At 71.3% G+C, this 56,942-nt stretch carries 47 protein-coding genes and 1 pseudogene (1 of these 48 cut by a window edge); 22 read left to right on the forward strand and 26 right to left on the reverse strand.

The window, feature by feature from the left end; genetic code table 11:
• Positions 1 to 160 precede the first annotated feature (160 nt).
• On the forward strand, positions 161 to 1,270 hold the full coding sequence (locus tag ACIBEA_RS11785) for a diguanylate cyclase domain-containing protein (RefSeq protein ID WP_399259675.1): 1,110 nt from the start codon (positions 161 to 163) through the stop codon (positions 1,268 to 1,270).
• Between the two features lie 57 nt (positions 1,271 to 1,327).
• Positions 1,328 to 2,869: a histidine ammonia-lyase gene (hutH, locus tag ACIBEA_RS11790; RefSeq protein ID WP_399260131.1), complete on the forward strand. Its 1,542-nt coding sequence runs from the start codon at positions 1,328 to 1,330 to the stop codon at positions 2,867 to 2,869.
• A gap of 74 nt (positions 2,870 to 2,943) precedes the next feature.
• Here hutH and ACIBEA_RS11795 read toward each other — a convergent pair whose 3' ends face one another.
• A complete protein-coding gene (locus ACIBEA_RS11795; protein ID WP_399259676.1) occupies positions 2,944 to 3,282 on the reverse strand; it encodes a hypothetical protein in 339 nt (112 codons plus the stop codon).
• A gap of 155 nt (positions 3,283 to 3,437) precedes the next feature.
• On the opposite strand from ACIBEA_RS11795, the gene ACIBEA_RS11800 reads away from it, so the two are divergent.
• The 5 genes from ACIBEA_RS11800 to ACIBEA_RS11820 all read left to right on the forward strand — a co-directional run bounded on the left by ACIBEA_RS11800 (position 3,438) and on the right by ACIBEA_RS11820 (position 8,744).
• Entirely contained in the window at positions 3,438 to 3,731 is a 294-nt protein-coding gene (locus ACIBEA_RS11800; protein WP_399259677.1) for a hypothetical protein, read from the forward strand.
• Between the two features lie 130 nt (positions 3,732 to 3,861).
• Positions 3,862 to 5,130, forward strand: coding sequence for an Ig-like domain-containing protein (locus ACIBEA_RS11805; protein ID WP_399259678.1), 1,269 nt, complete (start codon positions 3,862 to 3,864; stop codon positions 5,128 to 5,130).
• Positions 5,131 to 5,326: 196 nt separating this feature from the next.
• Entirely contained in the window at positions 5,327 to 6,832 is a 1,506-nt protein-coding gene (locus tag ACIBEA_RS11810) for an ABC transporter permease (RefSeq protein ID WP_399259679.1), read from the forward strand.
• A gap of 98 nt (positions 6,833 to 6,930) precedes the next feature.
• Positions 6,931 to 7,608 (forward strand): ABC transporter ATP-binding protein, encoded by a 678-nt coding sequence (locus tag ACIBEA_RS11815; RefSeq protein WP_399259680.1) that lies wholly within the window; start codon positions 6,931 to 6,933, stop codon positions 7,606 to 7,608.
• Between the two features lie 122 nt (positions 7,609 to 7,730).
• A complete protein-coding gene (locus ACIBEA_RS11820; RefSeq protein ID WP_399259681.1) occupies positions 7,731 to 8,744 on the forward strand; it encodes a GNAT family N-acetyltransferase in 1,014 nt (337 codons plus the stop codon).
• Here ACIBEA_RS11820 and ACIBEA_RS11825 read toward each other — a convergent pair.
• The gene (locus ACIBEA_RS11825) at positions 8,734 to 9,675 is read right to left on the reverse strand and encodes a helix-turn-helix domain-containing protein (RefSeq protein WP_399259682.1); all 942 of its coding nucleotides are present in this window, start codon (positions 9,673 to 9,675) and stop codon (positions 8,734 to 8,736) included. The genes ACIBEA_RS11820 and ACIBEA_RS11825 overlap by 11 nt on opposite strands.
• Before the next feature lie 219 nt (positions 9,676 to 9,894).
• On the opposite strand from ACIBEA_RS11825, the gene ACIBEA_RS11830 reads away from it, so the two are divergent.
• Both ACIBEA_RS11830 and ACIBEA_RS11835 read left to right on the forward strand, forming a co-directional pair.
• A complete protein-coding gene (locus ACIBEA_RS11830) occupies positions 9,895 to 10,965 on the forward strand; it encodes an NAD(P)-dependent alcohol dehydrogenase (protein ID WP_399259683.1) in 1,071 nt (356 codons plus the stop codon).
• A gap of 90 nt (positions 10,966 to 11,055) precedes the next feature.
• Positions 11,056 to 11,400 carry an AQJ64_40280 family protein gene (locus ACIBEA_RS11835; protein WP_385785374.1) on the forward strand — a complete coding sequence of 115 codons (345 nt, stop codon included), beginning with the start codon at positions 11,056 to 11,058 and terminating at the stop codon, positions 11,398 to 11,400.
• Positions 11,401 to 11,684: 284 nt separating this feature from the next.
• On the opposite strand, the gene ACIBEA_RS11840 is transcribed toward ACIBEA_RS11835, so the two are convergent.
• From ACIBEA_RS11840 to ACIBEA_RS11865, 6 genes are all read right to left on the reverse strand, one after another.
• Positions 11,685 to 12,029, reverse strand: coding sequence for a hypothetical protein (locus ACIBEA_RS11840; protein ID WP_399259684.1), 345 nt, complete (start codon positions 12,027 to 12,029; stop codon positions 11,685 to 11,687).
• An 84-nt stretch (positions 12,030 to 12,113) separates the two neighbouring features.
• Positions 12,114 to 12,788 (reverse strand): peptide-methionine (S)-S-oxide reductase MsrA, encoded by a 675-nt coding sequence (gene msrA, locus ACIBEA_RS11845; protein WP_399259685.1) that lies wholly within the window; start codon positions 12,786 to 12,788, stop codon positions 12,114 to 12,116.
• 105 nt (positions 12,789 to 12,893) lie between these two features.
• On the reverse strand, positions 12,894 to 14,003 hold the full coding sequence (locus ACIBEA_RS11850) for a hypothetical protein (protein WP_399259686.1): 1,110 nt from the start codon (positions 14,001 to 14,003) through the stop codon (positions 12,894 to 12,896).
• Positions 14,000 to 15,604 (reverse strand): M48 family metalloprotease, encoded by a 1,605-nt coding sequence (locus ACIBEA_RS11855; RefSeq protein WP_399259687.1) that lies wholly within the window; start codon positions 15,602 to 15,604, stop codon positions 14,000 to 14,002. The genes ACIBEA_RS11850 and ACIBEA_RS11855 overlap by 4 nt, the downstream gene beginning before the upstream one ends.
• Before the next feature lie 192 nt (positions 15,605 to 15,796).
• Positions 15,797 to 16,891: a hypothetical protein gene (locus ACIBEA_RS11860; RefSeq protein ID WP_399259688.1), complete on the reverse strand. Its 1,095-nt coding sequence runs from the start codon at positions 16,889 to 16,891 to the stop codon at positions 15,797 to 15,799.
• Positions 16,892 to 16,957: 66 nt separating this feature from the next.
• Complete coding sequence (locus tag ACIBEA_RS11865; RefSeq protein ID WP_399259689.1) at positions 16,958 to 18,064, reverse strand: hypothetical protein; 1,107 nt, start codon at positions 18,062 to 18,064, stop codon at positions 16,958 to 16,960.
• A gap of 94 nt (positions 18,065 to 18,158) precedes the next feature.
• Here ACIBEA_RS11865 and ACIBEA_RS11870 point away from each other — a divergent pair, with 94 nt between their 5' ends.
• The gene (locus tag ACIBEA_RS11870) at positions 18,159 to 19,316 is read left to right on the forward strand and encodes a cystathionine gamma-synthase (RefSeq protein ID WP_399259690.1); all 1,158 of its coding nucleotides are present in this window, start codon (positions 18,159 to 18,161) and stop codon (positions 19,314 to 19,316) included.
• A gap of 115 nt (positions 19,317 to 19,431) precedes the next feature.
• On the opposite strand, the gene ACIBEA_RS11875 is transcribed toward ACIBEA_RS11870, so the two are convergent.
• The 3 genes from ACIBEA_RS11875 to ACIBEA_RS11885 are packed head-to-tail and all read right to left on the reverse strand — an operon-like array spanning position 19,432 to position 20,748.
• Positions 19,432 to 19,683 carry a hypothetical protein gene (locus tag ACIBEA_RS11875; protein WP_399259691.1) on the reverse strand — a complete coding sequence of 84 codons (252 nt, stop codon included), beginning with the start codon at positions 19,681 to 19,683 and terminating at the stop codon, positions 19,432 to 19,434.
• Positions 19,683 to 20,192, reverse strand: coding sequence for a sigma factor-like helix-turn-helix DNA-binding protein (locus tag ACIBEA_RS11880; RefSeq protein WP_399259692.1), 510 nt, complete (start codon positions 20,190 to 20,192; stop codon positions 19,683 to 19,685). Before ACIBEA_RS11880 ends, ACIBEA_RS11875 begins: the two co-directional genes overlap by 1 nt.
• 34 nt (positions 20,193 to 20,226) lie before the next feature.
• A complete protein-coding gene (locus ACIBEA_RS11885) occupies positions 20,227 to 20,748 on the reverse strand; it encodes a MarR family winged helix-turn-helix transcriptional regulator (RefSeq protein ID WP_399259693.1) in 522 nt (173 codons plus the stop codon).
• 236 nt (positions 20,749 to 20,984) lie between these two features.
• Here ACIBEA_RS11885 and ilvA point away from each other — a divergent pair, with 236 nt between their 5' ends.
• From ilvA to ACIBEA_RS11900, 3 genes are all read left to right on the forward strand, one after another.
• The gene (gene ilvA / locus ACIBEA_RS11890) at positions 20,985 to 22,217 is read left to right on the forward strand and encodes a threonine ammonia-lyase (RefSeq protein ID WP_399259694.1); all 1,233 of its coding nucleotides are present in this window, start codon (positions 20,985 to 20,987) and stop codon (positions 22,215 to 22,217) included.
• A 173-nt stretch (positions 22,218 to 22,390) separates the two neighbouring features.
• Entirely contained in the window at positions 22,391 to 23,431 is a 1,041-nt protein-coding gene (locus ACIBEA_RS11895; RefSeq protein ID WP_399259695.1) for an ATP-binding cassette domain-containing protein, read from the forward strand.
• Positions 23,432 to 23,433: 2 nt separating this feature from the next.
• Positions 23,434 to 24,285: an ABC transporter permease gene (locus ACIBEA_RS11900; protein WP_399260133.1), complete on the forward strand. Its 852-nt coding sequence runs from the start codon at positions 23,434 to 23,436 to the stop codon at positions 24,283 to 24,285.
• 88 nt (positions 24,286 to 24,373) lie between these two features.
• On the opposite strand, the gene greA is transcribed toward ACIBEA_RS11900, so the two are convergent.
• Together greA and ACIBEA_RS11910 are read right to left on the reverse strand one after the other, a co-directional pair.
• Entirely contained in the window at positions 24,374 to 24,871 is a 498-nt protein-coding gene (gene greA, locus ACIBEA_RS11905; RefSeq protein WP_399259696.1) for a transcription elongation factor GreA, read from the reverse strand.
• A 235-nt stretch (positions 24,872 to 25,106) separates the two neighbouring features.
• Complete coding sequence (locus ACIBEA_RS11910) at positions 25,107 to 25,523, reverse strand: DUF4307 domain-containing protein (protein WP_399259697.1); 417 nt, start codon at positions 25,521 to 25,523, stop codon at positions 25,107 to 25,109.
• A gap of 248 nt (positions 25,524 to 25,771) precedes the next feature.
• Between ACIBEA_RS11910 and mca the strand changes: the two genes are divergently transcribed.
• On the forward strand, positions 25,772 to 26,653 hold the full coding sequence (gene mca / locus ACIBEA_RS11915; RefSeq protein WP_385785334.1) for a mycothiol conjugate amidase Mca: 882 nt from the start codon (positions 25,772 to 25,774) through the stop codon (positions 26,651 to 26,653).
• A 2-nt stretch (positions 26,654 to 26,655) separates the two neighbouring features.
• Positions 26,656 to 26,895, forward strand: a complete 240-nt coding sequence (locus tag ACIBEA_RS11920) for a hypothetical protein (RefSeq protein ID WP_399259698.1) — start codon at positions 26,656 to 26,658, stop codon at positions 26,893 to 26,895.
• Positions 26,896 to 26,979: 84 nt separating this feature from the next.
• Here the strand turns inward: ACIBEA_RS11920 and ACIBEA_RS11925 are convergent, their stop codons facing one another.
• Positions 26,980 to 30,168: a tetratricopeptide repeat protein gene (locus ACIBEA_RS11925; RefSeq protein WP_399259699.1), complete on the reverse strand. Its 3,189-nt coding sequence runs from the start codon at positions 30,166 to 30,168 to the stop codon at positions 26,980 to 26,982.
• Positions 30,169 to 30,322: 154 nt separating this feature from the next.
• On the opposite strand from ACIBEA_RS11925, the gene ACIBEA_RS11930 reads away from it, so the two are divergent.
• The gene (locus ACIBEA_RS11930) at positions 30,323 to 31,138 is read left to right on the forward strand and encodes a DUF4344 domain-containing metallopeptidase (RefSeq protein WP_399259700.1); all 816 of its coding nucleotides are present in this window, start codon (positions 30,323 to 30,325) and stop codon (positions 31,136 to 31,138) included.
• Here ACIBEA_RS11930 and ACIBEA_RS11935 read toward each other — a convergent pair.
• The 4 genes from ACIBEA_RS11935 to ACIBEA_RS11950 are packed head-to-tail and all read right to left on the reverse strand — an operon-like array spanning position 31,126 to position 38,882.
• Positions 31,126 to 32,226, reverse strand: a complete 1,101-nt coding sequence (locus ACIBEA_RS11935; RefSeq protein ID WP_399259701.1) for a hypothetical protein — start codon at positions 32,224 to 32,226, stop codon at positions 31,126 to 31,128. The two genes, ACIBEA_RS11930 and ACIBEA_RS11935, sit on opposite strands and share 13 nt — an antisense overlap.
• A complete protein-coding gene (gene drmB, locus ACIBEA_RS11940; RefSeq protein ID WP_399259702.1) occupies positions 32,223 to 34,136 on the reverse strand; it encodes a DrmB family protein in 1,914 nt (637 codons plus the stop codon). Before drmB ends, ACIBEA_RS11935 begins: the two co-directional genes overlap by 4 nt.
• On the reverse strand, positions 34,109 to 37,267 hold the full coding sequence (locus tag ACIBEA_RS11945) for a helicase-related protein (RefSeq protein WP_399259703.1): 3,159 nt from the start codon (positions 37,265 to 37,267) through the stop codon (positions 34,109 to 34,111). Before ACIBEA_RS11945 ends, drmB begins: the two co-directional genes overlap by 28 nt.
• 1 nt (position 37,268) lies before the next feature.
• The gene (locus tag ACIBEA_RS11950) at positions 37,269 to 38,882 is read right to left on the reverse strand and encodes an NERD domain-containing protein (RefSeq protein ID WP_399259704.1); all 1,614 of its coding nucleotides are present in this window, start codon (positions 38,880 to 38,882) and stop codon (positions 37,269 to 37,271) included.
• Between the two features lie 158 nt (positions 38,883 to 39,040).
• Here ACIBEA_RS11950 and ACIBEA_RS11955 point away from each other — a divergent pair, with 158 nt between their 5' ends.
• From ACIBEA_RS11955 to ACIBEA_RS11965, 3 genes are all read left to right on the forward strand, one after another.
• Complete coding sequence (locus tag ACIBEA_RS11955; RefSeq protein WP_399260135.1) at positions 39,041 to 42,412, forward strand: RNA polymerase sigma factor RpoD/SigA; 3,372 nt, start codon at positions 39,041 to 39,043, stop codon at positions 42,410 to 42,412.
• Positions 42,413 to 42,522: 110 nt separating this feature from the next.
• The gene (locus ACIBEA_RS11960; protein ID WP_399259705.1) at positions 42,523 to 43,401 is read left to right on the forward strand and encodes a hypothetical protein; all 879 of its coding nucleotides are present in this window, start codon (positions 42,523 to 42,525) and stop codon (positions 43,399 to 43,401) included.
• The gene (locus ACIBEA_RS11965) at positions 43,398 to 44,285 is read left to right on the forward strand and encodes a DUF6339 family protein (protein WP_399259706.1); all 888 of its coding nucleotides are present in this window, start codon (positions 43,398 to 43,400) and stop codon (positions 44,283 to 44,285) included. The genes ACIBEA_RS11960 and ACIBEA_RS11965 overlap by 4 nt, the downstream gene beginning before the upstream one ends.
• Here the strand turns inward: ACIBEA_RS11965 and ACIBEA_RS11970 are convergent.
• Both ACIBEA_RS11970 and ACIBEA_RS11975 read right to left on the reverse strand, forming a co-directional pair.
• The gene (locus ACIBEA_RS11970; RefSeq protein ID WP_399259707.1) at positions 44,254 to 45,561 is read right to left on the reverse strand and encodes a DNA cytosine methyltransferase; all 1,308 of its coding nucleotides are present in this window, start codon (positions 45,559 to 45,561) and stop codon (positions 44,254 to 44,256) included. The genes ACIBEA_RS11965 and ACIBEA_RS11970 overlap by 32 nt on opposite strands.
• Positions 45,562 to 45,737: 176 nt before the next feature.
• Positions 45,738 to 46,169 (reverse strand): annotated as a pseudogene (locus ACIBEA_RS11975) (very short patch repair endonuclease); the annotation flags it as partial.
• 265 nt (positions 46,170 to 46,434) lie between these two features.
• Between ACIBEA_RS11975 and ACIBEA_RS11980 the strand changes: the two are divergent.
• The gene (locus tag ACIBEA_RS11980) at positions 46,435 to 48,486 is read left to right on the forward strand and encodes a thioredoxin domain-containing protein (protein ID WP_399259708.1); all 2,052 of its coding nucleotides are present in this window, start codon (positions 46,435 to 46,437) and stop codon (positions 48,484 to 48,486) included.
• 88 nt (positions 48,487 to 48,574) lie between these two features.
• Here the strand turns inward: ACIBEA_RS11980 and ACIBEA_RS11985 are convergent, their stop codons facing one another.
• On the reverse strand, positions 48,575 to 49,279 hold the full coding sequence (locus tag ACIBEA_RS11985) for a hemolysin III family protein (RefSeq protein WP_399259709.1): 705 nt from the start codon (positions 49,277 to 49,279) through the stop codon (positions 48,575 to 48,577).
• A 220-nt stretch (positions 49,280 to 49,499) separates the two neighbouring features.
• Here ACIBEA_RS11985 and ACIBEA_RS11990 point away from each other — a divergent pair, with 220 nt between their 5' ends.
• Positions 49,500 to 51,353: a phosphoenolpyruvate carboxykinase (GTP) gene (locus tag ACIBEA_RS11990; RefSeq protein WP_399259710.1), complete on the forward strand. Its 1,854-nt coding sequence runs from the start codon at positions 49,500 to 49,502 to the stop codon at positions 51,351 to 51,353.
• A gap of 96 nt (positions 51,354 to 51,449) precedes the next feature.
• Here the strand turns inward: ACIBEA_RS11990 and ACIBEA_RS11995 are convergent, their stop codons facing one another.
• The 4 genes from ACIBEA_RS11995 to ACIBEA_RS12010 are packed head-to-tail and all read right to left on the reverse strand — an operon-like array spanning position 51,450 to position 56,014.
• The gene (locus ACIBEA_RS11995) at positions 51,450 to 52,094 is read right to left on the reverse strand and encodes a hypothetical protein (RefSeq protein ID WP_399259711.1); all 645 of its coding nucleotides are present in this window, start codon (positions 52,092 to 52,094) and stop codon (positions 51,450 to 51,452) included.
• Positions 52,081 to 53,715, reverse strand: a complete 1,635-nt coding sequence (locus ACIBEA_RS12000) for a substrate-binding domain-containing protein (protein ID WP_399259712.1) — start codon at positions 53,713 to 53,715, stop codon at positions 52,081 to 52,083. Before ACIBEA_RS12000 ends, ACIBEA_RS11995 begins: the two co-directional genes overlap by 14 nt.
• Positions 53,712 to 54,914 (reverse strand): toxic anion resistance protein, encoded by a 1,203-nt coding sequence (locus ACIBEA_RS12005; RefSeq protein ID WP_399259713.1) that lies wholly within the window; start codon positions 54,912 to 54,914, stop codon positions 53,712 to 53,714. The genes ACIBEA_RS12000 and ACIBEA_RS12005 overlap by 4 nt, the downstream gene beginning before the upstream one ends.
• Positions 54,911 to 56,014 (reverse strand): hypothetical protein, encoded by a 1,104-nt coding sequence (locus ACIBEA_RS12010; RefSeq protein WP_399259714.1) that lies wholly within the window; start codon positions 56,012 to 56,014, stop codon positions 54,911 to 54,913. Before ACIBEA_RS12010 ends, ACIBEA_RS12005 begins: the two co-directional genes overlap by 4 nt.
• 154 nt (positions 56,015 to 56,168) lie before the next feature.
• Between ACIBEA_RS12010 and ACIBEA_RS12015 the strand changes: the two genes are divergently transcribed.
• Positions 56,169 to 56,606 carry a hypothetical protein gene (locus ACIBEA_RS12015; protein WP_399259716.1) on the forward strand — a complete coding sequence of 146 codons (438 nt, stop codon included), beginning with the start codon at positions 56,169 to 56,171 and terminating at the stop codon, positions 56,604 to 56,606.
• A gap of 83 nt (positions 56,607 to 56,689) precedes the next feature.
• On the opposite strand, the gene ACIBEA_RS12020 is transcribed toward ACIBEA_RS12015, so the two are convergent.
• Positions 56,690 to 56,942, reverse strand: the 3' portion of a protein-coding gene (locus tag ACIBEA_RS12020; RefSeq protein WP_399259718.1) for a hypothetical protein. Its footprint extends 140 nt past the window's final position; the window shows 253 of its 393 coding nt (coding positions 141-393); its start codon lies off the right edge, out of view — the gene reads right to left on this strand; the stop codon is at positions 56,690 to 56,692.

Consider the following 56,942-nt stretch of genomic DNA (forward strand, 5'->3'; position numbering starts at 1 on the left):
GTGCGTGTGGTCGGGGGGGGGGACGGGCTCGTACCCCATGTAGGCCGACCACCCCCCCCCCCGGCGGGGCTGGATTGGTTCCGCCCTGGGGGGTTCCGATCGGCGGGCTGGATTGGCGGGGTGGAGGACGAAACTGGGCAAAGTTGCCTAATCTGGGGTGATGGGAGTTGACGCGCGACTGCGGGCCGTGGTGGGACTCGCGCAGGCCATGGCGGCCGCGCACGCACCGCGCGACAGCGTGCGCGCGGCGGCCCGCGGAGCGCGGGTGGCGATGGACGGCTCCTTCGCCGCGATCTCCGCGTGGGAGCGCGAGCGCGGTCGACTGCGCGTCCTGGTCAATGAGGGCGAGCGCCGCGACGGCGAGGAGGAGTTCCCCGCCGACGAGTCCTACCCCGTGCACGACTTCCCCGAGATCACCGAGTTCCTGCACGAGCGCTGGGTCGGCGGCGGCGGCCCGCACGCCTGGGTCGAGAGCGCCGTCGGCGACCGCCCGGGCCGCCGCGGCGAGGCGCTGCGCCGCCGCGGCCGCGGCACCTGCGTCGTCGCGCCCATCGTGCTCAGCGGCCGCGCCTGGGGCGAGCTGTACGTCGCCCGCGACGAGGGGCTCCCGGACTTCGACGAGGACGACGCCGAGTTCGCGACCGTGCTCGCCGCCGTGGTGGCCGCCGGACTCGCCCAGAACGAACGCCTCGAAGAGGCCCGCGCGCTCGCCTTCACCGACCCCCTGACCGGCCTCGCCAACCGCCGGGCCGTCGACATGCGCCTCGACGAGGCGCTGGAGGAGCATCGCGGCAAGGGCGCGGTGGTCAGCCTGGTGGTCTGCGACCTCAACGGCCTCAAGCGGGTCAACGACACCCTGGGCCATGCCATGGGCGACCGGCTGCTGGAGCGCTTCGGGTCGGTGCTCAGCCTGTGCGGGGCGATGCTGCCCGGGGCGCTGGTGGCGCGCCTCGGCGGGGACGAGTTCTGCCTGGTGAGCGTGGGCCCGACGGCCGACGAGGTGGTCCGGGTCACCGAGGAGCTGTGCCTGCGGGCCGCCGAGCTGGAGCTGGGGGAAGGGGTGGCCTGCGGGGTCGCCTCGACCGGGGACGACATCGGTCCGGTGAAGTCCTCGCGGCGCCTGTTCCGGCTGGCGGACGCGGCGCAGTACAAGGCCAAGGCGGCCCGGCTGCCCAAACCGGTGGTCGCCGGTCGGGACACGGCCGTGATGCGGCTCGCCGACACCCCGCCGGCCGGTTCGGGCGAGCGCCGCCGCTTCCGCGGCAGGTGACCGCGCCGCGACCTAGTGACATGTTGGGATTCAGTCCGTAGGGTGCTGAATATGGATATGCACACTGTCGTGATGGGGACGTCCGGGACCACCGCCGAGGACGTCATCGCCGTCGCCCGCCAGGGCGCTCGCGTCGAGCTGTCCGCCGAGGCGGTCGACGCCCTCGCGCGTGCCCGCGCCATCGTGGACGCCCTCGCCGCCAAGCCCGAGCCCGTCTACGGGGTGTCCACGGGCTTCGGCGCGCTCGCCTCCCGGCACATCAGCCCCGAGCTGCGCGCCCAGCTCCAGCGCAACATCGTCCGCTCGCACGCCGCGGGCATGGGCCCGCGCGTCGAGCGCGAGGTGGTCCGCGCCCTGATGTTCCTGCGCCTGAAGACCGTCGCCTCCGGGCACACCGGGGTCCGCCCCGAGGTCGCCCAGACCATGGCCGACGTCCTGAACGCCGGGATCACCCCGGTCGTCCACGAGTACGGCTCCCTCGGCTGTTCCGGCGACCTCGCCCCGCTCTCGCACTGCGCGCTCACCCTGATGGGCGAAGGCGACGCGGAAGGTCCCGACGGCGTCGTGCGCCCCGCCGGCGAGCTGCTCGCCGAGGCCGGGATCACCCCCGTCGAGCTGCGCGAGAAGGAGGGCCTGGCCCTCCTCAACGGCACCGACGGCATGCTCGGCATGCTGGTCATGGCCATCGCCGACCTGAACAAGCTCTACACGTCGGCCGACATCACCGCCGCCCTCACGCTGGAGGCGCTGCTCGGTAGCGAGCGGGTCCTCCAGCCCGAGCTGCACGCCATCCGCCCGCACCCCGGGCAGGGCGCCTCCGCCGCGAACATGGCCGCCGTACTGAAGGGCTCCGGGCTCACCGGGCACTTCCAGGAGGAGTCGGCGCCGCGGGTGCAGGACGCGTACTCCGTGCGCTGCGCCCCGCAGGTCGCGGGCGCGGGCCGGGACACCCTCGCGCACGCCACCCTGGTCGCCTCGCGCGAGCTGGCCGCCGCCGTCGACAACCCCGTCGTCCTGCCGGACGGGCGCGTGGAGTCCAACGGCAACTTCCACGGCGCGCCCGTCGCCTACGTGCTGGACTTCCTCGCCATCGTCGCCGCCGACCTCGGCTCGATCGCCGAGCGCCGCACCGACCGGCTGCTCGACAAGAACCGCTCGCACGGGCTGCCGCCCTTCCTCGCGGACGACGCCGGCGTCGACTCCGGCCTGATGATCGCCCAGTACACGCAGGCCGCCCTGGTCAGCGAGATGAAGCGGCTCGCCGTACCGGCCTCCGCCGACTCGATCCCGTCCTCCGCGATGCAGGAGGACCACGTCTCCATGGGCTGGTCCGCCGCCCGCAAGCTGCGCACCTCGATCGAGAACCTGAACCGGATCGTCGCCATCGAGCTGTACGCCGCCACCCGCGCCATCGAGCTGCGCCACGGGCTGACCCCGGCACCGGCCAGCCGGGCCGCGATCGCCGCCGCGCGGGCGGCCGGCGTCGAGGGTCCCGGGCCGGATCGTTTCCTCGCGCCCGACCTGGCGGCCGCGGACGCGTTCATCCGTTCGGGTGCTCTCCTGGAAGCCGTGGAACCGGTCACCGGCCCCCTCGCCTGAGTGACCTGACCTGACCGTCGTACGCCGAAGGGCCGCCCCTCGGGGCGGCCCTTCGGCGTGTGTGGGGTGCGGGCTCAGTCCCCGGCGCGGGCGCGGCGCACGGAGAAGGCGACGAAGCCGGCCCCGGCGCCGAGGCAGAGCGTGCCGCCGACCAGGTACGGGCCGGTGTCCACGCTGCCGGTGTCCGCGAGCAGGAGCTGGGGCCGGGCCTCGGGCGCGGACCGGGAAGCGGAAGCCGCGGCCTCGTCCTCGTCCGGCAGGCCCTCGCCGGCCTGCGCGTTCGCGTTCGCGGGGGCGCCCTGGGCGGGGTCGGAGGAGGTGGCGGAGGTGGCGCCCGCGTTGGGGACGAACCAGAGGGCGCCGAGCAGGGTGGTCGCCCCGAGGGCGGTGAGCAGCGGTCGACGTGCGGACACAGTTCGATCCCCCTTGTGGCAGCAGCGAATTGGCCGTGTGGGCAGATGCTAGTTAAAGGGGCGGGTCGTGGGAAACCCGGGGGTTCTTGAGCCTTACCCTCCGTCGTATGAATGCTTCTGAAGAATCACGGTACGTACGGCTTCGGGTTGATTTGGTGCTGGAGGTTCCGGAACCGGACGCTCTCACCGAAGCCGCCCTCGCGCACATCAAAGCCGACGAGTTCATGCCCGACGAGGAACGCGGGCACGCGGAGTCGGCGGTGCGCGAGGACGCGGCGGAGGCCCTGGCGTACCTCATCGACCCCACCGACCTGGTCGCCGAGATCCCCGGGGTCGAGCTGGCGCAGGCCTCCTGGAGCACCGAGCCGGTCGAATACGACCCCGAGTCGATGGAGTGGGACATCGACGAGGAAGATGGGGTATTCGACGAAGAGGACGACAACGCCTGACCGTGCGGTGGCCCACATTCGAACGGATGTGGAACCGGATCGGCACGTAAACGCGTTGTATGGATGAGGCAGGGATTCTGGCAGGGGGGCTTGCCTCCCTGCCCTGCTGATGCTCGGTGATCCGGCAACGATGGAGTGGCGTGTGAGGACGGACAGCAAGCGGCGCAGGCGGGGCCTCGCGGCCGCAGCGGCGGTGCTCGGTGGGGTACTGGTGCTCTCGGCGTGCAGCGGCGGGGACGACAAGGCCGCCGGCAACGGCGACAAGACCAGCAAGTCCCAGGCGGACGTGGACGCGGCGGCCGCGAAGGACACGTCCAAGGCGCGAATAGTCATCGCGCCCAAGGACGGCGCCACCAACGTCGGTCTGAACAACGCCACCGTGACGGTGACCGAGGGAACGCTCACCAAGGTGGAGTTGAAGACCTCCGAGGGCACCGCGGTCGAGGGCAAGATAGCCGCCGACGGCAAGAGCTGGAAGCCCGAGGGCGCGCTCAAGCGCTCCCAGAAGTACTCGCTGGCCGCGTCCGCGAAGGACACCGCCGGCAAGGAGGCCCACGAGAACGCCTCCTTCACCACCGTCTCGCCCGAGAACAGCTTCATCGGCTCGTTCACGCCGGAGGAAGGCGCGAAGGTCGGCGTGGGCATGCCGGTCTCGATCGACTTCAACAAGCCGATCAAGGACAAGAAGGCGGTCCAGGCCGCCATCAACGTCACCTCCAGCACCGGCCAGGAAGTCGTCGGCCACTGGTTCGGAGACCAGCGCCTGGACTTCCGTCCGGACCAGTACTGGACCGCCAACTCCACCATCACGATGAAGATGAAGCTGGACGGGGTCCAGGGCGCCCCCGGCGTCGTCGGCGTCCAGGACCGCACCGCGACCTTCCAGATCGGCCGCAGCCAGGTCTCGACCGTCGACGTGAAGACGAAGAAGATGACCGTCACGCGCGACGGCCAGGTCGTCAAGACCATCCCGATCTCCGCCGGCTCCCCGGCGAACCCGACGTACAACGGTCAGATGGTGATCTCCGAGAAGTTCAAGGAGACCCGGATGGACGGCGCCACCGTCGGCTTCAAGGACGGCGACGGCAAGGGCGAGTACGACATCAAGGACGTCCCGCACGCGATGCGGCTGTCCACCTCCGGCACCTTCATCCACGGCAACTACTGGGGCGACGACTCCATCTTCGGCAGCGCCAACACCAGCCACGGCTGTGTCGGCCTGAACGATGCCAAGGGTGCCAACGACCCGGACCAGCCCGGTGCGTGGTTCTTCGACAACTCGCTCGTCGGCGACGTCGTGAACGTGGTCAACTCCCCGGACAAGACGATCAAGCCGGACAACGGCCTGAACGGCTGGAACCTCAGCTGGGCGGACTGGAAGGCCGGGTCGGCCGTCTGAGCCCGCTGAATCTGCCGAGCAGCCAACCGGTCCGCTGAACAGCCGGCCGGGCTGCTGAACCGGACACCGCCGACGGCGGGGGAGCCCCGAGGGCGCCCCCGCCGTTCGCGTTCCCCTGCGTGTTCCCCCGCGCGTTCTCATCCGACTCTTATCCGCCACTTATCCAGCCATCACGGCCCGTGCCTAGCTTCGCCCCATGTTCTTCACCTACCTCCGGCGCGAGTTGCGCCGCCGCAGGAAGGCGGCGCTCGTCGTCGCCTCCGGGCTCGCGCTGGGCATCGCTCTCGTCATCGTCGTGACCTCCGTGTCCGCGGGCATGGGGCAGGCGCAGGCCAAGGTCCTCCAGTCCCTCTACGGCCTCGGCACGGACATGACCGTCACCAAGGCACAGACCCCGCCGGGCGAGGGGGGCGCGCCGCAGCGCCAGCGCTTCAAGTTCGACGCCAAGGACGGCGCCGACGGGGCCGCCGGCGCCGAGCAGAGCCACGACATCGTGATGCCCCAGGGATTCCAGACCCTGGACGCGACCACCGTCGCCAAGGTCTCCGGCCAGCGCGGGGTCGCCGACGCCGTCGGCGGCCTCAGCCTTCAGGTGATGAAGGTCAACGGGCAGTTCCGGCGCGGTGAGTTCAAGCGCACCGAGGGCGCCGGCCAGGGCGGCGCGCAGGGCGGTCGCAGCGGTGGCGGCCAGGGCGCCGGTGGCGCGGGCGGCTCCGTCGAGGGCGGCGGCGCCGACTTCGACGTCAACTCCTTCACCGTCTACGGCACCGACGTCGCCAAGCCGGAGCTGGGTCCGCTGACCACCTCCAAGCTCACCTCCGGGCGCACCTTCCAGGCCGCCGAGGCCAATGCGGCCGTGGCCGTGGTCGACAGCGCCTACGCCACGAAGAACAAGCTGGCCGTCGGGTCCGACGTCGCCGTCAAGGGCGCCACCTTCAAGGTCATCGGCATCGCGACCGCCGACAGCGGTGACGCGGCCGCCAACCTCTACGTCCCGCTCAAGCAGGCCCAGACCCTCGCCGAATCGCCGGACAAGATCACCACGGTCTACGTCCAGGCCAAGGACTCCAAGGTGATCGACTCGGTCAAGACGGCCATCCAGGCGAACGTCCCCGACACCACCGTCACCACCTCCGCGGACCTCGCGGACACCGTCTCGGGCTCGCTCTCCACGGCCTCCTCGCTCGCCTCGACCGTCGGCACCTGGCTCTCCTACACGGTCCTCGCCGCGGCCTTCCTCGTCGCCGGCCTGCTCACCTCCTCGGCCGTCAGCCGCCGGGTGCGCGAATTCGGCACCCTGAAGGCGCTCGGCTGGAAGAGCCGCCGGGTCACCGGCCAGGTAGCCGGCGAAGCCGTGGTCAACGGCCTCATCGGGGGCGCCCTCGGCATCGGGCTCGGGCTCGGCGCCGCCTACCTGATCACGGCCATCAGCCCCACCCTCACCGCGCAGCTCGGCGGCGGCGGTGGCGGCGCGCGCGGCGGCCGGGCGGGCGGCTTCGGTGGTGGCGGCGGTGGCGGATTCGGCGGCGCCCGCCGCACCGCGGCCAAGGCCCTGGACGTCGCGCTCACCGCGCCCGTATCCCTGTCCACCATCGGCCTCGCCGTTGCCCTCGCGGTGGCGGGCGGCCTGATCGCGGGCGGCTTCGGCGGCTGGCGCGCGTCCCGGCTGCGCCCGGCGGACGCCCTGCGCCGCGTCGAGTAGGCCGGTCGGGCGGGCCCTGCCCCTGCACGGCCCGCCCGACCTCCCGGTCGAGGACCGGCCCCGCGCACTGCCGAACGTACGAGAGGAACCCACGCACGATGTACCAACTCACCGGTGTCACCAAGAACTACCGGCGCGGCAAGGACACCGTCGCCGCGCTCGCCGGGGTCGACCTGACCATCGAGGACGGCGGCAGGCTCGTCATCCAGGGCCCCACCGGCGGCGGGAAGTCCACGCTGCTCCAGATGCTCGGCGGCCTCGACCGGCCCACCGCCGGCTCCGTCGTGCTCGACGGCCAGGATCTGGCGAGCCTGTCGGAGGCCCGGCTGACCGAGGTCCGGGCGCAGAACATCGGCTTCGTCTTCCAGTCCTTCAACCTCATCCCCACCCTCACCGCGCAGGAGAACGTCGAGACGGCGCTCGTCCCGCTCGGCCTCAAGGCGAAGGCCCGGCGCGAACAGGCCGCCGAGGCGCTGGATTCGGTCGGTCTGGCCGAGCGCATGGGCCACCTGCCGGGCGAGCTCTCCGGCGGCCAGCAGCAGCGCGTCGCCATCGCCCGGGCCCTGGTGAAGAAGCCGAAGGTGCTGCTCGCCGACGAGCCGACCGGCAACCTCGACGAGTCCACCCGCGACGAGGTGATGGACCTGCTGGAGGGGCTCTGGAAGGAACACGGGCTGACCTTCGTCATGGTCACCCACGACAGCGCGCTCGCGAAGCGGGCGCCGCGGCTGGCGACAATCCGGCGGGGTCGGGTCACGGTGACCGAGAACGTCTGAGAGCGTCTGCGGAGGTCGGGGAACGACCGGCCGGTCCGGCCCGGTCCGGCCCGGTCCGGCCCCGTGCGGTCCGGCCGGAAAAGCCTTGGCGGCGGGCCGCGGGCCGGAGCTACGGTCATTGGATGACCGCACCCGTGCCCGCACCCGCGCCCGCCTCCCCGCCCGCTTCCGTCCGGCTCCTCTCCGTCCCGCCGACCACCGCCGAAATCGCCGCGTGGACCCGCCTGTTGGGCGCCGTCCACGCGGCCGACCTGCCCGGCGTGCCCGCGCCGAGCCTGGTGGAGGTGGGCGGCCGGCTCGGCGTCCCCTCGATCCGCGGGCGCTCCGTACAGTGGGCGGCAGCGGGTGAGGGCGGCGAGATCGACGGCGCCGCCGCCCTGCTGCTCTTCACCGACGAGGGCAATACGCACGGCGCCTACCTCGACGTGCTCGCGGTCCGACCCGGCGCCCGGCGCCGCGGTCTCGGGCGCGCCCTGTGGGAGCGGGTCCGCGGCGAACTCCTCGCGCAGGGACGCACGTCGGTGTCCTCGACGATCGAAGTCGGCACTCCCGCGCAGCGGTTCGCGGAGAGCCTCGGTTTCGAGAACGTCCTGCCGATGGCCTGGCACGTGCAGGAGGTCCCCGCCGGACCGGTCCAGGCGCCGCAGGACGTCCCCGGCTACCGGCTCGTGAGCTGGAGCGGCGAGACCCCCGACGCGTGGTCCGAGGCCGCGGCCGTCGCGCACGGTGCGATGGAGGACGCGCCGATGGGCGAGCTGGACGAGCGGGCCCCGGTCTGGACGGGGGAGCGCGTGCGCCAGGCGCAGCGGCTGATCGTGGACCGGGGCGGGGTGATCCTCTCGGTGGCCGCGCTGACCGAGAGCGGCGAGATGGCGGCGTACACGGAACTGGTCCTCCCCGATCCGGCGGTCACCCGGGCCGTCCAGTACGACACGGTCGTCGTCCCCACCCACCGGGGCCGGGGGCTCGGACGGCTGGTCAAGCGGCAGATGGTGGCCCAGGCCGTGGAGCGGTACCCGCGGGTGCGGGAGATCGTGACGACGGTCGCGGACGAGAACGCGCCGATGCTCGGGATCAACGAGTCCCTGGGCTACCGCCGCGAGCGCGGCGTGGGCCTGTTCCAGCTCAAGCTGTAGCGGTCCGGCCCGTCGGCGCGGAGGTGGACGACGGCTCGGAGGAGGACTGGGACGAGGGCGCGGCCCAGGAGCCGAGCAGGCGCAGCGCGTCCGCCGAGGCCGATCCCGGCTCCGCGTGGTAGGTGACCAGCGACTGCTCCGGATTGTCCGGGAAGGTCAAGGTCTCGAAGGAGAGGGTGAGCGGGCCCACGACCGGGTGCCGCAGTTCCTTCGTGCCGTGCGACTTGTCGTGCACGGTGTGCTCCGCCCACAACTGCCGGAACTCCGCGTTCTTCACGGAGAGTTCGCCGACCAGCGCGGACAGCTGCGGGTCGTCGGGGTACTGGCCCGCATACAGCCGCAGGTTGCTGACCACCTCGCAGGCCCGGCAGTCCCACGCGTCGTACAGCTCCGCGGTCGCCGGGTCGAGGAAGACCATCCGCACCAGGTTCCGCTCCTGGGGCGGCAGTGCGCCGAAGTCCCCGAAGACGGCCGCCGCCATCCTGTTCCAGCCCACGACGTCCTGGCGCCGGCCGATGATGTAGGCCGGTACGCCGTCCAGCGCGTCCAGCAGGTGCAGCAGCTCCGGCCGGACCTTCTCGGGGCGGTGGCTCTGGCTCTGGCGGCGCTTGCGCGCCTTGGGCCGGGCCAGGTGCGTCAGGTGCGTGTACTGGGTGTCGTCCAGCCGCAGGGCGCGGGCGAGGGCGTCGAGGACCTCGGCCGACACGTTCTGCCCCTGGCCCTGCTCCAGCCGCGTGTAGTAGGCCACGGAGACCCCGGCCAGCTGGGCCAGCTCCTCGCGGCGCAGCCCCGGGACGCGGCGGTGGCGCCCGTAATCGGGCAGGCCGACATCCTCCGGGCGCAGCCTCGCGCGGCGGGAGCGCAGGAACTCGCCGAGTTCGGTGCGCAGGTCGCTCCGCCGGTCGGGTCGCTGGTCGTCGGCCTGGTCCATCCGTCCAGTATCCCCGGGTCGGGGGCCGGGCGGAGGTCGGGAGCCTGACCCCGCCAGGGGTAGGTTCGCCAGTCCTAGCTCCGACAGGGGTCTGGGTGCGCGGCCGGATGCGAGGCATCGTTTCTGCAGTACCGCTTATCCGCTGTTCCCGCTTTCCCGCACCACCCCGCTTTCCCGCACCACCCCACACCCCAGCGCACCGTCCAAGGAGCCCTTCCCGTGTCGCACCCCACCGCTGCCGTGTCCGCCCCCACCCGGGTCGCCGCCTACGCGGCCCCCTCGCCCAAGGCCCCGCTGGAGCGCACCACCGTGCCGCGCCGCCCGGTCGGCGAACACGACGTCCTCATCGAGATCAAGTACTCCGGGATCTGTCACTCGGACATCCACCAGGCCCGCGACGGCTGGGGCGAGGGCATCTTCCCGATGGTCCCGGGCCACGAGATCGCGGGCATCGTGACCGCGACCGGCGCCGGCGTGACGAAGTTCGCCGTCGGCGACCGGGTGGGCGTCGGCTGCTTCGTCGACTCCTGCGGCGAGTGCGCGAACTGCGTACAGGGCCAGGACCAGTTCTGCGAGCGCGGCGCGACGGGCACGTACAACGCGGTCGGCTCCGACGGCGAGCCGACGTACGGCGGTTACTCCACCCACATCGTGGTCGCCGAGAGCCACACCCTGCGCATCCCGGACGGCATCGCCCTCGACGTGGCGGCGCCGCTGCTGTGCGCGGGCATCACCCTCTACTCGCCGCTCAAGCGCTGGGGCGCGGGCCCGGGCAAGAAGGTCGCCATCGTCGGCCTGGGCGGTCTCGGGCACATGGGCGTCAAGATCGCCGCGGCGCTGGGGGCCGAGGTGACCGTCCTGTCGCAGACCCTGCGCAAGAAGGCGGACGGGCTGGAGCTCGGCGCCGCGCACTTCCACGCGACGAACGACCCGGCGACCTTCACGGAGCTGGCCGGCACCTTCGACCTCATCGTCTCGACGGTCTCGGCCCCGCTGGACCTGGGCGCGTACCTCGGCCTGCTGAAGGTGGAGGGCGCGCTGGTGAACGTCGGCGCCCCCGAGGAGCCGGTCTCGCTCAACCTGTTCTCCGTCATCGGCGGCAACAAGACGCTGGCCGGTTCGATGATCGGCGGGATCCCGCAGACCCAGGAAATGCTGGACTTCTGCGCGGCGCACGGTCTGGGCGCGGAGATCGAGCTGATCAGCGCCGACCGGATCAACGAGGCGTACGGCCGGGTCGAGGCGAGCGACGTCCGCTACCGCTTCGTCATCGACGCGTCGACGATCTGACGTCGTAGATCGACGGGCGGCCCTCGCGAAGCTGGGGGAGGATGTCCTCAATGCCCCTTTCAGTCGGGGCAGTCGAGGATGTGATGGACAGTGGTACTGCAGTGGACCGACGCGCTGGACGAGCTTCCGGAGACCGGCTCGGGGGTGTTGGGAGCGGTGGCCGGCCGCTACGCGAGGGGGCCGGGGTCGGACTTCTGGGTGGTGTTGCCGATGCGCTTCCTCGCACACCACGTGAGCGAGCCGGACGGCCGCGAGTTCCGTGACTGCTTCGTGGACCGGGGGGCCGTGATCCGCTTCCCCTACGCGGGGGTCGGCCCGGACCCGGAGGGCGTCACCCACTGGGCCTACCTCCCCGCCCTCCCGGGCACGGCCTTCAACCACCTCGTGGGCCACTCGGTGGCCCCCTCCCTCCAGGCGGCCTTCGGCCTCCTGTGAGCTACCACCTGACGGTGGCCCCGCCCGCCCCCGCGCCTCAATCGCCGGCGGGGCCGGGTTGGGCCACTGGCCCGGTGGATGCGGCGTGTCCGGTGCCCGCTGGTCAGCCCCATCCAGCCCGCCCGGCGTTTGAGGGCGCCCGCCGGGAGGGGCTGCGCCCCGCCGGATCAGAGGGCGTCGAACGGCGGAACGATCCGCACGACGACGATCAGCTTGTCGCGGGGTGCGGCGAGGAAGTAGAACCAACCGTCAGCCGCGTCCATACGCCCAGCGCCACCCGGCCGTCACGGTCGGGTGGCGGCGTGGGCCGCGTCGAGGATCTTGCCGATCTCCGAGGCGGCCCTGCGGGCCTGTTCCGCGTCGCCGATGGCGGCCGCGTCCTCCCAGTGCCGCAGTTGCGCGGCCCAGCGGGGGCGGCGCTGGATCTGGACGTGGACCGCCCACTGCGCGATGAACCGCCGCAGGGGGGCGAGGTCCGAGCCCTGCCGCGCTTGGTCGGCGGCCTCGTCCAGTTCCCGCGTGAACGCGGGAAGGGCGGCCGGCGAGATCTGCGCCACCGCCTGGCGCAGCGCCGTCACCGTCGACGGCGGCTGCGGAATCAGCGGCTGGTCGGCGGCGGGCGTGGTCATGGATGCTCCCACGGGCGAGATTCTCTACCTCGGAGCCGGCCTGACCGGCGGACCGGCCACCCGGCCCCTCGAAGGAGCGAGCGGTCAGGCCTCCGTCGACGGCGGCTTCGCCACGCCGATCGGGCAGGAGACGCCCGTGCCGCCGATGCCGCAGTAGCCCGTGGGGTTCTTGTCCAGGTACTGCTGGTGGTACGGCTCCGCGGGCCAGAACGGGCGGTCGGCGGCCGGCAGGACGGCCGTGGTGATCGCGCCGTAGCGGGACGCGGTCAGGACCTGCTGGTAGGCGTCGCGGGAGGCTTCCGCGACGGCCTGGTGGGCGGGGGAGTGGGTGTAGGCCGCGGAGCGGTACTGGGTGCCCACGTCATTGCCCTGGCGGAAGCCCTGGGTGGGGTCGTGGTTCTCCCAGAACACCTTCAGCAGGGACTCGTACGGCAGCACGGCCGGGTCGAAGACGACGCGGACGACCTCCGTGTGGCCCGTACCGCCCGAGCAGACCTCCTCGTACGACGGGTTCCGGGTGGAGCCGCCCTGGTAGCCGACCAGCGTGGTCCACACGCCCGGGGTCTGCCAGAAGATGCGCTCCGCGCCCCAGAAGCAGCCCAGCCCGAAGTCCGCGACCTCCAGGTGGGCCGGGTAGGGACCGGCCAGCGGGTTGCCGAGCACCGTGTGGCGGGACGGCAGGTCGAACTGCGGGGTGGGGCGGCCCTTGAGGGCCTGCTCGGGAGTGGGGAGTTCGGGGGTGCGGCGGTAACTGAACACAGGGGCCTCCTCGGCGGCGGTCGCACAGGGGACAACAGGACGGGGCGGGCCGGGATTCCCCCCACCTGGAAGGATCCGCCCCGCCCCGCCCCGGAGCGACGCCTGTCAGGCGCCCGGCGTCACCTGGCCCACGCTGTAGTCGCGCGCCTTCAGGTAGCGGGCCGCCGGGTCGCCCGAGTAGGTCCACGGCGCCGTGCCGATGTAGCCGTCGACGTGGCGGAACTGCTCGATCGCCTCCGGGTAGCGGTCCTGCCAGTACAGGAACCACGCCGACATGTGCCGCAGGCGCAGCGCCCGCCGGTCGTCCGGGGCGGCCGCCGCGAGGTCCGCCAGCGCCGCCGTCGCGGCGGCGACGACCTCCGGCTCCTTGAAGTAGACGTCCGGGTCGAGGTCGTCCTCGTGCGTCTCCTGCTCGAAGTACGCGTACAGCGGCAGCAGGGTCAGCAGGTCGCCGGGCCCGCCGAGGGCGGCCGCCTCCCGCGCGTAGGCCATGGCCTCCTCGTGCGAGCCGTGCCACTTGGCGCACCAGTACTGGAGCGAGCGCACGTGCGCCGACAGGTTCTTCGGGTCCCGCTTGGTGATCTCCGCGGAGAGCGCGCGGTAGCGCTCGTTCGAGTAGCCCAGGCCGAGCGCGATCGGCTGTTCCAGGACGTACGGGGTGGGGTCCGCCGGGTCGGCGAGCGCCTGCGCCTCCTCGACCAGGACCTGCGCCTTGCGCTGGAGCTCGTGGAAGACGCGGAACTGCTCCCGCGAGGTCTGGTTGGCCCGCAGCGCGCCCCGCACGTTCGAGGCGACGGTGAGCGCCGAGTCCGCGTCGATCGCGGCGGCGGTCGGGTCGGTGGGCCGGGCCGCGCGCCAGGCGCGCAGCCAGGCGTCGTCCTCCGCGGCCTCCTCGCCGAGGACGTAGACGCGCGTGTAGCGCTCCTCCCAGTCCTGCCCCGCGGCCTCGACCCAGGCCGCGCCCGCCTGCCAGTCACCGGAGCGGACGGCGGCCAGGACGACGCCGTGCTCGGCGGGTACGGGCCCCGAGTGCTCGGTGTCGAGACGGTCGCCCGGCAGGAAGCCCTGGTCGACCGAGCGGCCCGCCACGCGGGCGCCGATGGCCTCGACCTCGGCGGTCAGCCGCTTGGCCTTGCGGATGTAGTAGACGCCGCGCAGCACGTAGCCGGCGACGGCCAACAGGGCGAGCCCGAGCACGCCGAAGAAGATCATCATGCCAGTGCCAGCTTTCGCAGCGGTGCGGTGTCGCCCTGGTCGGCCACGGCCCCGTCCAGGGCGGCGTCCAGTTCGTCATGGAAGCCTTCGGAGGAGTAGCCCAGCGTCGCCGAGTCCGACCACGACAGCTGCCAGCGGGCCGCGCCGCGGGCCGTCAGCTCCACCGTGACCAGCTGGTTCAGCGCGCGCCGCAGCCCCGGGCGGGCGAACTCGCGGGCGGCGCGACCGGTGGCCGCCGTGGCTTCCTCGGACCTCGGCAGCCGGTCCGCGACCCGCCACAGGGCGGCCGGGTCGGTGTCGATCAGGTCCAGGAAGTCGGCCAGGTCGCCCTGGGTCCCGGGGCGCTCGGCGGCCACGGCCGCGCGGATGTCCTCGGCGCCCTGGGCGACGTAGAGGCTCATGCTCTCGTGCACCAGGTCGGACCAGTCGGCGCGGCGCAGGCCCAGCGCCTCGGACGTGAGGACCTCGTGCTCCAGCGCGGCGAAGGCGCCGCCCGCGGAGACCAGGACGTCCAGTGCGGGGCGGGTGGCGGCGGCGCCGCGGCCGTCGTCCGCCAGGGCCTCGATCCGGGCCACCCGGTCCGCGATCGGCGGGTGCGAGTCGTAGGGGGAGGCGGGGCGCTCGGGCAGCTCCTCGCGCATCGCCGCCAGCTCCTCCTCGCGGGCGCCGAGCAGCTCGCCGAAGCCGCCGAAGACCTGGCCGGGGGCGGGCAGCAGGCCCGCGCCGACGCCGAGGGTGGCGTAGGAGTCCATGTAGAAGGTGTGCGCGGAGACCAGCGCGGGCAGCTCGCGCAGCGCGGACGCGTAGGCGTCGCGGCCGGCGATCCTGGCCGCGGCGAGGTCGGCGGCGTACTCCTGGCGGCGGAAGCCGGAGAGGGTGGCCCGCATGAAGAAGGAGCCGTAGGCGGTGTAGATCTTGGCCATCGAGCGGTACATGACGCCCGAACCGGAGGTGTTGACCTCCTTGGCCTTCTTGCCCTTGGCGATCCGCTTGCCGGCCTGCTTCTCCTGCTTGGCGCGCTCCTTGGCGACCGTGTTGTCCGCGCGCTCGTGGAAGTGCGCGATGGTCCGGCCGATCTGGGCCTTGCCGCGCACGATCAGCGGGGTGAAGCGGGTGTCGGCATTGCTGTAGTGGCCGAGCTCGTGCGCCAGGACGGCGCGCAGCTGCATCTCGTCGAGCCCCGTCATCAGCGGCAGGCCGATGTACATGCGGCGCGGGCCGGGCAGCAGGCCGAGCAGCCGGGGGTCCTCGCTGACGGCCGCGTTGACCTCGTCGGTCAGCACGATCTCGTCCGGCGCGCGGGTGCCGACGGCGGCGGCCAGCTCGCGGACCATGGCCCACAGGTGCGGTTCCTGCTGCTCGGTGGGGCGCAGGCCCGCCATGGGCTCGCCCTTGGGCGTGCGGAGCATGAACATGCCGCGCACGACCGGGAAGGCGAGGACCAGGCTGACGATGACGAGCTTGGCGACGACCGGGCCGTGTCCGCCCGAGGCGATGATGGCGTAGTCGACGCCCGCCAGGACGGCGAGCAGGACGAAGCCGAGCAGATAGAAGCCGGACAGGAGTACGAGCGCGCGCAATGCGCGCAGCGAAGCGCCCATTTGGAAGGATCCCCCCACGGGATGTGACATGTGCGTCACGTGATGTGACCTGTGTGTGCGGGGCGGTGGGCGCGGTGCGTAGCGGGCACCGCGGGCGCCCCAAGAGAGAGCAAAGTATGCAGGGTCCGTCGGCCGCGGGGCGGCGTCGGGGTGCGGAACGGGCGGCTCGGGCCGCTCAGCCGCTCAGGCCGCTCAGGCCCGCGAACCGTACGCCGCGCGCCCGCGCGCGTGGTCGAAGGCGGCCGACGCGCCCGCGGCGTCCTGGGCCCAGGGGTTGGCGCCGCAGTAGGGGCCGATCCGCCGGAACTGCTCCAGCGCCTCCCGGTCCATCCTCGCGGCCAGCAGGTGGTGGGCGAGCTTGTGGCGCAGCCGCGGCAGGTCCTCGTGGGTCTCCGGCACGGTGTCCAGGCGCCGGGCCACGTCCTCCAGCCGGGCCTTGACGTGCCTGTCGGCCCGGTTCCCGCGCTGCCCGCCGCGCTTCTCGACCTCGTCGAGGGCGTGCAGGTACAGCCCCGCCAGGGTGCTGCCGGCGGGGGAGGTGCCGACGGCGCGCACGGCGAAGTCGAACATCAGCGTGTCGGAGCCGAACCACTTGTCGCACCAGTACTGCAGGGCCTGCCAGTGCGCGGGCCCGTGGTGCGGGGCGCGCAGCTGGAGGTTGCGCCACAGCTCGGTGAACCGGCTGTGCGAGTACTGCATCCCGCGCGCCGCCGTGACCATCACGACCCAGGGGCCCGGGTCGTGCGGGGCGCGGTCCGCGGCCTGCTGGGCCGCGGCCATGGCGGCCGGGAGCAGCTCCTTGAACTGCCGCATCCGCTCGGCCGGGACCTTGTTCGCGTACTCGGTGCCGCGGATCTCCCAGGCGCGGTGCAGGAGCACCTGGGCGTACACGGTGCCCGCGTCGCCGTTGTCGGGCTGGGCGCCGCGCCAGTCGTTCAGCCAGCGGTCGTCGCTCTCGGCGATCTGGATGAGCAGCTCGATCCGCGACCACCGCTCGTCCCAGTCCCGCCCGGCGGCCTCGCAGTACGCGGCGGCCACCCGCCAGTCCCCGTCCCAGGCCGCGTCGGCGACCTCCTGGGCCCGCGCCCGCGCGCCGGGATCGAGGACGGGGCCGCCGCGGCTGGGGTCGAGCTGGTCGCGGGGGACGAGGCCGAAGGCGGCCGGGTCGAACTGCGTGCGTATCCAGCGCTCGGCCCGCGGGCCGGCGGGCCTGCCCTTGGTGCGGGCGAGGTACACGACGATGCCGAGCGGGACGAGGAGCACGAGGAGGACGAGTACGAGGGTCACGGCCGGATCATGCGGCCTGAGCTGCGCTTATGGCAACCTTATAAGCGCAGGTGGATGTGGAGCGGGTCATCGCGGCAGGGTCGCCGGGGAGCCGCCGTTCGCCTCGTAGCCCGCCACGGCCAGCGCCCGGTACACCGCGTACTGCGCCGCCGGATCCGCGCTGTGCGACCACGGCAGCGCGCCGACGTACCCGTCGACGTGCCGCAGTTGCTCCATCGCCTCGGCCCACCGCTCGCTGTTGACCAGGAACAGGATCAACAGGTGACGGACGTGCGCCAGCATCGGATCGTCGGCGCGGGCCGAGTGCACGGCGTACAGCGCGCCCTCCACGGCCCGGGTGACCACGGCGCTCTGGTAGAAGCTCTGCACGGTCGTGAACTCCGGCAGGTGCTCGTACACCGCGAACAGGGGCAGCGCGGCGAGCAGCGAGCCCTGCGGGGCGCGCGCGGCCGCGGCGTGCGTGAAGGCGTCGGCCTTCTCGCGGGAGCCGTGCCACTTCTCGCACCAGTAGTGCAATGCCGCCAGGTGCGCGCCCATGTGCTGCGGCGCCCGGTCGATGATCTTCGCCCACAGGGCGTCGAACTCGGCCTCGGAATAGCCCAGTCCACGGGCGACGGCCAGCTCGGTGATGTACGGGACGGGGTCGCCGGGGGCCAGCAGCGCGCTGCCGGCGGCCGCCGTACGGGCCTCCTCCAGGATGATCCGGTGATCGGTCGAACCCACGCCGCCCGACTGCCGCCACGCCTGCTGGACCAGCAGCTCGGCGTGCACCTGCGCGCCGCCCGCGTCCTTCGGGGCCTCCAGCCGCCACGCCTTCAACCACGGCGCACCGATGCCCGGCCGCTGCGCGAGGTCCAGCGCCGCCGCCCCGGCGAAGGCCTGCACGCGCTGCCAGCGCACCTCGCCGTCGCGCGGGGTGCCGGCGAGCAGCATGGACGCCGCCTGCCACTGGCCGCTGCGCTCGACGTTGCCGAGGGCGTCCATCAGGTCCTGGTCGGGTCCGGGGATCCGGATGTCGAGCTGCTCCTGCCGGGCGAAGCCGTAGTTCTCGGGGTCGGCGGCGTCGGGGCTGTCGGGCGTGACGAGGCGGACGCCGGAGCGCCGGCGCCGCACGTAGGGCCCGACGACGGCGATGAGCATGCCGATCGCGATCAGGAACCACAGAATCTCCATGCACCCAAGCGAACCAGACGCACGCCCCCGGACGCGAACGAGGGGTGCCCCTGCCACCAGCCGGTTCACCCCGGACAGCCCTTAGGCTCTGCTCATGAGCGACGACAGCCACGAGCACCAGAGCTTCGAAACCCGCGCCATCCACGCGGGGAACAAGGCGGACCCCCTGACCGGCGCGGTCGTGCCCCCGATCTACCAGGTCTCCACGTACAAGCAGGACGGCGTCGGCGGCCTGCGCGGCGGCTACGAGTACAGCCGCAGCGCGAACCCGACGCGTACCGCCCTGGAGGAGAACCTGGCGGCACTGGAAGGCGGCCGCCGCGGCCTGGCCTTCGCCTCGGGCCTGGCGGCCGAGGACTGCCTGCTGCGCACGCTGCTCTCCCCGGGCGACCACGTGGTCATCCCGAACGACGCGTACGGCGGCACCTTCCGGCTCTTCGCCAAGGTCATCTCCCGCTGGGGCGTCGACTGGTCGGTGGCCGACACCTCCGACGCGGCGGCGGTCCAGGCGGCCATCACCCCGAAGACCAAGGTCATTTGGGTCGAGACCCCCTCCAACCCGCTCCTCGGCATCACGGACATCGCCGTGATCGCCGACATCGCGCGGACGGCGGGCGCCAAGCTCGTCGTGGACAACACCTTCGCCTCCCCCTACCTCCAGCAGCCGCTGGCGCTCGGCGCGGACGTGGTCCTGCACTCCCTCACCAAGTACATGGGCGGCCACTCGGACGTCGTCGGCGGTGCGCTGATCACGGCCGACGCGGCCCTCGGCGAGGAACTGGCCTACCACCAGAACGCGATGGGCGCGGTGGCCGGTCCGTTCGACTCCTGGATCGTGCTGCGCGGCATCAAGACGCTGGCCGTCCGCATGGACCGGCACTCGGAGAACGCCACGCGCGTCGCCGACATGCTGACCCGCCACGCGAAGGTCTCCCGCGTCCTGTACCCGGGCCTGCCGGACCACCCGGGCCACGAGATCGCCGCGAAGCAGATGAAGTCCTTCGGCGGCATGATCTCCTTCCAGGTCGTCGGCGGCGAGGAGGCGGCGGTCGAGGTCTGCAACCGCGCCAAGCTCTTCACCCTGGGCGAGTCCCTGGGCGGCGTCGAGTCCCTGATCGAGCACCCGGGCCGGATGACCCACGCCTCGGTGGTGGGCTCGGCCCTGGAGGTCCCGGGCGACCTGGTCCGGCTGTCGGTGGGCATCGAGGCCGCCGACGACCTGATCGCGGACCTGACCCAGGCGCTCGGCTAGACACCGGTCGGGACACCGACCGGACGCGCGCCGGTACACCGGCCGGACGCGCGCCGGTACACCGGCCGGACGCCGACCGGGACACCGGTCGGCAGGTGCACCACGACGGACGTGGCTACCAGCCCCGCAGGGGCGGGGCCACGTCCGTCGGCGGTATCTCCCACGGGTGCGCGAGCGAGGCCCACACCGCGAAGGCGACCACCAGCGCGAACACCACCGCCCACCCCACCCGGCGCAGCGTCCGGCGCCGCCGCAGCAGCCGCGTGCCGCGCGCGGCGGCGACGGCCGCGAGGTCCACCGGCACCACCGGGTGCGGGCCCTCCAGCAGCCGCCGGACCTCGGCCTCCTTGCGATCGGGCGCGCCCATCACGCGACCCGACCGGGCGGGGGCGGGCCCGCCGCCGCGGCCGCCCGCAGTGCGGTCATCGCACGGTGGCACACCGCCCGCACCCGGTCCGCGGGGATCCCGAGCAGCGCGGCCGTCTGTTCCTCGGCCACGCCCTCGTACACCCGCAGGACCACGACGAGACGTTCCTGCGGACTGAGCCGGGCGAGCACCCCCGCGTCCGGCCGCGGGCGCCCGTGATGGCGCCAGGCGGAGCGGGCGAAGGCGGCGCACAGTTCGGCGCGGGTGGCGGCGTAGGGGTCGTCCCCGCGCAGCCGCCGCCAGTCCGCGAACGTACGCGCCAGCGCGCCCGACAGCAGCCGCCGGGCCAGCGGCGCCGCGCCCTCCGGCTCGGCGGTCAGCAGGACGGCGACGTGCAGGAGCCGGCCCGCCGCACCCGCGACGAAGGCCTCGAACTCCGGATGGGAGCGCGTGCGGGAGGTGGGGAGTCCGGCGAACTCCGACCGCCCGTACGTCGATTGGTGGTCCACAACCCACATAGTGCGGGCAGTCGGGCCACCCCGGTCAAGAGGTCGGACCGCCCTCGGCGACCGCCGCCATGAGTTCCGACAGCGAGAGGTTGAAACGGGTGAGGAGCGAGGTGAACGCCTCGCGCTCCTGCGGCGACCAGCCCTCCGTGACCCGGGACATCAGCTCGCGCCGCGAGGAGCGGACCTCCTCCAGCCGCGCCAGCCCGCGCGGGGACAGCGCGAGGACCACCGCGCGCCCGTCCTCCGGGTGCGAGGTGCGCTTGACCAGGCCCGTGTCGACCAGCGGCGCGACCTGGCGGGTCACGGTGGAGGAGTCGATGCCCATGCCGCCCGCGAGCGCCTTGACCCCCATCGGGCCTTCCAGGTCGAGGCGGTTCAGCAGCAGGTACGCGGCGCGGTCCATCGAGTTGCGGGCCTGGCCGACCCCGCCGAGGCGGGTCTGCTCCGCCCGCCGGGCGAAGACCGCCACCTGATGCTGGAGCGCGTCCAGGAGACCCGCCCCGGCGGGCGCGTCCGGCGCCGCCGGGAGGTCGGAATTGGCCGGAGTGGAAGGCATGGCCGTGGGCTCTCTTCGCATGGGGCCGACAAGGATGGGGGACAGAGTACGCGGCTGCGCTGCGGCTCGTACGCCTCGTGCGAGAACTGGTACGGCGGGCCGGAGACGGGGACGGGACGCCTTCCGTACCGGTCTCGGATGGCGAGATTTCGCCCCCGTCCCGGATCCGGGGCGGGTGGCGTCCGCCCCGCGGACGGCCCGCGCCGGGCTCCCGCACAACTGCGAGACTTGGAGCCATGAACTACCGCGTGCCGGAGCCCGTCCCCCAGGTCATCCTCGACGACGTCCGGGGGGCCCAGAAGATGCTGTCCGGCGTCTCGCGGGTGACCGCCATGGAAGGCAGTCGGTACCTCACCTCGCTGGTCGGGGCCCCGGTCCACTTCAAGTGCGAGAACCTCCAGCGCACCGGCTCCTTCAAGCTGCGCGGGGCCTACGTCCGGATCTCCGGCCTGCGCCCCGAACAGCGCGCCGCCGGCGTCGTGGCGGCCAGCGCCGGCAACCACGCGCAGGGCGTCGCCCTCGCCTCCACGCTGCTCGGCGTCCGCTCCACCGTGTTCATGCCGGTCGGCGCCCCGCTGCCCAAGATCGCCGCGACCCGCGAGTACGGCGCCGAGGTGCGCATGTACGGGCAGGTCGTCGACGAGACCCTCGCGGCCGCCCAGGACTACGCGGACCGCACCGGCGCCGTCTTCATCCACCCCTTCGACCACCGCGACGTCATCGCGGGCCAGGGCACGGTGGGCCTGGAGATCCTGGAGCAGTGCCCCGAGGTCCGCACGATCGTCGTCGGCATCGGCGGCGGCGGCCTGGCCGCGGGCATCGCGGTCGCCGTCAAGGCGCTGCGCCCCGACGTGCGGGTCATCGGCGTCCAGGCGGCGGGCGCGGCCGCCTATCCGCCCTCGCTCAAGGTCGGCCACCCGGTCTCCATCGACGCCCCCAACACGATGGCCGACGGCATCAAGGTCGGGCGCCCGGGCGACGTCCCCTTCAAAATCATCGGCGAACTCCTCGACGACGTGCGTACGGTGTCGGAGGACGCGCTCTCCAGCGCGCTGCTGCTCTGTATGGAGCGGGCCAAGCTCGTGGTGGAGCCGGCGGGTTGCAGTCCGGTCGCCGCCCTGATGAGCGAGCCCGAGCGGTACGGCGACGGCCCGGTGGTCGCGGTGCTGTCCGGCGGCAACGTCGACCCGCTGCTGCTCCAAAGGATCCTGCGGCACGGCATGGCGGCCGCGGGACGGTACCTGTCGCTGCGGCTGCGCGTGACGGACCGGCCGGGGGCGCTGGCCGGTCTGCTGGGGGTGTTGTCAGTGGTGGATGCGAACGTGTTGGACGTGAGCCACGTACGGACCGATCCGCGACTCGGGCTCACGGAGGTGGAGGTGGAGCTGCACCTGGAGACCAAGGGGCCGGAGCACTGCGCGGAGGTGGCGCGGTCGCTGCACAGCGCGGGGTACAAGGTCATGGGCTGAGGGGCGATCCGCCGATCCGTTCGCGCATTCGATCGTTCCCTACAGCTGCGCATCGCGATATGACGCGATAGCGTGTGTCCGGTCTCCGCGGGGTCACCCGTTCGGCCGGGCGAGGTCGGCCTGGCAACCATAAGATTTGCGTAGGAAACATCCTTTTTGCTAGGAGAATCCATATGCCAGGCGCCATCTACGCCGAAGGTCTGGTCAAGACCTTCGGCGACGTACGGGCTCTGGACGGGGTGGACCTCGATGTCCCCGAAGGCACCGTCCTGGGTCTGCTCGGCCCCAACGGGGCGGGCAAGACCACCACCGTGCGCGTCCTGACCACCCTGCTCCAGCCCGACAGCGGCAAGGCCGTCGTCGCCGGCATCGACGTCCTCAAGCACCCCAACGAGGTGCGCCGCGCGATCGGCCTGTCCGGTCAGTTCGCCGCGGTCGACGAGTACCTCACCGGCCGCGAGAACCTCCAGATGGTCGGCCAGCTCTACCAGATGAGCGGCAAGGCGGCGAAGGCGCGGGCCGCCGAACTGCTCGAACGCTTCAACCTCGGCGACGCCGCGGACCGCACCGCCAAGACCTACTCCGGTGGCATGCGCCGGCGCCTCGACCTCGCGGCCGCCCTGGTCGTCAGCCCGCCCGTGATGTTCATGGACGAGCCGACCACCGGCCTGGACCCGCGCAACCGCCAGCAGCTGTGGGGGATCATCCAGGAGCTCGTGGCGGGCGGCACCACCCTGCTGCTCACCACCCAGTACCTCGAAGAGGCCGACCACCTCGCCCACGACATCTGCGTGGTCGACCACGGTCGGGTCATCGCCCGCGGCACCTCCGACCAGCTCAAGGCGCAGACCGGCGGCGAGCGCGTCGAGGTGGTCGTGCACGAACGCGAGCACATCGCCACCGCCCGCGAGGTCCTCGCCGCCTTCGGCAAGGGCGAGACGACCGTCGAGGAGCACACCCGCAAGCTCACCGTGCCCGTCACGGGCGGCGCCAAGCTGCTCGCCGAGGTCATCCGCGAACTGGACGGCCGCGGCATCGAGATCGACGACATCGGCCTGCGCCGCCCGACCCTCGACGACGTCTTCATCTCCCTGACCGGCCACGCCGCCGAACTGGCGGAGGAGGACGACGGGGAGGACCCCGGCGCCACCAAGGGCGGCCGGGGCAACAGGAGCGGCAAGGCCGCCAAGGCGCAGAAGGAGGAGGCCAAGTGAGCATCACCTCCCGCACGCCGGAGCTGGCCGCGCCGCGCCCCCGCGGTGGCATCGCCCAGTCGGTCAACGACTCGTTGGTGATCGCCAAGCGCAATCTGATCCGGATGTCCAGGATTCCCGAAATGATCATCTTCGGGGTGATCCAGCCGGTCATGTTCGTGGTGCTGTTCAGCTACGTCTTCGGCGGCTCCATCAGTGTCGGCGGCAACACCTCGCCCGCCGCCTACCGCGAGTTCCTGATGGCCGGCATCTTCGCCCAGACCGTCACCTTCGCCACCGCCGGCGCCGGCGCGGGCATCGCGGACGACATGCACAAGGGCCTCATCGACCGCTTCCGCTCGCTGCCCATGGCGCGCGGCGCGGTGCTCACCGGGCGCACCCTGGCCGACCTGGTCCAGACGGCGCTCACCATCGTGGTGCTGGCGATCGTGGCGGTGATCGTCGGCTGGCGCACCCACGAGAACCTGGGCAAGGTGCTGGCGGGCTTCGCCCTGCTGCTCCTGCTCGGCTACGCCTTCTCCTGGATCGGGGCGCTCATCGGGCTCTCGGTGCGGACCCCGGAGGCGGCCACCTCGGGCGGGCTGATCTGGCTCTTCCCGCTGACCTTCATCTCCAACGCGTTCGTCCCCTCCGACAACATGCCGACCTTCCTGCGGCACATCGCCGAGTGGAACCCCTTCAGCGCGACCGTCCAGGCCGCCCGCACGCTCTTCGGGAACCTGCCGCCCGGCTACCCGGTCCCGGACGCCTGGCCGATGCAGCACCCGGTCTGGGCTTCGATCATCTGGTCCGTCGTGATCATCGTGGTCTTCCGGACCCTGGCGGTCCGCAAGTACCGCTCGGCGACCGCGTAGGGGGCACCACGTAGCGCTCGGCGCATGCGAAAGGGCCCCCGCCGGAGCGTGTCCGGCGGGGGCCCTTCGGCGTGCGCGACCCGGCGGGTCAGCCGTTGAACGGCGTCACGGCCAGGATCTTGACCAGGGCCTTCTTGCCGTTCGGCAGCTCGTACTGGGCGTCCTCGCCGATCGCCTTGCCCATCACGCCCGAGCCCAGCGGGGACTGCGGCGAGTAGGTCTCGAAGTCCGAGGAGGCGTACTCGCGGGAGGCCAGCAGGAACTCCAGCGTGTCGTCCGGGTCGCCGTCGAAGGCGATCGTCACGAGGGTGCCGGGCGCGACCACGCCGTCGGACGCGGGCGCGGTGCCGACCTTGGCCTTCTCCAGGAGCTGAGTGAGCTGGCGGACGCGCAGTTCCATCTTGCCCTGCTCCTCCTTGGCCGCGTGGTAACCGCCGTTCTCGCGCAGATCGCCCTCTTCGCGGGCGGCTGCGATCTTGACCGCGATCTCCGTGCGTGCGGGACCAGAGAGGTAGTCCAGCTCGGCCTTCAGCTGGTCGTACGCCGCCTGGGTCAGCCAGGTGACGTTCTCGCTCGTCTGGGTCACAGGTGCTCCTCGTCGGTACAGGGGAACTAGGGAACTAGGGGGACAACAAAGTCGCCGGCAATGGGCGAAACCACGAGCCTAACAATTCGGGAAGAAAAGAGGGAGGACACCAACGGTGTGAAGTGCGTCAGGGCCCAGGTGGCACGGCCCTGCGGCCACATCATGATCACCCGTACGGCGGCCCGCGCGACGGCCGTACGACGGCCCGTGCGGCCCGTACGCGTCCCGTGCGTCCCTAGTGCTCGTCGTCCCCGGCCGGCTGGCAGCCGATCAGCTCGATCATCGTGGCGCGGCCCGTGGTCTTCAGCGTGAGCATCTCGTCGACCCGGCCCGACGCCTGGTCGAAGGTGTAGTCCGCGCGGCCGACCTCACCGTGCTCCTTGTCCTGCGAGCTGAGCGTGCAGACCCCGGTGACGGAGGCGTCCTTGCGGACCTCCAGGTGCACCTGCACCTCGGAGTCCGAGACCACCTGGAACTTGATGATCTCCCCGCTGACGCTCTGCCCGCCGACGTAGTCCCAGCCGATCCAGCCGACCACGCCCAGCAGCACCGCCCCGAGCACCCCGCCCACGATCTTGAGCTTGCGGTCGGTCCGCTCGTCCGCCGACCGGCCGTACCGGCCCTCGGGCAGTCCCTCGCGCACCGCGCTCATGATCGTTCCTCTCGCAAGGGCCGGACCCTTCCGGTCCGCGAGCCACCCGACCCCTGGAGGATCCCACGCCGCTCGGCGCACGGCGGAATCGGGCCCCCCGTCGGCACAGGGCGGGGCGCGGGCGGACGGTCCGCCCGGCGGCGGGCACGCACTACCGTTGTCGCCAGGAATACCCCTCGGAAGTAGCTTGCTGAGGGGGACGAGGAGCCGATACCGACGGCCACGCCCGACCCAAAGAGGATCCTGTCTTGACCGAGCAGCTTCGACTGATGGCCGTCCACGCACACCCCGACGACGAGTCGAGCAAGGGCGCGGCCACCATGGCCAAGTACGTGTCCGAAGGGGTGCCCGTACTGGTCGTGACCTGCACCGGGGGCGAGCGCGGCTCGGTCCTGAACCCCAAGCTCCAGGGCGACAAGTACATCGAGGAGCACATCCACGAGGTGCGCGCCAAGGAGATGGACGAGGCCCGCGAGATCCTCGGCGTCGAGCAGGAATGGCTCGGCTACGTGGACTCCGGCCTGCCCGAGGGCGACCCGCTGCCGCCGCTGCCCGAGGGCTGCTTCGCGCTCGCGGACGTAGACGAGGCCGCCGGCGAGCTGGTGAAGAAGATCCGCGGTTTCCGGCCGCAGGTCATCACCACCTACGACGAGAACGGCGGCTACCCGCACCCCGACCACATCATGACCCACCAGATCTCCATGGTGGCGTTCGAGGGCGCGGCCGACACCGAGAAGTACCCGGAGGACGAGTTCGGGCCGGCGTACCAGCCGCTCAAGCTCTACTACAACCAGGGCTTCAACAAGCCGCGCACCGTCGCCCTGCACGAGGCACTCCTCGCGCGCGGCATGGAGTCCCCCTACGGGGAGTGGCTGGAGCGCTGGAAGGAATTCGAGCGCACCGAGCGGACGCTGACCACGCACGTGCCGTGCGCGGAGTTCTTCGAGATCCGCGACAAGGCCCTGATCGCGCACGCCACGCAGATCGACCCGGACGGCGGCTGGTTCCGCGTGCCCATGGACGTCCAGAAGGAGGTCTGGCCCACGGAGGAGTACGAGCTGGCGAAGTCACTCGTCGACACTTCCCTCCCCGAGTCCGACCTCTTCGCGGGCATCCGGGAGAATGCGTAGCTATGAGCGCTACGCAGGCAGCACTGACCCAGCTCCTCCCGCTGGCGGGTGACACCTTCGACAAGAACAAGGTGACCCCCGGCCTCCTCGGCTTCATCGTGTTCGCGGCCCTCGCCGTCGGCGTGTGGTTCCTGATGAAGTCGATGAACCGCCACATGGGGCGGGTCAGCTTCGAAGAGGCCCCCGACCCCGCCACGGCCGGTCCCGCCACCACGGCGACCGAGGCCCCGCGGGCCTCCTAGGCGTCCGCGGAGCCCGCACCACCGCCCAGCAGGATCCAGGGCCGGTGGTGCGGGTTCCGCATGCCCCGCACCACATGGGCGGCCCTACGCCGACGGCGCCGGGACCGCGACGCCCATGATCTCCCGCGAGTGCCGGTCCGGGACCATCGACAGCCGCCAGGCCTGCCAGCCCTCCGCCGGGTCCACCCCGCGCGCCAGGATCAGCCCGTACGGCTCCAGGCAGTCCTCCAGCTTCCCGTCCCGCGCCGGGTGCGGCTCCGCCGCCAGGGCGGCCAGCTCCGCGCGGGCCGCCGCCAGGCCCTCCGGGCCCGGGGTCGCGTACGCCAGCATCGTGCACCGCAGGAAGCGCGCCCAGTCCCCGCCGCGCAGGTCCCCGTAGGAGGCGAACAGCCGTCCCGCCTCCTCGCACAGCTCGACCGCCTGGGCGAGGCGCCCGTTGCCCGCGTCCACCACGGCCAGCTCCAGGCAGGTCCAGCCCTCCCCGTGGGCCAGCCCGATCCGGCGGAAGTCCGCCCGGGCGTCCACCAGCAGCTGCCGGGCGAAGCCGGAATTGCGCAGGTTGCCGGTCTGCGCCGCGCGCTGGTCCCGGGTCACCCGCCCCGAATGGTGGCGCGCGCACGCCAGCCCGTACACGTCCCGCATCCGCGAGAACATCGTCCGGGCCCGCTCCAGCTCGCGCACCGCCGGATCCCGCTCCCCGCTCTCCTCCAGCGCCTGCCCCAGGTAGTACAGCGTCCACGCCTCGCCGCGCGCGTCCTCCGCCTCCCGGTGCCGGGCCAGTGCCTCGCGCAGCTGCCCGACCGCCGTCGCCGGATCGCCGTCCACCACCCGGGCCCGCCCGAGCTGGGTCAGCGCCCACGCCTCGCCGCGGCCGTCGTGCGTGCGCCCGTACAGCTCCAGCGCGAGCCGCAGCTCCGCCTCCGCGCGCGGCACGTCGTCCATCCGCAGGCACACCTGCCCCAGCTGGAAGTGCGCCCACGCCTCGCCGTGCACGCTCTCGTTCTCCCGGTGCAGCACGAGCGAGCGCTCCAGCAGCGCCAGCGCCTCGGCCAGGTGCGCCCGGTCCCGCTCCACCGCGGCCAGCGCGTGCAGCGCCCACGCGCGGTCGCCCGCCAGCTCCGGCGGCTCCTGGAGCGCGATCGCCTGCCGGATCCGCGCCGCGGCCTCCGGGAGGTTCCCCTGGTGGTGCAGGGTGATCCCCAGCGAGACCAGCGCCATCGCCGCGCCCGCCTCCTGGTGCGCCTCCATGTACTGGTCCACCACCGACGTCAGCGTCGTGCGCGCCTTGTCCAGCTCACCGAGCTGGCGGGCCGCGATGCCCGTGCGCCACTGCACCGAGCGCACCAGCCGGCCCTGGTTCACCGCCTGCGCCAGTTCGTTGATCTCGCCGAGGCGGTAGAGGTCCCCGCGCAGCAGGCAGAAGTCGCACAGCGCCCCCAGCAGGTCCAGCACCGCCTGCTGGTCCACGCCCTCCGACTGCCGCAGCGCCGAGGTGATGAAGCTCGACTCCTCCTCCAGCCAGTTCAGCGCCGCGTCCAGGGAGGCGAAGCCGTGCCCGTCGAAGTGGTTCGCCCGGGTCGAGGTCTTCCCGTCGACCATCCGGATCACCGAGTCCGCCAGCTGCGCGTAGTTCCGGATCAGCCGCTCGTGCGCCGCCGTCGCCGAAGCCCGCTCCTCGTCCGCCGCCAGCCGCGCCGCCGCGAAGGCACGCACCGCGTCGTGCATCCGGTACCGCTCCCCGCGCACGTGGTCCAGCAGTCCCGCCTTCGCCAGCTCCCGCAGCAGCCGCCCCGCCTCCGCCCGGTCGGCCCCGATCAGCGCCGCGGCCGCGGCGGCCCCCAGCGAGGCCCGCCCGGCCAGCGCGAGCCGCCGCAGCAGCCGCCGCCGGTCCTCGGGCAGTCGTACGTACGCCAGCTCCAGCGACCGGTCCAGCAGCCCCCCTTCGCCGGCCCGCACGCCGCCCAGCGGGGCCAGTACGCGCAGCGCCAGCGGCAGCCCCGCCCCCAACCCCAGCAGCCCCGCCGTCACCTCGTCCGCGTGCGGGCCGACGCCGGCCGCCTCCGCGCCCGCCCGCACCACCTCCGCGGACTCCGCCGCGCCGAGGCGCTCCACCGCCAGGTGGTGCACCCACGCCGGCGTGTCCGCGGGCAGCTCCAGCGCCTCCCGCGCGGTCACCAGGACCAGGCTGTCCGAACGCTCCGGCACCAGCGTGCGCACCTGCGCCGCGTCCGCCGCGTCGTCCAGCACCACCGTCACCGGCATGCCCTGGAGGTGCTGGTGGTACAACTCCGTCAGCCTGCGCACCTGTTGGTCCGCCGAGGAGCGCTCCCGGAAGAGCAGCTGCTCGCGCGGCGCGCCCAACCGGTTCAGCAGGTGCAGCAGCGCCTCCCGGGTCGGCAGCGCCGCCTCACCGCTGCCACTTCCGCTGCCGCCGCTCCCGCTCAGCGCCACCACACAGGCGCCCCGGTACTGGTCCCGCAGCTGGTGCGCCGCCCGCACCGCGAGCGCGGTGCGCCCCACGCCCGGCTCGCCGTGCAGTACGACGACCACCGGGCGGGTCTGCGTACTGGCCCGCGCCGCCTGCACCCACTGCGCGATCTGTCCGATCTCCGCGCGTCGACCCGTGAACGGACCGACCGGGTCCGGCAGTTGTCCGAAGGACTGCTCCAGCACCCGGCGTTGGCGCGCCTCGGCGCTGCGGTCCGACCCGCGCAACTGCGGCGCCCGGGCCGGCCGTTGTGCCCGTGCGGCCGTCGTGACCTGCCGCTGCTGCGCCAGGAAGGGCCGGATGCCCCGTACTTCCAGCGCCGACAACCACTGGAGCTTCAGCTGCTCGGGGCCGCCCGGCTGGCCCAGCGCGCCGGCCCGGCGGCTCGCCGCGGGCAGGTGGGTGCCGGTCACCTTCGCGACGGTCGCGAGGGCGCCCGCGACCAGCGCGGCGGCCCCCGTGGCCGCCGCCGTCGCCGGAGCCGCGTCGAGCGCCACGTCCATCCCGAAGGCGGCGACCGCCGCCACCGCGCAGGCCAGTACCGCCGTCGAGGCGCTCTGCCGCCGGAACGCCTCGCGCAGCGAATGGTCCCCGGCGGCGGCCTCGTCCAGGGCGCTCACGTACGCCGCGTACTCCTCGGCGGCGCTGGCGGCCAGCGCGTCGAGGGCCTCCCGCCCCCGCGCGAGCAGCGCGGCCTTGTCCCCGGCCGTCCCGGACCGCGACGACTCCTCGTCGACGGCCCGTTCCAGCAGACGCTCGGCCTCATTGCGATGGCTGACCCGCATCCGCATCCTCCTCCGAAGAGCCCGGCACGAGCCCCAAGTGTCCTTCGCGGTGGGCCCGAGCGCGAGAGAATCTGAGCGAGTTCAGAGCTACTGGCCGCTCTTCGCCACCGAATTGACGACACGTCGACTCCCTCGATGACCGAGAATCACGCGCATGGAACGACGCGTGAGGACGGCGACGGGGACGGCGACCGCGGTCGCGGTCGCGGCGATCATGCTGACCGGTTGCACCGCCCCGTCCCCCGGCGCACCCCCCGACCCGCCCGCCCGCACCGGCTTCACCGTCCGCTACGAACCCGCGGCCGCGGCCGACCGCACGGAGGCGGCCCGACTGCGCGCCGGGCGCGGGGCCGAGGACGCGGCCGAACAGCTGAACGCGTTCCTCGACCTGCCCCACGAGGTGGTCGTCGTCGCCACGTCCTGCGCGGGCGAGGGCTCCGGCTACGCGCCGGGGACCCGCCGCATCGAGCTGTGCTACGACGACGCCGTCGAGGACCGGGCCCTTTTCGAACGGGCCGGCGACCGCCCGGCCGACGAGGCGGTCTCCGCGGTTTGGACCGAAACCCTCTTCCACGAGGCGGGCCACGCCCTCGTGGACCTCCTGGACCTACCGGCCGAGGGCAGGGCCGAGGAGGACGCGGCGGACCGCTTCGCCGCCCTGATGCTCCTGCGCCAGGGCCCGCCGGGTGAGCGCGCGCTGCGGCTGGCCGCCCGGGAGTACGCCCTCGCCGCGGCCTCCGGCACCGGCCCGCACGCCGAGGACCAGGACGAACACGCCCCCGACGCGCTCCGCGAGGCCACCCACCTGTGCCACCTCTACGGCGCCGCCCCCACCCGCCACCCGGACCTGGCCCCCCGCTTCCCCCACTGCGAAGCCACCTGGACCACCACCCGCAACGCTTGGCTGAAAGACCTGAGCCCCGTACTCCGCCGCTGCCCCGGGCCACGGCGGCGTCGTCAGGCCCGGTGACGGGCCAGCAGGGACTCCGGAACGGTCGACAGGATCGCCGGCTCCTGCGGGCTCCGATGGGCCAGGTGGAGATCCTCGCGAGCGCGGGTGCAGAGCACCAGGAGGCGCAGGCGGGCATCCAGACCGGTCGGGTCATCGGTATAGGAGTCCAGATCCGGCACGAAGACGCTGTCGAACTCGAGCCCCTTCATGCTGGCCGTGGTCACGATCCTGATGGGACGCGTCGAGAAGTCGATCGCCCGCCTGTGACGGTCGTCGTGCACGTAGGCCTGGGTCTGGGCTGCCAGTCCCACGCCGGTGAGCCGGCTCTGGATGTCCCGTACGAGGAAGGTCGATCGGCAGATGATTCCGATGGTCCGGTCCCGATGGGCATTGAAGTACTGGGACATCCCGGTGACGAGATGTGCGAGGGAGGGAATCCTCAGGACGACCGGAGTCCGGCCGATTCGTGTCGGCAAGGGGATCTCCGTGCGGGCATCGACGCGGAACTCGGCCGCCAGCATCGCGATCTCCCGACTGTTCCTACGGTTCTCCGGCAGGACGAGAGGGGCGTCCGGTGAGTCGAGCGTCCGTCGTATCTCCGACAGCGTGCTCTGTTCGTCACCGATGCGTTCGTACTCGTCCGCGAACACCGTGACGTCGACGCCCAGGACTCGGCACAACCGGTAGAACCCGAGCGGGAGGTTCTGCCCCTCGTCGATCACCAGATGCGTGGTCGTCCGCACGTTCCGGAGGATGCACTGGCGCTGCATCCCGACCCAGTCGTGGCTCCGATCGTCCTCCTCGGCCACCGGAGGATCGGTCCCGAAACGTGCGCGCCAGAAGCCTCCGATCCAACCTCTGCAGGTGGTGACGACCACGGCTCCGGTGAGGCTCGGGGCCAGCTGTGAGAGATGCTGGTGCAACAGGTTGAAGCGCGTGATGAGGACGACGTCACGCCCGGCGGTCGCCAGAGCCCAGGCGCGATAGACGGCTGCCACGGTCTTGCCCCCGCCGGGCGGTCCCGTGATGACGTGCCGTCCGTCGAATGGCAGTTCGACGACGTTCTGCTGCTCGGTCCCCAGCTCCAGGAGGGAGGGGATCCTCACGAAAGGCCCACGGTCTCGACCGACTCCTCCTGCGCGGCGCGGAGGGCTTCCTGGAAGAAGCCCGGGACCTTGCCGTCGCCGATCAGCAATGTCCTGTCCAGGATGGAATTGTCGATCTCGCAACAGGTCTCGGGGAGCAGGGTGCATGCATGGCAGGCGGCACGGTTCAGATTCGCCAGCGAACGCCCGGTCGAATCCGCGCACAACGGGTCCTGGGAACACCATTGGGCCGATTCGAGCAGGCGGATCAAGGTCTCGGCGAGGTACGGGGGACGGCCCTGACGGACGAGACCCCCCAGAGTCCCCTCGGCGTCCCCGGCAGCCGTATAGACGAACACACCCGCTTGCGGCGGATGCCCACTGCCCGCTGAATGGCTCCTGGCATAGACACGTTCCCGGAGCGAGGCGGCGTTGTACCCGCTGTCGTAGGAGAGCTGCCGGATGAAGTGGTGGGCCAGGGTGTGCAGCATCACGAATCGTGGGAGGAGCACCGGGCCCGATTTGGCTCTCAACCGGTCGACCTTGAAGGAGGCGTCCAGATCGTGTTCGATCCGGCGCGTCCACTCACGGACCGACGGAAGGCTTTCCCAGGCCCTCAGGCGGTCCTCGTCCACGGCGATGAAGATCCCCTCGCCGTAGGTCTCCACCGCGGGCAGCCACTTGGCCCGGCGAGCCGTGTTGACCGATACCAGTCGGCCGCCCTCGCCGTCCTCGTCCGGCGTGGGTTCGTAGCGGGAGAACCCCTCCAGCACGCGGACTTCGCGTACCCGCTCGGCCACGACCACGTCAGAGATGGCGGAGTCCAGTTCCCGCATCGAGCGAGGAGCTGTGTGGTCGATCCCGAGAACGGTCCGCCGTACGGAGAACGTCTTCGAACCCGCTACCGACTCCGGGACGGAGAGCGCTGCCCACTCGGCGATGCTCAGGTCGTCGGCGGGGTCGAACAAGGACGTCGAGGTGGCCTGCTCGGCCGTGCGGCGGCAGATCGACCGCACGAGCTCCGGGTCGACCTCGCACTGCGCAGCGATGAGTTCCGTGAACCGGTCGGCGAACGGGCCGTCAGGGGCGCTGACGAGATCCGGCCAGAACTTGTTGTCGACGACCGCCTGCACGCTTTCGTCGTCCTCCGGGAGATCCGCAGGTGCAGGGATGTCGATCGCCGAGTGCGTGACCGGGAAGTAGACATTGGAGGCGCCGCGCTGCACCACCTGTGGAGTCTCCTCGCAGGCGTCCGCTTCGTCCCCGTCGTGCCAGGGGTGGGTGCCGGGACACCTCCTCTGCAACTGCTTGAGGACGTTCTTCCGACCGATCCCGGCCAGACTGCGGCCGGCCTGACAGACGACGCAGGTGACCTGCAGTGCTTCGAGACCGGAGGACTCGGGGCTGGCGACGAACCGGAGCCGACGCACCTGGCATTGGCGCTGGGCATGGCTCTCGCTCTGTGAATGTGCCCATCGACGCCAGTCGATGTCGGCCATGTGACCCGCGCGGCAGATCTGGATGAAACGCATCGGGGCCGTCTGCGGCTTGCCGACGCACTTCCCGCACACGGGATGCTTGCCCTTCTCCTCGCGTACCGCCTGCCAGAGCTCCATGTTTCTGCACTGGGGGCAGAACAGCCACTTGGGGAAGCGCACGTACGAAGGACCGCTGCGGGAGGCGTAGGCGGCCTTTCCGGAGGGGATGACAGGGGCGGAGCGGAAGTCCTCGACCCGCAGTTTCGCAGCGAGTCGCGGTGACTCGACCCGTTCGGCATTTTTGGACCAGCTGCGGATGTCGGCGGCCACGAACGATTCGCCACGGAGGTCGATGATCCCACCGACGCCGAAGGGGACGATGGTCTGCGTCCTGCGGACCTTACGACGAACATCCTTCATGCTGTTCACGCTCCCCTGACGACGATGAGGCATTCACGGTCGACATTGCGCATCGATTGCGGCGTCGGCCACAGACCTTCCTGCTTGCCGAAATCGGTGAGGAGCGCGCTCTGTGTCCTCCCCTGCGACTTGTAGTAGAGGCGTCCGCCCTCTCCCCGTGCGACCGTCGCCTCCTCTGTCCATTCCGCGATCAGGGCATCCAGGTCCCTGGCCGTCGCCTCGACCTCGTCGGGATCGGCACGTCGCACGTGATCCATCACGAGTCTCCGGACCCGTGTGACGGCGTCCGGGTGGTCGAGAATCTCGCCTGCCCGGTTCTCCGCGTGGAGTCCGGCCCCGTGTCGCATGAGAATGGCGAGCACCGCGTGGAGGGCCCGGCCGCGGGAGGGCAGGGACCACGGCGTCACGCTCGTGGGCTCGACATGCCGATAGAGCGAACGATGGTAGACACCGAAGGATTCGTAGTGGGAACGGTCGCGCGGTTTGCTCGAGCGAAACAGGGTGACGATCAGCCCTGGCACGTCGCGTCGGCCGACACGGCTGGTGGCCTGGATGTACTCCGATGTGGTCTTGGGCTGGCCGTTCATGATCATGAGGCCGAGGCGTGGGACGTCCACGCCCACGGAGAGCATGTTGGTCGTGGCGAGGAAGGAGACACTGCCCGGGTCCTTGAACCTCTTCCCCAGGCGTTCGAGGAGACGTGGTTGGTCGGCTCGCGGGACGTTGCTGGTGAGCTCGACCACAGAGCCGTCGCCCAGCTCGCGGCGGCGGGAATCGTCCTTCGTCAGGTGTTCCAGGCGCGCGGGGATGTCGTCCCTTGCGATCGTGACGGTCCGACCGAGCTCCCGCAGGCTGTTGTGGTAGGCCACCATGGTCCAGTACGCGTCGCGCAGGACGTCGTCGGCACCGAGTTCCATCGGCGCCTGCAGCCCTGCGGCACCCACATGGACGGTCGCCGTCGAGGCCGTGTGTCCCTGCGCCATGACACCGACGTACAGACGTCCGGGCTTCTCTTGGTCGGGTGAGGCGAAGTACGAATGCCCCGCCTTGAGCCCTGCCGGGGGAAAGAGATGCACAGGGCGACCGTAGAGGCCCCGGATCTGGTCCTCCGAACGTCGGATGGTCGCTGTCGAGGCGATGACCTTCGGTGGGACGCCGCTCCAGCCGCACAGTTCGAGGACGGCCGACTCGTAGAGGCCCACGGTCGTACCCAGGGGACCGGAGAGCAGATGCAATTCGTCCTGGATCACCAGCGAGGGTGCGCGCCTGCCGTGTGCACCGAAGAGGCGCCCCGCCTCGGGTTCCCACGCCAGCCGTGCGAACTTGTCGACCGTGCCGAGCACGAAGGTCGGAGGGTTCTTGTAGATCTCCTGGTCCACGACGGCCACCGGAAGTCGTTCGTGGAAGGCGCAGGTGTTGCGCGGACAGAAGAACGAGGTGTCGACCCCGTCGGCCCGGATGCCGAAATCACGCTCCTGCCCGCCCCGTTCCGGGACGATCTCGGTCCCGCACCAGGGGCACCTCTCCAGCAGGAAACGATCATCGGGCTCGTTCATCTGCTTCAGTGCGTCGAGTTCCACCTCCGCGACGGCGGTCCTGTTCGGAGTCGTCTCCTGGCCGACCCAGAGCCCGATCGAGATGGGTTCGTCGCCCAGATCCGAAGCCGGCGGACCGTCCTTCCCGGACCTGATGTATTCGAGGGCGCAGATCGCCGTGGCGGTGCGCTGGAACTGCTGGGTGGTCAGCAGGCTCAGGGTGTAGCGGCTGAGTACGGCTGTTCCGCCGCCCTGTGCGTCGAAGCGGAGCCGGCGCAGGAGGATCTCGAAGCAGGCGGTGAGCAGGTACGCCTCGGTCTTGCCACCACCGGTCGGAAACCAGATGAGGTCGACCGTGCGCCGGTCCTCGTGCCCGGGGTTCATCAGACTCTCGACGACGAGCAGGAAGTAGGCGAGCTGGAAGGGATGCCATGCGTAGTGGTCGGGCGGTTCGGTGAACTCGACCAGCTCGCTGTTCCGACGGCGCCGGCTCCCCGCCAGTTCGGGGATGCTGTGCAACATCTGGAGAGCCATCGCCCGGTTCGCCAGGCGGAATGCCTCGCGCGCCTTTTCCGCGACCGGCGTCGACGCGGTCAGTGCCTCCACACCGGAGGTCATGCGGTCGAGCGTGGCATCGATCCTGTCGAGGAGGCGCCCGGCGGGCGCGGTGGCCCATGGCCGCAGGGAGTCCGCCTCCGACTGCTGGGTCTCGAACCACTTGCGGTATCCGAGGACGAAGGAGTGCAGACCGGATCGGAGGTCGTCCAGTGCGAGCTCCGGCCGCGACAGGTGGGCGAGGTTGAGCACCGGGAGGTCGCGGGGTCCGTCGGGCCTGATGTGTTCGACCACCTGCTGTGGCATGACCTGGGCCCGCACGGTGGTCACCGGGTCGGAGCCTTCGTCCCATTCGACGGCACACCCGTGCCCGACAGCCCTGTTGACGATGTGTCGGTACTGGACGCGGAGCTCCTGCTCCTCCTCGTCACGGCTGTTCAGACGAGTGCTCGGGTATTCGAGGACGGTGCCGTCCTCGGTCGTCGCCCGGAGCTCCACCTGGAAGAGCATCAGGTCCCGGTCCTTGTGCGGACTCTCCTCCTCGCGATGCTCGTTGGCCAGCACGCAGGTGACGAGATGGCCGTTGCCGAATACTCGCCACCGGACGTGGAGGCGACCGTGCCCGTCCAGACAGGAAATCGGTGTCGACATCCCGATGTCGACGGTCTTCGTCGTGGAGAGACGTGGTTGCCTCTGCCAGCTCCGGCGTCCGCCTTCGCGGAGCGTCAGGTAGCGGGAGGCCCCGCAGGAGACCTCGATCCGGCGGGCATCGGTGAAGAAGGAAAAGCCGAGGGAGGAGGGGAGCCAGGCATTCGCCTCGGCCACGGGATCCTCGGCGAAGCCGTCCTCCTCACCGCTGCTGGCCGCTGCCTCGCCGAATTCCTCCTCGCCCTCCTCCTCCATGTGCTCCAGCATGGAGGTCCCGCGCGGATACAACGTGCCCATGAGGTAGCGCCGGTCGGGCGGGTCGACGAGGGTCTCCTCGTCGTCCGGTCGGGGGCCGACAAGTTGTCGGTGCAGGTAGCCCACGTATTCGTCGCGATGGGTGGCGAGTCGCGCTGCGACGGCAGCCATTTCAGGCCCCCTGCTTCTGGTGCACCGCGTCCGCGGCCAGGGTCTTCAGCTTCTTCCGGACGTCCGGGCCGCACGAGACCCAGAGCTGGGCGCGCGCCCTGGTCCAGGCGACGTAGATCGCATCGAGCCGGCCTTCCAGGTGCTCCGGTCCGAGATCGATCAGGCAGAGGACGTTGCTCTCATGGCCCTTGAAATCGGCGATGGACGACCAGGTGAGCCGCTGCCTGGCGCGTGCTGAGCCGACGACATCGGTGAAGCGCTGGATCTTGGCGGCGCGTCGTGACAGACGCGCGGAGCTCGTCTCCCAGTCGCCGGACGCGGACAGCAGCGTGATGTCCCTCAGTGAGACGTCCTGTTGCACGAGTTCGTCCACATAGGCGTCCAGCAGTTCGGCCTCGTCCGAGGCGCCCTGCGGATAGACGAACCGGGCCGGTTCCCCCTCGCCGGCAGAGGCGGTGCCCAGGTCGGCACCGGTGAAGAGCTGGACCTGCCTGACGATCTGCACGGTGTTGCGGCAGTTGCGCTTCATGGGTCCGTACACGAAGCCCAGCGGGCGCAGGTACTCCCAGGCCTCCGAGCTGAAGGCGTCCGGCGCCAGCACCTGGTTGTTCTGATCCAGCATGAAGATCCAGCGGCCGTGCTCGAGGCCGCCGGAGACCAGTTTCTCCAGGACGTCGAGAGTGTCGTAGGTCATCAGATCCTGGGCCTCGTCCACGATCAGGTGGTCGAAGGAACGGAGCGCGACCTCGTTCAGCCGTCCGAAGGGAAGGACCGTGATCGCATCTTCCGTGAGGACGCCGGCCATGTGTCTGGCCAGGGTGTCGCTCGCGCAGGTGAACAACACACTGCCGACGGCGGACTTGCGGCGGGCCGCTTCGGCGGCGAGGAACGTCTTTCCCGTACCGGCGCCCCCGGTCCAGATGAGGCGTGGGTTGGATTCCAACTCGTCCAACCGGTCCATCTGTTCGTTCGTGAGACGCTCGAACGCGACGTCCAGATCAGTCAGTCGTGACTGCAGATTGGGTACGAGGTCGAAGTCCGGGCGGATCGCGTCGAGCATCCTTCGACGGACATCCCCCGGGATGGGCGTACGTGCCCCCTTGTTGCGGCCCAGCCAGAAGCGGGTGGCCCGTTCGATTCCCTGCGCGAGACCACGGCCGCCGTCGTAGGCAGTGCCTCCCAGGTACTGCTCGGCCTCGAACTCTGTGGTGACGTCGAGGTCGACGTCCGTGGTGATCACGAGGTATCCGCTGGGGACGCCCAGCGCCCTGAGGTCTCCGACGAGGGTGCCGAGCTTTCGTTCGAACGCGTGCATGCCACCGCTGGCCTGGGTGAAGGGACTCTCCCTGGGCCCGTCCTCGCGACCGGCCGGTCCGTAGTACCACTTCCCGTCCTCCTGGACGACCCGGCCGCCCTTGACCTCGATGAAGAGGAGGATGCCGGGAGTGATGACGACGAAGTCGATCTCGCCCACACGCTTCGTGCCATGGCGGCCGAGATGGACCGAGTGCAGCGCGACGCCCTGTCGGTCGGGTAACGACTTGAGCGCTGTGAACACACTGCGTTCGGCCCGACTCCTCGTGCTGCTCGAGATCTCGCTCGGGATGATCCGCATCAACTCTCCCCCACCGTCACGCCAAGATATCTTCAACATACCGAGTCCCAGGGCGCGGGTGCGTGGCTCCTGGCGAGAAGGCGCTGGCAGGAGCGGTGGGATGGATGATGGACTACGCGCCGGCACAGGTGTGATGCAGCTTCAGATGTGGGGTGACCATGGCGTGGGGCGCTACGTCCGGCGAACAGATGGATGATGCCGGCCGGGATCTGCTCCTTCGTCTCGTTCGCAGGTTCGCAGCCGAGGGAGTCGACCACCGGTGGGCCCTTGTGCATGTGGTGAAGGCCGCGCGACTCGACGGGATCGGGGCCCGCGTCCTGGCCGAGGCGGTCGAGGAGGAGCGTCTGCACCACGATGCGGGCGAGTCGTCCGGGTCCGGTACGGCTGTCGACCATGATGCCGCCGCCGATGAGGGTCCCGACGTTCCGGGCCTCCCCGAGGCCGAAGAGGTCGAAGAACTCCCGGATCCCGCCGAGTTCCGGGGAACGGTCCGGATCCATGACCTGGAGGCCGCTCGTGCCGCTGGGCGGCGTGTGCTCGACGCCGACCGCCGGCGACGGGATCCGAGCCGAACCGTGCTCAGCGCCGAGGAGGAGGTGGGGCTCGTCCTGCTGTTCCGCGGAGCGATGACGGCGACGGAGGAGTTACCCGACCGGTACGTGGTGAACCTCGAGCGTGACGGTGAGTCGTACCGGGCGTTCTCCGCGATGGTCGCCCACAACCAGGGACTGGTCCACAAGGCCGTCGGCAACCTGGGGTACCGGGACCATCCCGACTACGAGGACCTTGTGCAGCACGGCATGCGCGGCCTGATCCGTGCGGTGGAGAAGTTCGATGCCTCGCGGGGCTACAAGTTCTCCACCTATGCCACCTGGTGGATCCGGCAGAGCACTTCTCGTGCGATCGCCGATGAGGGATCGGCCATTCGGATCCCGGTGTACCTCTGGTCCGAGATCGAGAAGGTGCGACGGAGGGAGCGGGACTTCCTCGCCAGGGGTGTGAACCCCAACATCGACGATCTCTCTCTTGCCTGTGGGCTGACTCCTGAGAAAGTGACCGAGTGCCTCCGCCTGAGTCGGCGGATCGTCTCGCTCGATCAACCCGCCGGTGAGAATGTCACTCTCGGAGAGCTGGCGCTCGGCGATGTCTGCCTCGTACCGGGCCCGGAGCAGACGTTGCGGCCCGTATTCGAGCGCCAGGAGATTTCCCAATGGTTCGATGCGTGCGGTCTCACAGCGAGGAAGCGGGAGATCCTGCTGCTGCGTCATGGTTTCCTCGACGGGCGGTTCTGGACGCTGGACGACATCGGCACCAGGTTCGGCGTCACACGTGAGCGCATTCGACAGATCGAGCGACAGGCCTTGACGGACGTCAGGATCCTGCTGGGCCTTGCGCCGGACACCGCCGCCGCCGAACGACGGCGCGAGAAGGCGGCCCCCCACCTCGCCAGGGAGGCCGCAGCGAGAGCCGCGCGCAGGAGAGTTCCGGGTCAGCGGGCGGAATCGGGTTCGGCCGCGGCGCCACCGGGGCGTGGGCCGGGCATGCGGGGGACAGAGAAGAGTTCCGATGGAGGAGGGGAAACGGTGGCCTCGAACGAGAGGGAGCCGGGCGTGGGGACGATCGGGCCGGAGGCATCGGTCAGGTGGTACCACCGTCCCGGTCACGACGACGGTGGGCGGGAGTTCGGGAATGCGGCGGCCTTCGCGTTCGAGGCCGACCTGGAGGTGCTGGCGCGTGAGGCGACCCAGAACAGTCTGGACGAGCGGGTCAGGCGGAACGACCGGCCGGTCCGGGTCCGTTACACGCTGCACGAGCTGAGCGGTGATCATCTGATCCGGTTCCGCAGCGCGATCCGCTGGGACGACCTCCGGCCGCACTTCGATGCGGCCGCTGTGCAGGACCAGAAGGTCGGACGTGTCATCCGTACCGGCCTGCGCGAGATGGCCGAGAAGGAACGGCTGGTACTCCTTCGCATCGACGACTACAACGCCCATGGCCTGACCGGGGACGACTACGAGGACGGTCGGTTCGCAGCGGTGGTCCGACGTCAGCTCGACAGTCGGAAGACCGACGCGTCGGCCGGAGGCTCGTACGGTCTGGGAAAGGCCACTCTGTGGGCCACCAGTCGTCTGGGGCTGGTACTCATCAATTCGACCCTCTCCGAGCCGCACGAGGGATGTACCCGGAGCCGATTGGTCGGTCGGCTCGATCTGCCCTGGCGGGAGGTGCACGGCAGGAGGTATGCGGGGCCCGCATGGCTGGGGCGGCCGGATCCGCAGGCGGAGAACTCGGAGGTCGTCCGTTCCTGGTGGGCGGACGAGGAGACGGTCGAGGGCCTGCATCTCACCAGGGAGGGCGACGAGCCCGGCACGTCCTTCCTGATCGTGGGAGCACATGATGTGGCCAGCCTGGCCGAGGCAGGGCAGGACGTGGACGGCGATCCGAACGAGGATGAGGACAGCCTGGAGCGCATGCACCAGCGCCTTGTCCGTGCGCTGGGGCGCAATTTCTGGGCCGCGATGACGTCGGGTGGAGAACGTCAGCCCTTACTGGAGGCCTCTGTCCGGATGCTTCGCAACGGTGTGGAGCTGAAGGAGGAACGGGTGGACCCGGAGGTGCATCAGCCTGCTCGCTCACGTGCCCTTCGCGCGTTCCTCGCCGGGACCACGGTGGACCGCCTCACCCAGGCGGGTCAGGTGGCCCTCACCACCGTGCGGCTGAGACTTCCCGAGCGTGAAGGTGTCGCCGCCACGGCCGGTGAGCACCGGGCGGTGCTCCTTGTCACCGAGGCCACGGACGCCGATGGCAGGATCAATCAGGTGACGGCCATGCGAGGTAGTCGTATGACGGTCAGGACCAGTCGGGTACCCGGTCTCCCCGCCGGGACGAATCCCTTCCAGGCCGTTCTGCTCGCCGGCCGAGCGGCAGGTGACGACGCACCCTTCGCGGCCGAGGCCGAGGAGTTCCTCCGGGCGTCGGAGCCGCCGGAACACAACAAGTGGAGTCAGACGGAGGAGTTGAGGACGCGCTACTCGCCGTCCGCCCATCGGCGGATAGCGACGATGACCTCGGAGATCAACAAGGCTGTGCACCGGCTCGTGGCGATCTCGAGGAAGGAGGGGGCCAGTGGCAGGAGCAAGGTGGCCAGGCGACTCAAGATCTCGGGCAGGCCGGCGGCCAAGCCCAGGGGAGTGGTCACGCCTCCGGAACTGGACGATCTGAAGGCCGTGATCGATCCCTCCGGCGCATGGCAGATCACCGCCGTGGTCAGGATGGCGCCCGGGAGCGAGTCCTGGGCGATGGACCCCGTTGCCAAGCTCGACGTGCGCTCCGGCCCACGCCCGTCCGTCGGGTGGGCCGAACTGGCCGCCGTGAGCGGCTGCGAACTGGTCGGCGGTGTTCTGCATTTCGCGCCGGGAATGCGCCGTGCCGTCTTCCGGGGTGTCACCGACGTCTCCACCCATCCGGTACGAGCAGCGCTCACGGGCCTCGTCGTCGAGCTCCGGGAGAACAAGGAGGCCATCGCGTGAAGGTCTACCCGTACCCCCGGCTCGCCGGCGCGGTGACCGCTCGCGTCACGGCAGTCCGCCTGCGCGGGCCCGGCGGCAGCCGCGAACAGCTGGACTCCCGCGGCTGCTCGGTGGTCGAGCAGGTAGTGGCACTCGGCATGGCCGAACGGGACGACTGGCAGACGGCACGGCTCGCCGTGACGGCCACGGTGCCCTCACGTGAGATCGGGTCGACGGGCCCTTGGTCCGAGGTCGCGGTCGTCGCCGTCCTGGCGGAGGGGGCGACCAACACCCGGACCGTGATCCGATTGGAGCCCTGTCCGGAGGGCGGCCGGGAATGGTCCGGGGAGATCGAGATCGATCGGAATCTCCACGTCGATCGAGCTGCCCTCGCCGTGCACGTGGTGGCGACGGTGGGGGGCGTGGCGGGTCGGATCATCGGCTCGACCGACCGGGAGTGGCTGATCGACGTGACGTCCGATCATCCGCTCAGGGATCGCCAACTGGACTTCAGTGTGGTCAGTTTCGCCCGTGGTGCGGAGTGGCTGCGGAACTTCCGGGATGCGCCCTGGGCGGTGGACACCTCGGGAAGGATGCCGGCCGTACGTCTGAACTCGGATTTCGAGGGGTTCGCGGCGCTCGTCCAGGAGCCCCGCTCGACGATGGAGGCGGTGGTGAGCGAGATGGCGCAGGCCCAGATGTGCGCCGATGTGTGGACCGCCGTGTTCCACACCGCTCTCGGTGATCTGGAGGTCGAGGACGACGGAATGCCGCTCTTCCCGCCCGATTGGCGGGGGGCGGTGCTCCGGGAGATGCTCCCCGACGTCATCCCCGGTCGTTCGGCACAGGATGCTCTCCGTGAGGTGCACACCCGGCGCAACGGCGGGGGGAGTTGGACGGATCTGCAACCGCGCATCCAGTACGCCGCTGCTCGGCGTGCCGAGATTCCCAGGGCATTGGCCTCCGCTGTCCGCGACATCGAACGATTCGATCAGGAGACCCACGCGTGACCTTGCGACCCGAATACCTGCCGGAGCGGTTGGCCCTGCTCTCCGACGTGCAGGCCGCCGAGTTCCTCTCCACGGGGCTGCTCGAGGGCCATGGCGACGTGCCGTCCATAGCGTTGAACAAGGTCGCCGAGCCCCTTGAGGGTGACGACGGGCGCCTGGATCTGCATCGGGTCCGCGACCTCGTCGACGACGTGCTGAACAGGTTCCGGGCCGAGCGCCCCACCGCAGCGGACGCCTGGTTGGCGCCGCGCCTGCACGAGACCCTCCGACTGACGCGCAGGGAGGCCGCCGAGAAGCAGGTATGGACATATCTGGCCCTCGGAGTCGCTCCGGACTACGTCGTCTGGCGCCACCTGCCCGAGCCGAAGGTCGACGGTTCACGAGGACGTGTGGCCCGCGACAGGTTCGTCGGTCCGCACTACAAGCAGGCGTTCGCCAGGCTCTGGTGGGCTGCGGAGCTCTTCCGGGACGGCTCTGACTACCGGCCGGTCGTCGTGGCCTGTGGCAACCAGGACATGCTGAACTCGGCACTTCGGCTCGACATCATCGATCACCGACCGACGGCCCAGGCACTCGTCAGGTTGCTGGAGCGGGGAACCGTGCGTACCGGTCGTGAGGTCAACGCTCTGACGCCTGCGATCAACGCCGCTGCGGCAACCTTGATGTACGACGTCGTTGCCCCGGACGTGGAACGCGACGGCGAGGCCGCGCGTGACTGGATCGCAGGGGCTGCATCGGCCGTTCCCTCACCCCGGAACCGGCTTCCCGAGGGCCCGGAGGAGGAGCGGACCCCCGAGGGTTCGGTGCAGAGCCTCGTGGCCCACTTCGAGGAGCTGTTCGCCGACGCCCCGATCAGGGGGCGGACTTCGGAGCGGCCCGAGTAACCTTGTGCCCGTCCCGAGGGCATTGGCTCCGATCACCGCATCCGATGGCGCGCAGCTCATCGGCAGTGGCGTCGGGAACGGCCGGCCAGCTCGCCGAACGCGCCAATTCGTCGTCGGTGGGGGCGATGCCGCGGAGTGCCCTGCTGAGCACGTGCATGCCGAGCCGGGGCGGTACCGCATTGCCCACCTGCTGCGCCTGGTGGTGCCCCGACCAGGGGAAGTTGTGCGGAAAGGTCTGGAGCACTCCGGATTCGGCGATGGTGAAGCGGTCCGACCTCCCGGCATCGTGGTCCTCCGCGCTCTTGTACACCTTGTTCCGCGACACCTTGCCGGTGACCGTGAAGGCGGGCTCGGAGGACTTGCGCCGGCCCCGGTTCTTCGGATCGCCGTTCGATCCGTAGTTCGAGACGACGAAGAATTCCGTCTTTCCTCCTGTGCGCAGCCGGGAGATGTCGATCGAACCCCCCCTCGGTGTGCTCGCGTCGTCGAGTGCCTGCGCCATCGACAGCCAGGGGGCCCGGGTTCCGCGGCTGTTCGGAAGCATCTCGGCCTGGGCGGCGGAGCTCTGCCCACGGCGCAGGTCGAAGGGCAGGTGCGTCGCCTCGGGTCGCTCGACGGCTCCGGACCCCACGAGTCGGGCGACGAGTACGGCGCGTGTGCGCGTCTGCGGGACCCCGAACTGTTCGGTCTTCAGCTCCCAGCAGTCGGCTTCGTACTTGACCCCTTGGAGGCGTCCCTCGCCGCTGCGCAGGAGCTGGGCGTAGACCTCCCACAGCGGTAGGACCGCGGGGACCTGTTCCAGGACGATCACCCGGTACGGGTCGCGGTCCTTCGCCTCTATCGCCTTGAGGAGCCAGCGGAGGGGTTCGAGCACCAGAGCGGTGCGTGGGTCGACCCCCATGGCATGCAGGTCCTTGTCGATCTGCGCTTCGTTCTTCCCGCTCACCAGACGGTGGATGAACTCTTTCACGGTGTCGAGTGCCGCCCGTCCCGCGCCGTGCCCCGCGACGGAGAACGACTGGCAGGGAGGGCCGCCGGCGAGCACGTCGACCGACGAGGGGATCTCGTCGAAACGGCTCTCGCGCATGACGCTGACGTCGGCATGGTAGGTCGGCAGGCCCGCTGCGTAGCGTGTCTCGCACGCGTTCCGGTCCCACTCGATGCCGATGCTCTTGAAGCCCAGGAAGTGCGCGGCCACGTCGAGCCCGCCGGGACCCGCGAACAGGTCCAGGATGCGGACTTCATCGAGAGGGTGTTGGCTTCCTGGGCTGCTCATGGAGCCGAAGTCTAGCCGGCCTCGGTGACACGACTGCCTGTGCGGTTCGAACTGCGGTGGCCTCGGGATCGCCGACCGCGGGCAGCGCCCCCGGTCGCAGGTGTGCGATCGCTCGCGGATGCGACACCTGCTGTTCCGGAGGTCGTGGCCCGACGGATCCGTGCCGCCCCTGTCGCCCCGGGAGCCGACCGGCGCCTCGTCCGTTCCACGACTTCGGCCACCTCTCGTGCGACGGCCTCCGGTGACTCGTGCTCCCAGAAGCGCAGGACCGTCCATCCCTGGGAGCGGAGTTGTGCAGTGGTCCCCAGATCCCGCTCGATGTTGCGGTCGAGCTTCTCGCGCCACCAGGATGCGTTCGCCTTGGGGCTGGTTGCATGCTCCGGACAGCCGTGCCAGAAGCAGCCGTCGATGAGGACAGCCAGTTTCATGCGCGTGAACGCCACGTCGATCTTGCGTCTGGGCATGCCCGGGACCGGAAAGTGGACGCGGTAGCGGTAGCCGGAGGCATGGAGAAGCCGTCGCACGGCCCGTTCGGCACCTGTGTCCCGGCTGGCCTGTCTGCTCATCCTGGCGGACACCTCAGGACTGGAGGGCGGGGCGGCTCGCATGATCCCAGTGTCCCGATTCCCGGCGCGGTGCGGAACCGTCACGCGTCACCGGATCCTGAACGGGTTCCCCACGGCCTCCGAGATGTGGCGGTACAGGTCAAGGGCGAGATGTCGATCCGTACGAGGAGGGGACACGGCGCCGAGGTCGCCGATCATGGTGGCGCCGTTCGGCCGGCCGAGCAGCACTGTCCGACTGCTGAAGGTTCAATGTGCCGCCGAGTGGCGTACACGGAGCCCGCTTCGTCCGGGTGGCAGACTGTCGACCATGAATCGGCTGGCTGATGAGACCTCGCCCTACCTGCTCCAGCACGCCGACAACCCCGTCGACTGGTGGCCCTGGTCGCCGGAGGCGTTCGCGGCGGCGCGGGAGCGGGGGGTGCCCGTGCTGCTCAGCGTCGGGTACTCCAGCTGCCACTGGTGCCATGTGATGGCTCATGAGTCCTTCGAGGACGAGTTGTCCGCCGCCTACATGAACGAGCACTTCGTCAACATCAAGGTCGACCGCGAAGAGCGTCCCGACATCGACGCCGTCTACATGGAGGCCGTTCAGGCGGCGACGGGGCAGGGCGGTTGGCCCATGACCGTCTTCCTCAACGCCGAGGCCGAGCCGTTCTACTTCGGGACCTACTTCCCGCCCGAGCCGCGGCACGGGATGCCCTCCTTCACGCAGGTGCTCGAAGGCGTGCGGGCCGCCTGGGTCGGGCGGCCCGAGGAGGTCGCCGAGGTCGCGCGGCGGATCGTGGGGGACCTGGCCGGAAGGAAGTTGGACTACGGCAAGGCCGGCCTGCCCGGCGCAGAGGTGCCCGGGCAGGCGCTGCTGAGGCTGACCCGGGAGTACGACGAGGCGCACGGCGGGTTCGGCGGGGCCCCGAAGTTCCCGCCGTCCATGGTCATCGAGTTCCTGCTGCGCCACCACGCCCGCACGGGAGCCGAGGGCGCGCTGGAGATGGCCGAGCGGACCTGCGAGGCGATGGCCCGCGGCGGGATCTACGACCAGCTCGGCGGCGGCTTCGCGCGCTATGCGGTGGACCGGGAGTGGGTGGTCCCGCACTTCGAGAAGATGCTCTACGACAACGCCCTGCTCTGCCGGGCGTACGCGCACCTGTGGCGCACCACCGGTTCCGCGCTGGCCCGGCGGGTCGCCCTGGAGACCGCTGACTTCATGGTCCGGGAACTGCGCACCCGCGAGGGCGGCTTCGCCTCCGCGCTGGACGCCGACAGCGAGGACCCGGCCACCGGGGAACACGTGGAGGGCGCGTACTACGCCTGGACCCCCGCGCAGCTGATCGAGGTGCTGGGAGCGGCGGACGGGGAGTTCGCGGCCGCGCTCTTCGGGGTGACCGAGGAGGGCACCTTCGAGCACGGGACCTCGGTGCTGCAACTGCCCGCCGGCGGCCCCGCGGCGGACGACGACCGGGTGGCCGGGATCAAGGCGCGGTTGCTCGCCGCCCGCGCGCAGCGCCCGGCGCCCGGCCGGGACGACAAGGTCGTGGCCGCCTGGAACGGGCTGGCCGTCGCCGCCCTGGCCGAGTGCGGGGCGTACTTCGACCGCCCCGACCTGGTCGAGCGGGCCACCGAGGCCGCGGACCTGCTCGTCCGGGTGCACATGGACGGCCGCGCCCGCCTCGCCCGGACCAGCAAGGATGGCACGGTAGGCGTCAACGCCGGGGTGCTGGAGGACTACGGCGACGTCGCCGAGGGATTCCTCGCGCTGGCGGCGGTCACCGGCGAGGGGGTGTGGCTGGAGTTCGCCGGCTTCCTCGTGGACCTGGTGCTGGACCGGTTCACGGCCGAGGACGGGTCGCTGTACGACACCGCGCACGACGCCGAGCAGCTGATCCGGCGCCCGCAGGACCCGACGGACAGCGCGGCGCCCTCGGGGTGGACGGCGGCCGCCGGGGCGCTCCTGTCGTACGCCGCGCACACCGGCTCGGAGGCGCACCGGACGGCGGCCGAGCGGGCGCTCGGGGTGGTGGGGGCGCTCGGGCCGCGGGCCCCGCGCTTCATCGGGCAGGGGCTGGCGGTGGTCGAGGCGCTCCTGGACGGGCCGCGCGAGGTGGCGGTGGCCGGGCATCCGGAGGATCCGGCGACGGCCGCGCTGCACCGGGCCGCGCTGCTGGGGGCGGCCCCCGGCGCGGTGGTGGCGGCCGGGCTGCCGGGGAAGGCGGACGGGAGCGTCGGGGAGTTCCCGCTGCTGGCCGGCCGGACCCTGGTGGGGGACCTGCCGACGGCGTACGTGTGCCGGCACTTCGTCTGCGCGCTGCCGACGACGGACCCGGCGGAGCTGGCCGACCAGTTGGCGACGGCCCGCCCCTGACCTGAGGCCGGCCCCCTGAGGCCGGTCAGGAAACCGACGACGGCGCCCCGGACCCCGTGAGGGGGTCCGGGGCGCCGTCGTGCGGTCGCTACGCGTGCTGGGCGGCGGCCATTGCGATGCCGACGAAGTGGGTGACGAAGGCGACCAGGGTCAGCGAGTGGAAGACCTCGTGGAAGCCGAAGTAGCGGACGGAGGGGTTGGGGCGCTTCATCCCGTAGATGACCCCGCCCACGCTGTAGAGCAGTCCGCCGACGATCACCAGCACCAGGACCGCGATGCCGCCCGTGCGCATGAAGTCGGGGAGGAAGAAGACGGCCGCCCAACCCATGGCGATGTAGCAGGGCGTGTAGAGCCAGCGCGGGGCGCCGACCCAGAAGACCCGGAAGGCGATCCCGGCCGCGGCGGCGATCCAGACGGCCCACAGGAGCGTCCGTCCGGTGGAGGCCGGGAGCAGGAGCACCGTCAGCGGGGTATAGGTCCCTGCGATGATCAGGAAAATGTTGGCGTGGTCGAGGCGGCGCAGGATCGCTTCGCCGCGCGGTCCCCAGGTGCCCCTGTGGTAGACCGCGCTGACACCGAAGAGCAGGCAGGCCGTGAGGACGTAGATCCCACAGGCGACCCGGGCCTTCGTCGAGTCCGTGAACGTCATGAGCGCCAGACCCGCGACCACCACGGCGGGGAACATCCCGGTGTGGAGCCAGCCGCGCATCAGCGGCTTGATCTCCGGTTCGGCCCCGGCTTCGACCTGCGGTCCAGCCAGGGGGGTGGCCACGGCGGCGGCGTCAGAAGTCATGGTCCTCATGCTACCTACGGGTGCGTAGGTTTCGGTTAGTGCGCTTTGCCGAAGATTGACACGAGTGGTGATGCTCACGTGAGAGGCCCCCTGGACATATGCGCACACGCACCCGATGATCAGATGAGTGCGGTCGGCACCGGATGAGCGGAGCGCGAAGCATCCGGGTCGCAGCCCCCACGGGGCAAACACCAAACAAACCCCTCAACAAGGAGCAATCGTGGCGCGCGACAACGCGGCTCCCACCACCCACCCGACGGTCCTCCCCACTGATCACGCCGAACTGATCACCTGGGTCGACGAGATCGCCGCGATCACCGAGCCGGACCGGATCGTCTGGTGCGACGGATCCGAGGCCGAGTACGAGCGCCTGTGCGGGGAGCTCGTGGCCCAGGGCACGTTCAAGAAGCTGGACCCGGCCAAGCGCCCGAACTCGTACTACGCCGCCTCCGACCCCACCGACGTCGCGCGCGTCGAGGACCGGACCTTCATCTGCTCCGAGAAGGCCGAGGACGCGGGCCCCACGAACCACTGGAAGGCTCCTTCGGAAATGAAGGAGATCTTCGCGGGGGAGAAGGGGATCTTCCGCGGCGCCATGAAGGGCCGGACGATGTACGTCGTCCCCTTCTGCATGGGCCCGCTCGGCTCCGAGCTGTCCGCGATCGGCGTCGAGATCACCGACTCCGCCTACGTCGCCGTCGCCATGCGCACCATGACCCGCATGGGAGCCCCCGTCCTCGCCGAGCTCGGCACCGACGGGTTCTTCGTCAAGGCCGTCCACACCCTCGGTGCGCCGCTCGCCGAGGGCCAGGCCGACGTGCCGTGGCCCTGCAACACCACCAAGTACATCTCGCACTTCCCCGAGACCCGCGAGATCTGGTCCTTCGGCTCCGGCTACGGCGGCAACGCCCTGCTCGGCAAGAAGTGCTACGCCCTGCGCATCGCGTCCGTCATGGCCCGCGACGAGGGCTGGCTCGCCGAGCACATGCTGATCCTCAAGCTGACCCCGCCGGCCTCCGCCTCCGGCCAGGACGAGTCGAAGTACATCGCCGCCGCGTTCCCGAGCGCCTGCGGAAAGACCAACCTCGCCATGCTGGAGCCCACGATCCCCGGCTGGACGGTCGAGACGGTCGGCGACGACATCGCCTGGATGCGCTTCGGCGCCGACGGTCGCCTCTACGCGATCAACCCCGAGGCCGGCTTCTTCGGCGTCGCCCCCGGCACCGGCGAGCACACCAACGCCAACGCCATGAAGACGATGTACGCCAACACCGTCTTCACGAACGTCGCGCTCACCCCGGACGGCTCCGACGTGTGGTGGGAGGGCATGACCGAAGAGGCGCCCGCGCACCTCATCGACTGGAAGGGCAACGCCTGGACCCCGGAGAGCGACACCCCGGCGGCCCACCCCAACGCCCGCTTCGCCGTCCCGGCCTCCCAGTGCCCGACGATCGCCCCCGAGTGGGAGGACCCCAAGGGCGTCCCGATCTCCGCGATCCTCTTCGGCGGCCGCCGCGCCTCCGCCGTGCCGCTGGTCACCGAGTCCTTCGACTGGAACCACGGCGTCTTCATCGGGTCGAACATCGCCTCCGAGAAGACCGCCGCCGCCGAGGGCAAGGTCGGCGAGCTGCGCCGCGACCCCTTCGCCATGCTGCCGTTCTGCGGCTACAACATGGGCGACTACATGGGTCACTGGATCAAGGTCGGCGCCGACAAGGACCAGGCCAAGCTCCCGAAGATCTACTACGTGAACTGGTTCCGCAAGAACGACGCGGGCAAGTTCGTGTGGCCCGGCTTCGGCGAGAACAGCCGCGTCCTGAAGTGGATCGTCGAGCGCCTCGACGGCACCGCCGAGGGCGTCGAGACCCCGATCGGCATCCTGCCGACCGTGGCCTCACTCGACACCGACGGCCTGGACCTGCCGGCCGAGGACCTCGACTTCCTGCTCACCGTCGACAAGGAGATCTGGCGCGACGAGGCCGCACTGGTCCCCGAGCACCTGAACACCTACGGCGACCACACTCCCAAGGAGCTGTGGGACCAGTACCACGCACTGGTCGAGCGCCTCGGCTAGTCACCCCGGCCACCTCGTGGCCCACCCCGGCCACCTCGTGGCCCCAAGAACCGCGGCCGGCTGTCCCCGGCCGAGGACCGACGCGGGATGTCCCGACTAGGATTCCCTGCGACCTTCCAAATAGGTCGTGTGCGTCTGCTGACGGCGGGCCTCTGCTTCTCGGAGGCCCGCCGTCATGCGTTCCGCCTCGTCGTGGAGCGCCGACAACTGCCGCTCCAGGTGTCGCTCCGGCGGATCCCCGCCCGGCGTGAGCCGGGTCCACCAGCGGGTGCGGTTGTAGCTGTCCACGCACTCCGGCACGTCCTGCCGGATCCCCCGGGACAGCGCGTGCACCGTCTCCGCATCGCCCGCCAGGACGTCCGCGACCCAGCCGGGGTCGAGCATCGCCCCGTACAGGTCCATCAGCTCGGTGAGCCGGCCCCCGGCGGCCGGCGTCAGCTCCACCTCCGCCAGGTACTGCCGCAACCGCCCGAAATCCGCGCGCAGCGTGTCCAGTTCCTCGGCCGCGTCCGGGACCGGCGGGAGGTCCGCGACCTCCGGCGGGGCGATCAGCGCGCCCGCGCCGTACAGCCCCGCGACCACCAGCGGCCAGAACGTCCCGGCCGCCCCCGTCACGGTCAGGGCCAGCCCGGCCAGCCCGCCGGCGCAGCCCGCCAGGTTCTTCTTCGACTCCAGGTAGCCGAGGGTCCGGCCCCCCGCGCCGCCGCCGCTCCTCCCGCTCCCGCTCCTACTGGTAGCCACGGATCTCCTCGAAGGCGCCGTCCAGCGAACCCTTGCCGTCAGTGGCGTCGAAGAGCCGCCCGCCGGTCAGCTCCGTGATGCGGGAGAGCTCCTTGCGGGAGGAGTCGCCGAAGAGCACCGCGAAGACGGGGGTGTGCTTCTGCGCCTCCGGCAGCCCAGCGTAGAAGGACTCGAACTCCTTCGCACTGTCCCCGCTCTCCCCGTCGGTCATCAGCACGATCGAGGTGAAGGCGTCCGCGCCGCCCTTCCCCAGGTGCTGGTACGCCGCTTTCAGGCTGCCGTAGACCGCCGTGCCCCCGTCCGCGTCCAGGGACTTCACATCCCCGCGGATGGCGTCCAGGGCGCTGCCCGGGTTCCCCGGTTCGACGACGTGCGTCAGGACCTTCTTCACCCCGTCGCCGAAGGGCAGCAGTGTCACCTCCTCGCGGTCGCGGAAGCGCTGCCCCGTCCCCGAACTCCCCGTGCCCGTCAGCTCGGTGAGCGCGGCCTTCAGCCGCTTGATCCGGTCCCCGGCCATCGAGCCCGAGGTGTCCAGGACGTACACGGTCCGCGAGGGGCGGCGCAGTACGTTCTCGTACGAGCCCAGCAGCCCGTCCGCGACCGCCAGGCTGCCGGGGAACGGCAGCTCGCGCCGCTTGTCCGCGGCCAGGGCCGCCGCCGGCGCCACCCCCGGGGCCACCGGGCGGCGCAGGGTCTGCTCGGTGATCGCCTTCTGGGCGGCCTCGCCCCGCAGGTACCCGGTCAGCGCCCGGCCCGACTCGCGCGCCCCGGCCGGGGCCGAGGTCAGGAGGGTCAACGGGTAGCCGGCGGTGACCACCCCGTCGCGCGGGCGGATCACCGTCAGGCCGGCCTTGTCGTCCCGGTTCATGGACAGCAGCACCGACTCGTAGTTGACCAGGGCGTCCACGTCCGGCCGCTTGGCATAGGCGGTGGCGAGCCAGCCCGAGGACCCGGACGTCAGCTTCTGACCGGTGAAGAACTCCTTGAGCTGCGGGGCGGCCTTGGCCACGTCCGCCTCGGTCAGCGCGGACTGGGCCCCGGAGAGGCCGGAGGCGACGGAGACCAGCGCGGCGAAGCCCGAGTTGGAGCGCACCGGATCGGTCATCCCGTACGACAGCTTCCCGGCGGCCACCGCCTGGTGCACGGCCGACCAGGTCACCTCCTCCGGCTTCCAGCCGAGCCGGGCCATCGCCTCGGGCCGCACCCCCAGCGCGACCGGCGAGGACATCACCGGCGTCTCGGAGCTGAGCTTGCCCGCCGCCCCGGGACGCAGCCGCAGGTAGTCGTTGGAGGAGAGCCAGATCGCGTCGTACTTCCCGTCGGCCGTGCCGGAGGCGACCTGCTCGGCCGCGTCCAGGGTGCCCGACCAGGTCAGCTCGACGGTGACCCCCGTGGCCTTCTTCGCCCCTTCCAGGACCGGACCCAGGTCCGCCAGCTCGCTGGAGGCCAGCACCCGCAGCGTGCCGTCCCGGTACGGGCTCGCCTTGGGCCCGCCCGAACCGCCCGAACCGCCCGAACCATCAGATCCGTCCGAGGTGCAGGCGGTGGCGCCGAGCAGGGCGGCGGCCAGTGCGACGGCCGCCGCGAGGCGTCTGCGGAGCACGGCGCCGCGCCGGCTCATCGGGCGCCCCCTTCGAGGGCGCCCGCGGACCGGGTGCGCTCCAGGTAGCCGGAAGCGGCCCGGAGTTCGCCGGTCAGGGACTCGATGGTGGCGGCCATGTTCTCGGTGGCCTGCACCTTGAAGGTGTCGATGGTGTCCAGGGTCTGGTAGATCTGCGCGAACGCCGTGCGCAGGGTCTCCGCCCCCACGGCCGGATCGGCGGCGATCCGCTGGATCTCGCCGCTCTGCGTGGACAGCATCTGCGCGTTCCCGCGGATCAGTTCCTCGGTGGTGTCGCGCAGGGTGGTGACCTGCTCGATCACCTTGCGCTGGCTCTCGAGCGCGGAGGCCAGCATGACGGCGATCCGCAGGGCCGAGACCGTCGTGGTCGCGGCCCGGTCGACGCCCTTGACCAACTCCTCGTTGGTGCGCCGCACCACGTCCATCGCCAGGTACCCCTGCGCGCAGACGGCGAGCTGGGTCAGCAGGTCCTGGTGCTTCTGCCGGACCGGGAAGAGGACGTCCGCGCGCAGCGCGTCCGCCTGCGCGGGGTCGGTGTGCTCGGTCTCGGCGATCCGCTGCCCGATCGCCCCGTCGAGGGCTTCGGTGAGGACGACGTACTCCTGGAGCTTGCCCATCGTCTCCCAGAGCCGGGCCCGCTCGGTGTGCAGCGCGGCGTTGTCGCGGCGCAGCTCGTCCTGGCCGCCGCGCAGCGCGCCGACGATCCGGTTGAGGGTGGCTTGCGAGGAGGCGTACTTCGCCACGTGGTCGCGGAACCTGTTGCCGCCCGGGAGCTTGGCCAGGAGGCGCCGGGCGCCCTTGGCCGGGGTGTCGCGTGGGTCCAGGTCCTCGACGGTGCGCCGCAGCTCGACCAGCGAGCCGGCGACCCGGGCCTGTGCGTCCCCGCCTTCCGTGCCGAGCGAGCGCACGGCCCGGTCCAGCATCCGGTTGGACTGCTGGGAGGCGCCCCGGATGTCGGCGGCGCCGAGCCCGGCGATCTCGCCGATGCGCTGCGCGAACTCGGGGGAGCGGGCGTCGAGTCCGGCGAGCGAACCGACGTACTCCCCGGCCCGGCGGGCCATCTCGTCGCGGACCCCGTCCTGCAGCGGCACCAGGCCCGCGGCCTGTTCCGTGCGGATCGCGGCGACCGGTTCGGGCGCGGTCAGGACCAGCGGGCCGTCCCCGGAGGATCCGGGCCCCTCGGGAGGTGTCAGTGTCATGGCGTGTCCCCCTGCGCCTTGGCGCGCGCCGCGAGCGTCATCAGGATCTTGACGGTGGGCGTGTTCACCTGGCGGATTCCGGTGAGCTTCTGGTTGAGGTGGTCGGTGTGCGGGGCGGTGGCGGCGGTGAACTCGGCCATCCCGTCCTGCGGGCGCAGCCCGTGCCCGACGGCCAGCCGGCGCAGGGTCGGATCGGTGGCCAGCAGGCCGCCGAGGTCCTTGGCCTTGTCGTTCAGCGGTACGAAGGTGTGCGCGGAGTTGACGGTGGTGTCCGGGTAGAGGACCACCACGGCGTCGAGGTCGGCCGCCTGCTCCCGCAGCAGCAGCGCGGCGACCTGGGACTCGTACACCAGGATGAGCGGATCGCCCGCGCCGCTGATGAAGGCCCGGAAGGGATCGTCGGTGGAGGGCGGCAGCGCGCCCTGGACGGCGATCAGCTTGCGCAGCAGCGGTGCGGTGCGGTTGATGCCCGCGTCGTCCGAGACGACGGTGTTGTCGTTGGCGACGTTGGAGGCCGCGGCGAGGAAGAGCGCGCCGGAGTTGGACGAGGCGGGATCGGTGGTCTTGACGAACACCGTTCCGGTCAGTGCGGCGTCGGCGGCGGATCCGGGCAGCTGCTGCCAGGTGCGGTCCTCGGCGGCGGCCTTGAGGTAGGGACCCATGAGGAGGGTGCCGGTGTGCTTGCCGGTCATCGTCACGAGCTTGTTGTCGGCGAGCACCTTGGCGGCGCTCGCGCGGGCCACGACGACGAGCGGCGAGTAGAAGGGACGGGTGGTCTGCGCGCCCTGGAGCTTGGCCTTGGCCTCGATCTCGCGGGCGGGCTCGCTGCTGCTGGGGAAGGCGAAGTCGTACTGCTCCAGGGGCAGTTTGTCCATCGCCCAGGACCCGGAGGTCTCCGTCTTGACGGTGTAGCCCTTGGCGGCCAGGGCCTTCACCACGTCGGGATCGTCGAAGAACTCGGCCTTCTCCGAACCGATGACTCCCCGCACGGTCTTCGTTGCCGTGCGCTCTGTGCCCCGGTCTCCGTGGCCCACCAGGACGACGGCTATGACGCCGCCGATCAGGAGGGCCGCCAGGGCTATTCCGAAGATGCGTCTCACGAGGGCAGCGTGCTCACGGAAACCCACATTCCGCGCGCGGTTGAGTGAACGTCAGGTGAGCAGGTGGTCCCACTTCGACCGCGGGTGAATCATCGGTGCATGAAGCGGTGCGTGAAGCGAGGCTCGGGCAAGGACGCAAGGGCATGAGGCGACCATGAAGCAAGTGAGCGGGTGGCTGGCGGCGCTGGTGATGGTGGCCGCGGGGATGGTCTTCGTCCCCTTCGGCCTGTACGTGTGGGCGAGCAGCGGGCCCGGTCCCGCCGGGACGGCGGCGCGGCCGGTGGCCGAGGATGTGGCGGTGACGGGCTGCCGAATCGATCCGGCAAGCCATCGGGTGCTGGCCGGGGTCGAGGTGGTGAGCCGGACGGCGCGCTCGGGCTCGTACGTCGTGACCGTCGAGTTCCGCCGGGGCGCCGCGGGCGCCACGGGCGACGCCGAAGCCGCCGACGTACCGGTGCGGTCCCTGGTGAAGGTGGCCGCCCCGCGGCCGGGTGAGGTCGGCCGGGGCGAGGCGGTCGGTCCGGCCTGGCCCGCCGGCGTGGTGCCCTGGTGCGGGGTGGCGGAGGTGGAGCTGGTCGCGCCCGGCGGCTGAGCGGGGGCGCGGGGGACGCCCGGGGCGCGGGGAAGGAGCATGGCACCCGGTCCGAGGCCTCCGCGGCCCCGGACCGGGGCCGTCTAGAGGGCGCCTGCCGGGTCGACGGCGGCGGAGTGCGCGTCCATGCGCTCGGCGGCGAGGATCGCGACGGCGGTGTCGGCGCGCGAGGCGGCGACGAGGAGCGCGCGGGCGGCGAGGTCGTGGGCGCGCTGGTGCAGGGCGCCGCGGTCGGCGTCCCCGGCGGTGGCGGGCCTGCCCTTGATCCGTGCGGGCACGCGGCCGCGCAGCCGGGCGACCTGGCCGGAGATCTGCTCGCCGGCCTCGTCCAGGCCC

The sequence above is a fragment of the Streptomyces sp. NPDC051555 genome, from assembly GCF_044454405.1.
Classification (GTDB): domain Bacteria; phylum Actinomycetota; class Actinomycetes; order Streptomycetales; family Streptomycetaceae; genus Streptomyces.

Bases quoted from the DNA above. Each gene is read 5' to 3' on its own strand.
- ACIBEA_RS11920 (WP_399259698.1), top strand. From the start codon at position 26,656: ATGAGCGCTACGCAGGCAGCACTGACCCAGCTCCTCCCGCTGGCGGGT.
- ACIBEA_RS11950 (WP_399259704.1), bottom strand. From the start codon at position 38,882: ATGCGGATCATCCCGAGCGAGATCTCGAGCAGCACGAGGAGTCGGGCC.
- ACIBEA_RS11805 (WP_399259678.1), top strand. From the start codon at position 3,862: ATGGAGTGGCGTGTGAGGACGGACAGCAAGCGGCGCAGGCGGGGCCTC.
- ACIBEA_RS12000 (WP_399259712.1), bottom strand. From the start codon at position 53,715: ATGAGCCGGCGCGGCGCCGTGCTCCGCAGACGCCTCGCGGCGGCCGTC.
- ACIBEA_RS11945 (WP_399259703.1), bottom strand. From the start codon at position 37,267: ATGGCTGCCGTCGCAGCGCGACTCGCCACCCATCGCGACGAATACGTG.
- ACIBEA_RS11810 (WP_399259679.1), top strand. From the start codon at position 5,327: ATGTTCTTCACCTACCTCCGGCGCGAGTTGCGCCGCCGCAGGAAGGCG.
- ACIBEA_RS11840 (WP_399259684.1), bottom strand. From the start codon at position 12,029: ATGACCACGCCCGCCGCCGACCAGCCGCTGATTCCGCAGCCGCCGTCG.
- hutH (WP_399260131.1), top strand. From the start codon at position 1,328: ATGCACACTGTCGTGATGGGGACGTCCGGGACCACCGCCGAGGACGTC.
- ACIBEA_RS11850 (WP_399259686.1), bottom strand. From the start codon at position 14,003: ATGATGATCTTCTTCGGCGTGCTCGGGCTCGCCCTGTTGGCCGTCGCC.
- drmB (WP_399259702.1), bottom strand. From the start codon at position 34,136: ATGCCTCATCGTCGTCAGGGGAGCGTGAACAGCATGAAGGATGTTCGT.
- ilvA (WP_399259694.1), top strand. From the start codon at position 20,985: ATGAACTACCGCGTGCCGGAGCCCGTCCCCCAGGTCATCCTCGACGAC.
- ACIBEA_RS11855 (WP_399259687.1), bottom strand. From the start codon at position 15,604: ATGGGCGCTTCGCTGCGCGCATTGCGCGCGCTCGTACTCCTGTCCGGC.
- ACIBEA_RS11870 (WP_399259690.1), top strand. From the start codon at position 18,159: ATGAGCGACGACAGCCACGAGCACCAGAGCTTCGAAACCCGCGCCATC.
- ACIBEA_RS12005 (WP_399259713.1), bottom strand. From the start codon at position 54,914: ATGACACTGACACCTCCCGAGGGGCCCGGATCCTCCGGGGACGGCCCG.
- ACIBEA_RS11885 (WP_399259693.1), bottom strand. From the start codon at position 20,748: ATGCCTTCCACTCCGGCCAATTCCGACCTCCCGGCGGCGCCGGACGCG.
- ACIBEA_RS11815 (WP_399259680.1), top strand. From the start codon at position 6,931: ATGTACCAACTCACCGGTGTCACCAAGAACTACCGGCGCGGCAAGGAC.
- ACIBEA_RS11980 (WP_399259708.1), top strand. From the start codon at position 46,435: ATGAATCGGCTGGCTGATGAGACCTCGCCCTACCTGCTCCAGCACGCC.
- ACIBEA_RS11865 (WP_399259689.1), bottom strand. From the start codon at position 18,064: ATGGAGATTCTGTGGTTCCTGATCGCGATCGGCATGCTCATCGCCGTC.
- ACIBEA_RS11985 (WP_399259709.1), bottom strand. From the start codon at position 49,279: ATGACTTCTGACGCCGCCGCCGTGGCCACCCCCCTGGCTGGACCGCAG.
- ACIBEA_RS11955 (WP_399260135.1), top strand. From the start codon at position 39,041: ATGGCGTGGGGCGCTACGTCCGGCGAACAGATGGATGATGCCGGCCGG.
- ACIBEA_RS11895 (WP_399259695.1), top strand. From the start codon at position 22,391: ATGCCAGGCGCCATCTACGCCGAAGGTCTGGTCAAGACCTTCGGCGAC.
- ACIBEA_RS11785 (WP_399259675.1), top strand. From the start codon at position 161: ATGGGAGTTGACGCGCGACTGCGGGCCGTGGTGGGACTCGCGCAGGCC.
- ACIBEA_RS11825 (WP_399259682.1), bottom strand. From the start codon at position 9,675: ATGGACCAGGCCGACGACCAGCGACCCGACCGGCGGAGCGACCTGCGC.
- ACIBEA_RS11970 (WP_399259707.1), bottom strand. From the start codon at position 45,561: ATGAGCAGCCCAGGAAGCCAACACCCTCTCGATGAAGTCCGCATCCTG.
- ACIBEA_RS11930 (WP_399259700.1), top strand. From the start codon at position 30,323: ATGGAACGACGCGTGAGGACGGCGACGGGGACGGCGACCGCGGTCGCG.
- ACIBEA_RS11820 (WP_399259681.1), top strand. From the start codon at position 7,731: ATGACCGCACCCGTGCCCGCACCCGCGCCCGCCTCCCCGCCCGCTTCC.
- ACIBEA_RS11925 (WP_399259699.1), bottom strand. From the start codon at position 30,168: ATGCGGGTCAGCCATCGCAATGAGGCCGAGCGTCTGCTGGAACGGGCC.
- ACIBEA_RS12015 (WP_399259716.1), top strand. From the start codon at position 56,169: ATGAAGCAAGTGAGCGGGTGGCTGGCGGCGCTGGTGATGGTGGCCGCG.
- ACIBEA_RS11910 (WP_399259697.1), bottom strand. From the start codon at position 25,523: ATGAGCGCGGTGCGCGAGGGACTGCCCGAGGGCCGGTACGGCCGGTCG.
- ACIBEA_RS11875 (WP_399259691.1), bottom strand. From the start codon at position 19,683: ATGGGCGCGCCCGATCGCAAGGAGGCCGAGGTCCGGCGGCTGCTGGAG.